The following is a 57671-nucleotide window of genomic DNA, read 5'->3' as shown; positions in this document are numbered from 1 at the left end:
AACGGGTTCTTCGATAAAAGACACATTCTTTTTGATTGTTTGAATGGCTTGATAACTGCCATCAATAAAAATCACTTTTTCTAACCCTCTACTGATGCCTTCAATACCAAGCCCACCACTGCCTGCAAACAAATCTAATCCAACGCCTTCTAACGGCCCTAAAATATTAAATATCGTTTCTTTAATTTTATCGGTTGTCGGGCGACTCGTCATACCTTTAGGTGCTTCAATCGTTAATCTTTTATACTTCCCACTTATTACTCTCATTATTTCTCCTCAAAAAAAACATTTAGATTTATCCTTTTTTATGTCAAAATGAATGCAACACATAAAAACGGAGGTTATAAAATGAAACAATCTTTTATCTCACTAGGACAAGGATATGGTGATATTTTTGAAATGATTGAATTAATGAAATTTAATCATTTAAGAATTGAAAAATTATTGTTCTTACATACAACGCTTGAAGAAAATCCTAAGACCTCAGTACTATTAGTCATGCAACCGACACCTGAGTCACATTTTCAAGCAATATATACAATATTAGAAGCATTGCCTTATCCATATCCTAATAGTAATAAAAGAATAGACTTATTAAAATCTTGTGCAAATGATCATCATATCACTATCCAAGAATTTGATGTTAAATCTAGTCATCACTTTTATGAAACGGATTTATACTATCAATATTTACTTGGTGTATTAAGACTACAGCGAATAATAAAGCCAATGCTATAAATTATTTATCTGAGTAATCCACCTTTAAATGTTGATAAGGCGATACTTCAACTCGCACTATGTATTTTAACTTTTCAAATTGGGCTAAAGTTTCTTCTAATTTATCTTTATTGATATACATAGAAACCCATTTATCCTTTTTATTCGTATGTACAATATGTCCAAATTTTCGAATTTGTCGTTCGTGTTTATTATTCTTTAAATAAATAATAATATTTTCTCTTTCAACTAATGTCATGTTGTTCCCTCGCTTTTGTTTCTTTAATAGTATCATTTTCTTTGGTAAAATATAAAGTATAAAAATCTTTGGAGGTCACTTTATGAATAAATCAGTTAAAACAGCATTGATTGCAAGTGGTTTATATGTTGGTAGTGTTTTTGGATCAAAATTATTAGTATCACAAACACCAAAAGCGATTAAACCATTCTTTAGAAACCGTTCACCTTATGTCTTTGCACATCGTGGTGGATTAATACTTGCACCAGAACATACAATGGCTGCATTTAATATTGCAAGTCAATACGATATTGATGGTTTTGAAATTGATATTCGTTTAACTAAAGATGAACAAATTGTTGTGTTACACGATGCAAATGTTGACAGAGTTTCAAATGGCTCTGGATTAGTAAGTGATCATACATTAGCTGAATTAGAAACTTTAGACTTTGGTTATTACTTTAAAGATATCAATGGTGAATACACGTATAGAGGACATAATGATGCTAAAATTGTTACATTAGAATCACTACTTAAAGCATTTCCAAATTTAAAAATAAACATTGATATTAAAGACCATCCATCTACAAAAGCTGGTCAACTCGTACCAAGTTTATTATATCGTCTAATACAAGATTTAAATGCATTTGATCAAGTACTCGTTACAAGTTTCCATGATGAACAAATTGTTCGTTTTAATCAATATGCAAATGGCAGAGTGGCAATTGGTTCAGGTGAGCAAGAAGTACGTAATGCTTTCCTTTTATTTAACAGTGGTTTTGGCCATTTATTCCAACCAAAAGGTGATACATTCCAAATTCCAACGAATGTAAAAGGTATTCGTTTAGATTCTGAAAAATTCATACACTTTATGCAATCATTAAATTTGGCAGTAGGTTATTGGGTTGTGAATCAAATCGACGAAATGGATCAATTATTACAAAAAGGTGCACATACAATTGTTACTGATAGACCTGATATTGCACATCACTTAATTCAAGAAAAATACAAAAAATAACATTTGGCGATGCCAAATGTTATTTTTTTATTTCTATAACGGTAATGCTTTTATATTGAGTAACGTGAAGATTGTTAAATCCTAAATGATTTAATAAGTCCAAATAGCGTTCAACTTTAGTGATACGTCTAATATAACAAATGCATTGTCCTTTTCTTTTCAAAACTCTGTAAACTTCTTTAAATGTTGATTCAACATCAATCAAAGCATCTAAAGGTATGTTGATGATAGTATAATGAAATTTTTTATCTTTATAAGGAATATGCTGGTGGTCCATTAACTGGTAGCTAAAATGCGGATACATATGCATACTTAATGTCAAAAGTTTAGGGCTTTGATCAACGATAAATGCTTTGATGTTAGTTTGTTGATCAATACGGTTTACCCAATGTCCATGATAGCAACCAATACATAATACTTTTTTTAAATAATCATAGTTTTGATACTTCGTTACATAATCCGAAAAGTGATTGATAAATAATAAATACGAAAACTTCTTATGATACAACAATAAATCATCAGACTGAATAATTTGCATCTTCTTTTTCCAATTTTTAATCAATTTCTTTTCTGATTTATTCATCATAGCCTCCTAATGTGAACATCCACAATTCGTACTACATGTGTGATCAATAAAAAATGGATTACCTGACTCAACTTTCACTTCTTTTGAAACACTTTTTGCAACAATCATAATGACCTCATCTAATAAGCTTTGCAATGCAGTTTCTAATTGCTTATGTTTCATCACAATCGGATGCATATCATAGGCTTTTTTTCGTTTTCTTGTCTCTAACATAACCTCTTGATAATCTGGATGATAGCGCCCAAAGCGTGTCACTTCATCGTATATATCTTTATATTGTAAAAATGATTTTTTTAATTGTTGCACTTCACTATCATTTAACTGCATTGTTTGTTCATAATAATCACGATATGCCTTTGAATTTAAAATCATTTGATTCAATGATTCACTTAAATCTAAAATTTTAAAATATTGTTCATCATATATCATAAGTCACCTTTATTATTTTTCATTTTTGATAAAAATTAAAGAATAATAATCTCCTGAAACACCACCGCCCATTTCATTAACAGATTTATCTAATAAATTTTCACGATGATGTTCAGAGTTTAGCCAACTGTTGATTAAAGTTGGTACATCATCAAAATTAGCAGCGATATTTTGTGCAAGATTTTTATACGAAATATTTCTCTGATCTAATTCTTTACCAATTTCATCATTCACCACTGTTGGCGTTTCTTCATTTGCATCCATTAATCTTAATACTTCTTTTTGTGCAATATTATTGATTTGTTCATTGGAATTGATAGGATCTCGTCCTTGAATCACACGCATCATATTTGTAAGTTCAAACATGGTTAATACTTTATTACTATTTTTAGCCACTTCACTTAACTTATGCTCATCCTTATTTGCCGTTCGCTCAATCGTTTCTCCATTATAACTCATAGCATATGGCTGTACTTCAATTAAGTGCTCTTTATTCATATATTGAATTGCCATAATTTTATTTGAAATACGATCAATGAATACTTGCGCAAAAACATTATCATATTCAATCAAAGGTAATGTTTTAATGTCTACTTCTGAAAGTTCAAAACGATATTGACCTTTAGATGTTTTGATTATCGGTTCTGATACCAATTGATTACCGTTAAACACAACATCGCTTTGCATGCCAACTTTAAATGGATGGATGTCAGCCATCATACCAGTTGCATATACAGACACAATTTTATTATTCTTTACCCCTAAGATATAATATTGATCTTTATCTTTATATATTTGATTTTCATAGGAAAAACTAGAATCATAAATTCGAGTTGGATAGCCATAAGACTTAATAAAATTGGATACATCTTGACCAACAAATGTACCTACCCCTTTTTCGAGCTTTGGTAGATTTGTAGGTGCTTCTTTTTTAGAGTTTATAGGTTCAGTCGTTCTAGTTACTTTTTTAGGATTTTGTAAGACATCAAATTTTAATGTCGGTGAATAAAACAAATAGAATAAAAAAGTACCAGCAACAACGATTAATATAATTTTAATTATAATGTTTCTCATTGCCTCATCCTTTTCATTTAATCACTATATAATATCACATTTTAACATTATTTATTAGAAATAAATATCCGATTGCATAAGCGAGCATTTTATCATAAAATTAAAGTAAGAATGGATAGGGAGGAAATAAAATGTTATTTGAAAATACGGGCATCGAAACAATTCAAGCTGATCAGTCTGTTATCCAACATGTAATGAATAAACATGGTATTATTTTAGGCGGTCACTGGGATTATGAACGTGTTACTTATGATTTAAAGTATAACTTAAAAGAAGGCATCTACTATTTACGTTTCCCTGGTTATGCAATTAGTGGAGATGTTGGTGCGAAAGATGCTGTGTTACAAATGATGGATCCTTATGTAGGTAAACACTATTACCCAACTGGTGTTGAATATGGAGACGACGAAATTTACCCAGAAAAAATGGTAGCACATTGTAAAGAAACAATCGAAAAAGTATTAGCTGATATTAAAGCAATTCAAGCTTAATCATAATATAGTCAAAAAGTGTAGGACAATTGTCCCACACTTTTTTAAATAAGGAGGAGTTTTGTGATTAAAAAATGGTTTAATAAACGTAATATAACGATTATTAGCATTGTTATTATTGCATTATTATTTTTCTACTTTATTATTCCCATTTCTATACCATTAATTGCAGCACTTGTCATTGCATTGATGATTGAACCCTTCGTTAAATTATTAGAGAAGAAAGTCAAAAGTCGAAAATGGAGTGTTACAATTATTTATTCATCCATACTTGGTGCAATACTGTTATTTACTTATTTCTTTATCACAAAACTTGCAGAAAGTTTGATTCAATTTGCAAAAGATTTACCTATGAAAATGAATCACTTAATGAAGGCATGGGATAAAATTGAGATACGACTGGCAGAATTTTTACCAAAAAGTATGACCAATCAAATTATTGATGAGATACAAAATTTATTATTCAAAATCCGTGATTCTATATTAAATTACTTTAATGTTGAAAGAATTACTTCTCTTATTTCTAGCTTACCTGAAGCACTAATTACTGGACTCGTATTTTTAGTTGCCCTATTTTTATTTATGTTAGAAATTCCAAAAATGCATCAAATCATCAGAAATCATACTTATGACAAAACATATGAACGTACAATATTCGTTTGGAAGAAAATTACTGGATCAATATTTGGTATGCTACGTGCCGCTATAATCCTATCTTGTATCACATGGTTCTTTACATTCATTGGTTTATTGTTTATCACACCAGAAAATGCACTTGTGCTGAGTATTATTATCTGTATTATAGATTTACTACCCATTATCGGTGCAACAGGTGTAACAATTCCTTGGGCAATCTATGCATATATTGCAGGAGACCCAAGTCTAGCAATTAAATTGCTTCTTTTATCACTATTTTTATTAGTTCAAAGAAAAGTTTTAGAGCCTAAAGTGATGGGACATGGTGTTGGGTTATCACCATTACCAACATTAATTGCAATGTTTATTGGATTAAAACTTATGGGCTTTATTGGTTTCTTTGTAGGACCAATTATTTTAATCCTCATCGTTACAATCTTTGAATCAGGTGCAATCAATATAAAATTCAAAATATAATGATAGACAAAATAAAAGTCTGATACACATCAAAATTTTGATATGTATCAGACTTTTTTTTTGTATCTTTTTATCCACCAATGATTGCTTTTATTACTGATGTCGTTTCTCCACCATGATAGAAAACATAAAGTAATAAATAAACAGCTACACCAGTAATTGCTGTAAAGAACCAAACAACAGAAGCAATTGGTCCTAATCTACGATGAATTTTCAATTTATCTTTAAGGCCAGTAATGATACAAATTAAGCCCATTACACCACCGATTGTTGCTAAGTTAATATGAAAAATTAAAAATATCGTATAATATTTTTTGATATCATCAGGTCCACCAAAAGCAGTATTCCCAATAAATACAGTTCTTGTAGCATATATAATAAAAAATGTTAGTGCTGCAGCTCCTGCTGCGAGCATTACTTTTTTATGTTGCTCAACTTTACCTCTTGCAATTAATGTCCACCCAATTGCTACAAGTATCGCACTTATGACGATAAAACTTGTGCTAATCGTAGGTAATATTGGTAAATTCATATTTTCCTCCTATGATTCAAATTGTTTAAAATACGCTTTTTGTTTATTGTGTTCTTCAAGATCTCTTTGTGTAATCACATCGGGATCAATTCTTTCTTCTTTATACCATCTATAAAATACAAAAAACAGCATAAAGCCAAAGAAAACTTCTTGTAAAACTTTCATAATTACGCCACCTGTTTGTTGGTCATCTTTAGGTGTCATATTACTAAAGTATTGTGGTCCACTAATACTACTATTTTGTAATACGTCAGATAATGTATCTGTCGGTACACATAAACTCATCGCACCCATCCAAGCTGACGGCTCTGTATAAGTTTTATACATCGGCTTTTGCGCAAAAATGATTAAACCACATGAAGGCGTTAATAATACACCAATCATAAAAATAAAAAATAACTTTTGTAAACCCGTTAATTGCTTTCTAGGCAAGCTCGTTTTATTAAATACTGCATACCACATTAAAAATGCAGATACACTCATTAATATAGTAAATAACGAATGTAATGTTGCTTGCTGTTTTAAATAGTCAAGAACTACAGGTAAATGATAAATAGAAAATATACCATTAAATAAGAAAATTGCAAGTATTGGCTTTGATAAAAATTCAAATGGCTTCTTAATACCAGACAATGAAATCACATAGTCAATTAAATAATTTGGTACTGCAAAGTATAATAACGGAATAATTAATAAATACAAAATTGCCATTTGCAACATATGGAAGCTAAACATGATGTGGCTCAATAAATCAATTGGTGATCCTTTGACAATATAAATTAAAACCATTAAAAAGATAAATAAAATACCTTCAAATTTAGTTAAAGGACGACTATTTGGAATGTCTTTTCTCCATTTCACTGTTATCAAGAAAAATACAATCGAAACAAATATTAATGCCACAAAAAAGAATGGACTCCAATTTGCAAAAAAACCAAAAATTTTAATGGAACTTAACTTCTCCATAACACCACTCCATACATATAATTACTTACATTATACCGTATTATTCAATGCTTATTCATTCAAATTTAAGACAATTTTTTGTCAAAAAACGCTCAAAAATTAAAAACAACCGAAGCTAAAGCTCCGGCTGTTTAATGATTATTTTAAAGGATCTCCTAACCAAGTAATGTATAAAGCCATTACGATAAATGAAATTGCGACTACAATACCTGAGAAGATAAATAATTTCGCGACACCATGTCCTTTATGTGACATATGCATGAAATAATAAAATTGTAAAATAACTTGAATGACAGCAAGTAATAAAACTGCTGGGATAACGAATTCTTTACTTAAGCCAGCTGCAACCATTGCAAATGCAACTAAAGTTAAGAAAATCATAATACCGAATGTTGTTACTTGCATTCTCATTTCTTCTGTACGTTTACGTAATTCGAATTTATGCTTTGCTTCGTTAAATTGATTTGTCATTAGCCTAACACTCCTAACAAGTAAACTACTGTAAAGATAAATACCCATACAACATCGATAAAGTGCCAGTATAATGCAGCTGTATTAAATTTAGCAGCATTGTATACTGATAAGCCACGTTTCATGTTTCGGATGATTAACAATGTAATCCATACTAAACCAATTAATACGTGGAAACCGTGCGTTCCAACTAAGAAGTAGAAACTTGAACCGAATGCACTTGAACGGAAAGTATGACCTTGATGAATGTATTCAACAAACTCATAAATTTCTAACCCTAAGAATCCTAAACCTAAAATAACAGTAATAATTAACCAAGTTACCATACCTTTAAAATCAAAGTTTTTCATTTTAAAGATTGCATAAACACTTGTTAATGATGATGTTAATAATAACATTGTCATTACAAAAGCTAATGGTAAGTGGAATAAATCTTTTGCTAATAAATGATCTTCACTTGGAACATGATCTTTTAGTGCTAAATAAGTAGCAAATAGTGAAGCGAATAATGCAGTTTCTCCACCTAAGAAAATCCAAAATCCAATCAGCTTATTTTTACCTTCTAAAGAAGCTGTTTCAGGATGACTTGGCCATCTCTCAAGCGTCATTTTTTCTTCATGATGCGCCATTATTTAACACCTCTTTCATACTCGATTAACTCTTCTTTTGTAATATGATAACCTAAATCATCTTTTAATGAACGTGCAATCATAGCACCTGCAGTAATAGCTAAACCAATGATTAATACAAATACTGCCCAAGGTTTTTCAGGCAATGCTTTAACAGCTTCTAATGCCCATTTTTGGCCATCTGAAATGTATAAAGCACCAAATGCTGCTACAAATAATCCTAAAGATTGTACAAAAGGTAAGATAGAATTATTAGGCATATGAATATCACCTAATGATTCAGCCGGTAACATTTCACCATTTCCTTCTTTTTTCTCTAAAGCAAATGCATCTAAGCCACGAATTAATGGTGTTTGAGCAAAGTTATAGAAAGGAATTGGTTGTGGTAATGACCATTCTAAAGTACGGCCATCTCCCCATGCATCGCGACCAACGCGTTTACCTTTAGCTAAAGTCATCACAACGTTGATTAATAAAATAATTACAGCTAATGCCATTGTAAAGGCACCTACTGTAGAAATTAAGTTGAATGTGTCATAACCTTGACCTGGAAGGTAAGTGAACACACGTCTTGGCATACCCATTAATCCTAAGAAGTGTTGTACTAAGAATGTTAAATGGAAACCAATAAAGAATAATACGAATGCAACTTTACCTAATTTTTCGCTTAACATTTTACCAAACATTAATGGGAAGTAGAAATGTAATCCGCCTAATAATGCGAATACAACACCACCAACGATAACGTAATGGAAATGCGCTACGATAAAGTATGAATCATGATATTGATAGTCAGCTGGTGCAGATGCTTGCATTACACCAGTAACACCACCCATAACGAAAGATGGGATAAATGCTAATGAGTATAACATTGGAGTAGTAAATTCAATACTACCGCCCCAAATTGTTAATAACCAGTTAAAGATTTTAACACCAGTTGGTACTGCGATTGCCATTGTTGCTACTGCGAAAATAGCGTTTGCAGTTGGACCCATACCTACAGTAAACATGTGGTGAGCCCATACCATGAACCCTAAGAAACCGATTAATACTGTTGCAAATACCATTGCAGAGTAACCGAATAAACGTTTTCTTGAGAACGTTGCAAAAATTTCTGAGAAAATACCGAAAGCTGGTAATACTAAAATATATACTTCAGGGTGACCGAAGATCCAGAATAAGTGTTCCCAAATGATTGTATTACCACCTTGTGATACTACGAAGAAACCTGTTCCGAACATTCTATCAAAGATTAATAAGAATAAACCAATTGTTAATGGTGGGAATGCAAATACGATTAATGCACTTGCTACGAATGTAGTCCAAGTAAATAATGGCATACGCATATAAGTCATACCAGGTGCTCTCATATTGATGATTGTAACTAAGAAGTTAATACCCGCAATTAACGTACCTGCACCAGAAATTTGTAAACCTAATGCATAAAAGTCAATCCCGTGACCAGGTGAAGCTAAAGATAATGAAGCATAAGAAGTCCAACCTGCATCAGGTGCGCCTCCCATGATCCAAGATAAGTTTAAGAAAATTCCACCGAAGAAGAATAACCAAAAACCTAAAGCATTTAAGAATGGGAATGCAACGTCACGTGCACCAATTTGTAATGGTACAGCCGCATTCATAAATGCAAATAATAATGGCATTGCTGCTAAGAAAATCATTGTCGTACCATGCATTGTAATGATTTGGTTAAATAAACCTGCAGATACAATACTATTATTAGGTACAGCAAGTTGAATACGAATTAACATTGCTTCGATACCACCCATGGCGAAGAACAATCCACCCATGATCAAGTACAAAATTGCAATTTTCTTATGGTCTACTGTCGTTAAGTACTCCATGATTAAACCACGTTTTTTCTGTGTAGCCAATTGTGTAACCTCCCTTTATTTACTACTCTTCTACTTTACGTTCCATTAAATATTTTGCTAAAGCATCGATATCTGAATCAGATACTTTGTATTGACCAGTCATTTTATTTCCTGGTTTAATAGCTTCTGGATCTTTAATCCATTTCTTTAAGTTTTCTTCATTGTGATCTAAAACACCAGCAACGCGTGTTCTATCACCATATGTTGTTAAGTTTGGTCCTTTAGCACCTTTACCTGTTGGTGTAACCGCGTGACAACCTTGACAAGATTGTTTAAATACTTTTTCACCTTGCTTAGCTTCAGCAGTTAATGCAGGTTTTGCTTTTTTCACATCTTGCATTTTAGCAACCCAAGTTTTGAAATCGTCTTTAGACATTGTCTTAACTTTAAAGTCCATTAATGCATGTGAAGGTCCACATAACTCAGCACACTTACCATAGAAAACATTATTAGCATCTTGTGCTTTTTTGCTATCAAAGATTAAATAGAATTTGTTGATGTTTTCAACGTTTGTATCCATTTTACCACCGACAGCTGGAATCCAGAATGAGTGTTTAACGTCAGCAGAATGTAATCTAAAGTACACTTTTGTATCTGTTGGTACAACCAACTCTTGGCTTGTTACGATTTTTTGATTAGGATATTCAAATTCCCACCAGTATAAATTTGCAGTAACATTGACGATCATTTCTTTGTTTTGACCTTTTGAATCAACTTTATCCATAGCTTTTGTATCTGCTAATTTAAAAGTTAATGCAACAGTAGGAATTGCTAAAATCGTTAAAAGGATGATTGGAATTAAAGTCCAAACGATTTCTAATTTGTGATTACCATGTACATCTTTAGGTACAAAGTTTTCTCCTACTTTTCCACGACGGAATTTAATTACAGCTAAAATGAAAATTACTGTTACAACAACGATTACTAAAATCATGATGTAAACTGCTAACATCATTAAGTTAAATTGCTCTTGCGCAACTTCCCCCGCTGGTCGTAAAGCTGATAAATAAGGTTTACCACATCCAGCAAGCATCATCATTAATAATGACATTAAACCGAATAGCTTTACATTTTTAAGATTGTTCTTCATTAAAACTAACCCCTCTTTCACTCACTTATTCAAATCATTTGAATTAATGTTACTACCACTATCATAGCAAAAAATATTAGCAAATAGTTCAAAGAATATACAAACATTGTCGTAGCCCATTTATTCTTTTTCACATCTGCTTTAAACCCAGTTACCGTCAACAATAACCAAAGTACATTTAATATCGTTGCAAGTCCGACATAAACTGTACCTAATTCAGGCATTAAAAACGGTGTAGGTAACAACAAAAGTACCCAAAATAGCATTGATATTCGAGTTCTGTTAAAGCCTTTTACAGAAGGTAACATCGGAATATTTGCTAATTTGTACTCCTCACTTCGCTTTATTGCTAAAGCATAAAAGTGAATTGGTTGCCATATAAACATTATGGCAAAAAGCATCCATGCTGTTTTTGATAAATCAGCATCAATTGCAGCCCAACCAATAAGTGGCGGCATCGCACCAGGAAAACTTCCAATAACAGTATTTGCAACGAGATGACGTTTTGACCAGATTGAATAAAGAACAACATATCCAATCACACCGATAAATCCAAGTACACCTGTTTCAAAATTAATAAAAAACAGTAACAACTCACCTATAATAATAAGTAAAACACTCAGCATCACAAGTTGTTTTGCATTAATTTTACCCGTAACAGATGGTCTATTTTGCTTACTCGGCATAATTTTGTCAATGTCCTGATCATAATAGTTATTAAATGCACAACTACCTGCCATTATCAAAGATGATCCTAATAGCATTGTTATCAGTTCAGGTACACTACCCAGAAATGAACGATGTGTCATAATGATTGCAACAAATGCAGCAGCAAATGTTGGAATAAGATTCCCTTGAACGAGTCCAAGTTTAATGATTGCCTTTACATCCTTTGCAGTCAATCGATCATTGATAGCATTAACGCCATTTATGACTTGTCCATTTTGCATTTTTCCCCTCCTTCAACAATACTAACGCATATAATAACAATAATATATGAAAACTGTCACATTTTCTATACATTTTCGAAATTAAATTGTGACATTTTTCGTGAAGGTTTAAATTCTTAAATATTCACTAATGTGACACATTTACAATACGAATAGATTGATATACTATAACTTAAGTATATACCTATCTATGAACGTAATAAAGTTTACATTATACACTTAATACTTACTAGGAGTGTTTGATTTGTTAAAGGAAAAGAATTTAAAATGGTTATCCATCGTCACGACATTATTAATGCTATTTGTTCAAATTGGTGGTGCATTAGTTACTAAAACAGGTTCTGCAGATGGATGCGGACGAAGCTGGCCATTATGCCACGGTCAATTTTTACCAACTGAAATCCCAAGAGAGACATTAATAGAGCTAGCACATCGAGGTATTTCTGGATTAGCTTTAATTTCAGTAACTTGGTTAGTTGTATTATCAATGAAACACATAAGATATAAGCGAGAAACGAAATTCTTATGTACAATGAGTTTAGCCTTCATATTTGCACAAGCATTGATTGGCGCAGCAGCGGTCGTTTGGCAACAAAATGATTTTATACTTGCTGCACACTTTGGTATTTCTTTGATTAGTTTTAGTTCTGTGCTTTTACTCACATTATTAATATTTGAAATCGATAAAAAGTTTGATGCAACACAACTTGTTTTAGGTAGTCATCTTAGAAAAAATATCATTGGACTGACAAGTTATATTTATATTGTAATTTATAGTGGTGCATTAGTAAGACATGCAAGTGCAAGTTTAGCTTGTTTAAGCTGGCCGTTATGTAAATCAGGTACCATTGAATTGCCACAAACATTCTTTGAATGGGTTCAAATGAGTCACAGAACACTTGCTTTCATATTATTTATATGGATTGTTTACACATCCATTCATGCAATTAAAAATTATCAGCAATATCGTGTCATCAAATATGGTTTTATCATTGCTTTAACATTAATTTGTTTGCAAGTATTAACAGGCGCATTAAGTATCTTTACAATGCTTAATTTATATATCGCATTATTACATGCTTTATTCATTACTTTATTATTTGGTCTATTATGTTACTTTATTTTATTAATCAATAGAGCAAAATAAAAATGAGTGCCGAGGCACTCATTTTTTTATTGTTCAATTTCAATTAATAAATCTCTTGTTTTAATCGCATCATTTGCTTTAACATGAATCGCTTTTATTGTACCGTCAAATGGTGCTTGAATTGTCGTCTCCATTTTCATTGCTTCAGTTACAATTAATGCTTGTCCTTTTGTAACTTTATCATTCACTGCAACTTTTACTTCACTTACAGTACCTGGCATTTGTGCACCAATATGTGAAGGATTTTTTGCATCTGCTGTTGGAATAGATTTTACTGTTGATTCAACATGTTCATCTTTCACATATACTTTTCTTGGCATACCGTTCAAATCAAAATAAACCCAACGATAACCATCTTCATGTGCATGACCAATACTTAATAAATGCACAACTAATGTTTTTCCTTCATCTATATCGATTTTAACTGTTTCATTTTTTCTCATACCATAAAAGAATGTTGGTGTATCTAATAATGAAACATCACCGAATTTTTCAGTTGTTTGCATATATTGTTCGTATACTTTTGGATATAATGCATAACTAATTAGATCTTGCTCAGAAACCGGTTTTTGTTGTTTTGATTGAAGTTTTTCTTTTAATGCATCAAAATCAACTGGCTCTAATAATTCTCCTGGTCTTACATCGATTGCTTTTTGACCTTTTAAAATTACTTTTTGTAAATCCTCAGGGAAGCCATTTACCGGTCTACCAATTTCTCCTTTAAAGAATGATACAACAGATTCTGGGAAATCTAACGTATTACCTTTTTCAAGAATGCTTTTTTCATCAAGTTCATTTTGAACCATATATAAAGCCATATCTCCAACAACTTTAGAAGATGGAGTCACTTTTACGATATCACCAAACATCAAATTCACACGTTGATACATGTCTTTAACTTGATTGAATTGGTCGCCTAAACCTAAACTTTTTGCTTGTTGCTCAAGATTTGAATATTGACCACCCGGCATTTCATGTTTATAAATTTCAGTATGTGGACTCTTAATATCACTTTCAAAATCTTGATAATAATTTCTTGTTAATGCCCAATAATGCGATAAATTTTCTAAATGATCAATATCCGCTTTAATTTGACGCTCTTTTCCACTTAGTGCGTAATAAAGTGTATTAGCACTTGGTTGTGACGTTAATCCACTCATTGCACCTAAAGCAGTATCTACAATATCGACACCTGCATCAATCGCTCTTGAGTACAACATAACACCATTACCACTTGTGTCGTGTGTATGTAAATGAATTGGTAAATCTACCGTTGCTTTTAAAGCACTGATTAATTCATATGCTGCTTCAGGTTTTAATAGACCTGCCATATCTTTAATCGCTAAAATATGGAATCCTTCTCTTTCCATTGCTTTAGCCATTTTAGTGTAATAATCTAGCGTATAAACATTTGAACGCTCTACATTTAAAATATCACCCGTATAACAAATTGCACCTTCAGAAATTTTGCCCATTTTTTGAACTGCTTCGTTAGCTACTTTCATTTGATCCAACCAGTTTAATGAATCAAATATTCTAAAGACATCAATACCTGCTTTAGCACTTTCTTCAATAAATTTAACAACAACATTGTCCGGATAATTTTTATAACCTACTGCATTTGATGCACGTAATAGCATTTGGAATAATACATTAGGAACTTTTTCACGCAATTTTTCTAAACGTGCAAATGGATTTTCCTTTAAGAAGTTATATGCAACATCAAATGTTGCACCACCCCACATTTCTAATGAAAAGGCATCACTTAAATAATGACTCGTTTGTGGCGCAATATCTAATAGATCTTTCGTTCTAACACGCGTAGCAAGTAATGATTGATGTGCATCTCTAAATGTTGTATCTGTAATTAATACTTCTTTATGATTTTTTACCCAATTTGAAACATATTCTGGGCCATGTAAATCTAGTAATTGTTTTGTCCCATGTAATGAACTTGGCGTTTGAATATCAATTTTAGGTAATTCAAATACGGGTTTTTCTTTTGTTTGCACGCCGGGAAAACCATTGATAGAAACATTTGCGATATACTCTAAAGTTTTTGTACCTCTATCTCTAGGTGGTTGAATATCAAATAACGATTTATTTTCGTCCAAGAAATTTGTATTATAATCACCACTAATAAAATCAGGATGCTTTACTACATTAATCAAAAATTGCAAATTCGTTTTAATCCCACGAATACGCATCTCTTTTAAACTTCTGACCATTTTTTCTTCAGCTTGTTTAAAAGTCATGGCATGCGTTGAAAGTTTTACAAGTAATGAATCGTAATATGGAGAAATCTCTGCACCTTGGAATCCATCCCCTGCATCTAACCGAACACCAAAACCACCACTTGAGCGATAAGCCATGATTGTACCCGTATCAGGCATAAAATCATTTAAAGGATCTTCTGTCGTTACTCGACATTGAATGGCATATCCATGCGGTTTAATTTCAGATTGTTGAGGCATTTCAATACGTTCACCAAATAAATTTTCCCCATCAGCAATTAAAATTTGTGTTTTTACTATATCGATACCTGTAATCATTTCAGTAATCGTATGTTCGACTTGAACACGTGGATTAACTTCAATGAAATAAAAATCATCACCACTTACAAGAAATTCAACAGTACCTGCATTAATATAATTAATATGAGACATCAATTGTACTGCTGCTTCACAAATACGATTTCTTAATGCATCAGACAAACCAACTGATGGTGCAACTTCTACGACTTTTTGATGACGACGTTGAACTGAACAATCTCTTTCATATAAATGAACTAAATTGCCATATTGGTCTCCCAACACTTGTACTTCAATATGTTTAGGATTTTTAATAAATTTTTCAACATACACTTCATCATTACCAAATGATTTTTTTGCTTCAGATTTTGCACGTTGATATGCATCTTCTAATTCACTTGGATGCTCAACGATGCGCATCCCTTTCCCACCACCACCAGAGATGGCTTTTATGATAATTGGATAACCATTTTCATTTGCAAATTGTTCAACTTCTTCAAATCCATTAACAGCATTTTTGCTACCAGGAATCACTGGTAAATTTGCATTTAATGCTTGGGTTCTTGCCTTCACTTTGTCTCCAAACATATCTAAATGCGTACTATCAGGACCAATAAAAATAATTCCTTCTGCTTTACAGCGTTCTGCAAACTGTTTATTTTCACTTAAGAACCCATATCCAGGATGAATCGCATTTGCACCACATTTTTTTGCAATTTGAATAATATGTTCAATGCTCAAATAACTCTCTGTGGGCCCTAAATCTTCACTGATTAAATAAGATTCATCAGCTTTATTTCTATGTAAGGCACCTAAATCTTCCTTAGAGTATATTGCAACCGTCGGGATATCTAATTCTGTTGCTGCACGAAAAATACGAATGGCAATTTCTCCACGGTTTGCGACAAGTAACTTTTTAATATGCTTCATATCAATGCCTCCTAGATCTTTACGATGTATACACTACCCCTTTATTATATCAACTGCTTCAATAAAAGTTGGTAAATAAACGTTTTGTCACTAAATTGCCAATAAAAAAACGTCGTAATTATATACAACGTTTTTTGTAAGCGATATCATCATTAATATGTTTAGAAACAAGTAGCAATAAACCGATTGCAATAGATAAACTAATCAAACTTGAACCACCATAACTTAAAAATGGTAATGGTACGCCGGTTAATGGAATCAAACCAGAAATCCCACCTAAGTTAATAAAGGCTTGAATACCAATATAACTACTTACGCCAACACATGTTAATTTATAAAAAGTGTTGTTTGTAAGTGCTGCATACATAAATCCTCTATACACTAGGTAAAATAATAATGAAATGATGAAAATAACACCAACCCAGCCTAACTCTTCAGAAATGACTGCGAATATAAAATCTGTATGTGGCTCTGGTAAGTAACCTAATTTCATCACACCATTACCTAATCCTTTACCAAACAAACCACCATTACCGATTGCAAGCAATGAGTTACTTAAATGGTAACCGTCACCAGCTTCATCGCTAAATGGATTAGCAATGACTGTAAAGCGTTTCAATTGATAGTCTTGTAAAATTTTTCCATACATTAAAAAGTTAATAAAAGCTATAGCTATACCACCTAAGAAAATGATACTTAAAACTTTCATTAAAGCTTTAAACGCAATACCTGAGTATAAAAATATTGAACCGATAATCGCAACAACTAACATAGTTGTACCTGTATCATTTTGAATCCATACCAATCCACAACACACACCTAATAATATAAGAGGTGCAAAAATCTCCATATTCATTTTCTCAATTTGCATGCCATTTCTTGTTTTAGCATCATAAATATAAGCTAAATAAAGTATGGCGATAATCTTTAATAATTCTGATGTTTGAAATTGCATAAATCCTAAGTTTAACCAACTGTATGCACCGTTAACGTTTCCTGCCGTTATTCTTGTTATCACCAATAGTACCATAATAGAAACTATCATCATTTGCTGTACTTTTCTATTCTTTAATATTCTTACATCAAAAAAATACGTTAAAAAGAAAACAATCCCAAAGCTTAAAAAAATTGTAAATAATTGTCTCACAAAGAAATAGGATGCCCCAACTGCCTGTCCATTCGTCAGCGTACCTCTTGTAGCAGCGACCATACTGGCACTATAAATCATTACCAAACCAATTAAACATAAAACAACATACGTTATCAAAATTGTAAAATCTACGTGCTTTGATAAGCTAATAATATTCTGTGCAAAATTTCTAATACTTTTTGCTATTTTACCCACGTTATCCCTACATTTCTTTACTTTTTCATTGGATAGTTAATAAATGTTCATGAAATCTTATTGAAAAAAGTGAGCCTATCGCTAGACTCACTAAATATTAGTAAAAGCATCGTGTAACTTTGAAAGTTCTTTTTCAAGTTGTGTTAATAGTTGTTTACCAACTTCTTCTTCAATTAAATTTAATCGAATTGCGAAATCAACTTCTTTACTTAACCCAAACATTTGTGTATCTAAAACTTCTTCATAAAGTGGACATTGAGGCATCGTCAAATTGTCCATTTGAACTTTAATCAATTGCATGATTTTATCAGCGTCTAATTTTAGCTGGTCATATGCCTTTTGTTTATAGTTCATTTCGCTCATGACATACTCCCTCTTTCAATCGTTTATACTTTAAAAGTTTATCGATAATTTTAACAAATTGCAAGTCTTAAAGGTCAAATCAAATATGATATAATTAAGGCGATAATATAATAAAGGGGTCTTATAATGATTATTCAAATTTTAGGTAAAGTTAAATTTAATATTACACTTGATCCATCAACTTGGATTTTTGATGATAGAAAGGTAGAATTAGAGCATTTAAAAAAAGGATTAAAAAGTGGAGAAACGCCAATTGCTTTTGAAGACAATCGTGAATGGAATCGTGAAATTTTAGAAGGCGGTGCAAAGCCACCAACTTTAAATTCTGAAATTAAATATAAAAAGACACAATTATTAGAAGGCACATTTTTTATGAACATTGCTTCATTTATAAATAATGCTGAACCATTTGATGCTACCCATGTGCGTTATTCAAATGAAAATGAAAGTATCGATATTCCACTATCTGAATTAGAATATACATTCTTTCAATTCTCAAAAGATGGCAAAAGATTATATGAAGATGGATTAGTAGATGTTTACGTTGTCAATGAAACAATTGAGTTAAAATTAGCTCACGCTACTAAAATTGAATTAATATAAAATAAGCACCGAATCACAATGATTCGGTGCTTATTTTAATTTCTTTCTCTATGCAAACGATATCTATACAAACCAAGTACAATTGCAGCGATGATTAAACTTTCACCGACCGGTAAAAATACCGCTAAAAATGTAAGTAAAATACATCCGATAAATAACATGATATAAATAATCACGTTTTGCCATAATTTAAGTTTTCTTGCAAACCCTAAATTATATACAATTGCACTTAAGATGAATATTGCAATGAATAAAAACCACATGCCTGTTTCAGGGTGTTTGTCCACTTGAAACAACTTTGGTAAAAATGATAATCGTTCACTTGGATTTACACTGACACCTTTAGACATTAACAATATTAAATTCATATTATTCCTCTTCTTGCATTGCTTGTTTTAATTTCTTTTGTTCACGTTCACGCATTGCTTTATCTAATGTTTTCTTTCTTAAACGAATTGATTCTGGCGTTACTTCAACTAATTCATCGTCATTAATATATTCTAACGCTTCTTCTAATGTTAAGATTCTAGGTTTTTTCATTGTTGTAGTTTGTTCTTTAGTCGCAGAACGGATATTATTTGCTGCTTTAACTTTAGTAATATTTACCGTTAAGTCATTTTCACGTGAGTTTTCACCAACGATCATACCTTCATAAACTTCTGTACCAGGTTCCATGAAGTTTGTTCCACGGTCTTCTAATGCTAAGATTGCGTAAGTACTTGCAACACCTTTATCAATTGAAACTAACACACCGTTACGACGGCCACCTAAACGTCCTTTTAAAGCTGGACGATACTCATCAAATGTGTGGTTAATGATACCGTAACCACGTGTCATTGACATAAATTCAGTAGAATATCCAATTAATCCACGAGCTGGCACGATAAACACTAAACGTGTTTGTCCATTACCAGTATTTTGCATATCCAACATTTCACCTTTACGTGTTCCTAAAGATTCAATGATAGCACCTGTATATTCTTCTGGTACATCAATTTGTACACGTTCATATGGCTCACATTTCACACCATCAATTTCACGAATAATTACTTGAGGTTTAGAAACTTGTAATTCAAATCCTTCACGTCTCATATTTTCAATTAAAATAGATAAATGTAATTCACCACGACCAGAAACTGTCCAAGCATCAGGACCAATTGGTTCAACACGTAATGAAACGTCTGTTTCCAATTGCGCTTCTAATCTTTCTTGAATTTTACGCGCTGTTACGAATTTACCCTCTTTACCTGCAAATGGTGAATTATTAACAGAGAATGTCATTTGTAATGTTGGTTCATCAATTCTTAAGACAGGTAATGCTTCTTGAACATCAGTTGGTGTTACAGTTTCACCAACGTTGATATCTTCCATTCCTGAAACGGCAATTAAATCACCAGGGTATGCTTTTTCGATTTCAACACGGCTTAAACCAAAGAAACCAAAGATTTTCGTTACACGGAAATTTTTAACTGTACCGTCAATTTTAATTAAAGAAACTTGTTGACCTACTTCCATTGTGCCACGGAACACACGACCAATACCAATACGTCCAACATAATCATTATAATCTAATAATGCGACTTGGAATTGTAATGGCTCATCACGATTATCAACCGGAGCTGGTACATATTCAATAATTGTTTCGTATAAACATTGCATGTTCTCATCTTGTTGAGACGCATCTAAACTTGCAGTACCATTGATTGCACTCGCATAAACAACTGGGAAATCTAATTGTTCTTCATTAGCATCTAATTCAATAAATAAATCATAAACTTCATCTAAAACTTCTTCTGGTCTCGCAGAAGGTTTATCAATTTTGTTTACAACAACAACCGGTTTTAAGTTTTGTTCTAAAGCTTTTTTCAATACGAAACGTGTTTGTGGCATCGTACCTTCGTAAGCATCTACTACTAAAACAACACCATCAACCATTTTCATGATACGTTCTACTTCACCACCGAAATCGGCATGTCCAGGCGTATCTAAAATGTTAATGCGTGTTTCTTTATAATCAATCGCTGTGTTTTTAGCTAGAATTGTGATACCGCGCTCTTTTTCTAAATCATTCGAATCCATCGCACGCTCATCTACGTGTTCATTTTCTCTGAAGATTCCCGATTGCTTTAATAATTCATCTACTAACGTTGTTTTACCGTGGTCAACGTGGGCGATGATCGCGATATTTCTTACATTTTCTCTTAAGTTTGTCATAAAATTTCCTTTCTTATTTCCAGTACATATTATTTACTAACTGTGATATTATATCATATATTACGTAAATTAATGTGTTAATTTATCTTAAATAATTGTAAAGTGGTGAGGAATGTGAAAAAAAATAAATCAATTTTCTTTATACTAGCCGTTTTTGCTGTATGTATGCTTATATTATTTAGTATCGGTTTAGCAGAAGTTAACTATTTATTAATGGTTGTATCTATTTTATTATTTATAGCTACATTTGGTATCGGATTTACTTTAAAGAAAAAATATCGTGAAAATGGGTGGCTTTAATTACAAAGATTCATAAAAACCTTTAATACATAATCAGATATTGAAATAAATCACTTCAAAATTAAATTTTGAAGTGATTTTTTATGTTTTATATTAAATTTTGGTTTTTGCTAAAATTCAAACATTCCTATATGTTGCCAATGAGGAGGGATTTTGATGAATTCACAACTAAATTATTTAAATGCTTTATTTCAAAGAATACACTTCAATAAAGAAGACTTAATACATTTCCACAAACTACAGTACATCCATCAATTTGAGCAATCATTACATGAAATCGTAAGGTCATGTCCACAAGATCATGTCTTATGGTCATTCCATTATCATGATGCTTATAATGACTACTATGTTAATTGTATTTTGTTACATTCAAACCAAATTTATTTATTAAAAATTGTAACAACACATGATTTACCTATCCTAAATATGATCTTGATACAAATGCATCAGCTCTGTCAATTGTTTAGTTATATTGTCGGGAAACCTTATAACATACAACCTGTATTAATTGCTGAAACCATTTCCCATCCTCAAATCATAAGGTTTCAAGATTTTAAACAATGGTTAAGTAATCACATATCACAACGAAGTAATGATTCTTCTTTAATTACTTTGCAATCTTCTAAACTACAACAAAATAATGTAATCAAACAAATTCAATGCTTAAACTATCAAGCAAACTATGATTTAAAACATTTAAAAATGGGCGCAAGGTGTCCACATTGTCAATCGATAGATACGATGCAAAAACATGCACAATTAATTTATTGTAATTCATGTAAACAAATATCTCATATTCAGCCCGTATTCTTAAAAATTGTAGAGGAATTTCGCCTACTTTATCCAGACAAGAAAATTACTAGCGCTCATTTACTTAAATTTAGTAATGGATTATTTACAAGACGCCAACTGATTACTTTATCGAATCAATATTTAATTAAGCAAGGGCATAAAAAGGGTTCACATTATATTTATCCTTTAGAAAACCTTTCTGTATGAATCTTTTGTAGCGTATCTTGATGTTTATTTAAATATTTCGTTATGATTTCATGATGTAATGCTTTATTCGCAACTAAAATAGAATTCGCATATAAAGGGTTTAATGATTCATTCAGTTGGTTCGTTACAATACCACCTACCGCTTCAACAATCATTAATCCAGCAGCATAATCCCACGGATGTAGTCTTAAAGTAAGATAGGCATCAGTTTTACCTAATGCAACATACATAAAATCGAGTGCTGCAGATCCATAACTTCTTGCACTTCTAGAGTCAAGAATAATATCTTGGTAAATTTCTTTGATGACAGGTTTAACTAACCAATTAGGATTGCAAGAAATAATTGATTCACTTAATTGTGTATCATTTAATGGTGGTATCATTGTTTCATTTATATAAGCTTCTTCACCAACTTTAACGTGATATAAGTTATTGTTCATCACATCATAAATTGCGCCAGCATATGGATGTCCATCTTTAAAAATACCAATTGAAATTGCAAAATTTGATTTCTGATGAATGAAGTTTAAAGTGCCATCTATTGGATCTATAATCCAAACAGTACCATCTAATGAAGATAAATACTTTCCTTGCCCTTCTTCACCAATAATTTTGTGATCAGGGTATTGTCTTAAAATATTTTCTGTTAAAAATAGTTCTGTCGATTTATCCATATTCGTTACTAAATCATTTGGATTGCTTTTTGCGTTAATATTTAACGGTTTATTAATATCTTGACGTATTTTATGACCAGCTTCTTTTATAATGTTTAATAAAAATAAATATTCGTCCATAATATGCCTCCTATTACAACATATTATACATGAGTCTTTTTATAAAAAGAATTGATACACTTCATGATTCAATTACTTGTATTTCTATTTCATTTTCAACATAATTAAATAAAATAATAAGAGATTTGAGGGATAAAATGAATCAATATCATTTAACACAACAAGATTTTGATGTATTTACTGTTGAAGGCTTAGAACCAAGAATGAAAGCATTAATAGAGACGACTCGACCTAAACTTGAGGCAATGGGTACTTACTTTAGTGAATATTTAACACAACATACCGACGAACAATTTTACCCACATGTCGCAAAGCATCTTCGTAGAAAAACAAATCCACCTAAAGATACATGGGTGGCTTTTGCGACAAATAAACGTGGATATAAAATGTTACCTCATTTTCAAATCGGCTTATTTAATAGTCATATGTTTGTATTGTATGGAATTATTTATGAGTCAGAATTGAAGCCTGTGATGTATAAAAAGTGGAAAAAACAATTACATGTTATTAAATCGCTTGGAGATGACTTTATTATCAAAGGCGATCATATGAATGAATCATTTGATTACATTAAAGATTTAAGTAATAAAGCCATTAATGAAAAACTAAAACGTTTAGTTGATGTTAAAAAAGGTGAATTATTGTTTGGTAAAATCTATACACCTGACCATGACATTTTTAAATCTGATGAAGCGTTTCTTAAAGAAATTGAAAATGTATTTTTTAAATTACTACCTTTACACCAATAAAAAAAGCCCAAAAGGGCTTTTTTTATTGGTCTTTATTATTCATGCGATTATTGTAATTTTCTCTTCTTTCATCCATCGCATTGATATCTTTTTTATGATCTTGGCTTTCATTGTAATCATGTTCAAAACCATTTTTGCTTTCATAAACCGTTTCGCGTTCATGATCATGGTAATCATAATTTGATGGTGATTTATGATCAGCATCATAAACATATTCAGATGATCGACGTGACTCATCATTAACTGTATTTTCACGCGTCACATGATTAGTATCCTCTTGATAACGAGATCTTTCAATGTTATCGTCACGATCAACATAAGGTGCTGCATGACGATTGTTATCATATGTATGACTTTGTTTTGGTTCATAATAATTTTGAGATTGAATCACTTTATTTTTTCTAGCAAACATTAAAATGGCTGCGATAAAGAAAAATAATGGTACTAACGCCAATACAAAAGTGAAAAATAATGGTGTTGTTAATAAACCAGCAATTAATAACAAAATTCCTGATAAAATACGTTTCTTCATTGTGAATAAACCTAATAAACCAAAAATTAAAGGCACAATCGTATAAATTACAAAGCCCCATAATACTTGTGTAATCATTGGGACTAATTCTGTTACAGAAATCCCAGCTTGGTCCAATTGCGCTTTAAACTCAGCATTTTTAGGATCATTTATTGCTTGTGTAAAGATATCTTGTAAGTTTTGTTTGAAACCTTCTGTGTTACCTTGAACGAGCAATAAATACAATAATGCAATAGTTGCACCTAATAACATTAACCATGCTAGCCACCCGAAAATCTTTTCAGCTGTACGTTTCACAGGCTTTACTGTCTCTACATATTCATTTCTTGACATATTGTCACTCCTTTAAAGATTCAATGCGTGTTAGTAACAGTTTAACATTATTTCAACGACATTTTAAATTTTAAGAATAATTCATTGTATTTCGCAATGTTTTCAGGTCCTAAATCTTTATAAACTTCAAGCTTTTGTTGAACATCTTTTTTTGGATAGAAGCGTTCATCTTCTCTTGTTTCTTTATCCAATAATGCATAACTTTTTTGGTTAGGTGTTGCATAACCAACCCATTCTGTATTTTGCTTACCAATTTTCGCATCAAGTAAAAAATTAATAAATTTATGCGCACCTTCAACGTTTTGTGCGGTCTTTGGAATAACGATATTATCAAACCATAAGTTTGATCCTTCTTTAGGCACAACGAAATCTAATTTATCATTTTCAGTCATAATATCTGCGCCCATACCACTCCATACGACAGCAACATCCGCTTCTTTTTGAACCATCATTGTATTAATTTCATCAGCTACGACACCTTTAACATTTGGTGCTAACAGTTCAAGCTTTTTCTCAGCTTTCGCAAGTTTAGTTGGGTTTGTTTCATTTAGTGACTCATGCATGCTGTTCAAACTAAAACCAATTGCTTCACGTGCACCATCTACAACTAAAACGTTATTTTTTAAACGTTTATCCCACAAACTGTCCCAACTCGAAAAATCAATGCCTTTCGTATTTGCAGGGTTATATAAAATACCAACAGTCCCCCAAAAATACGGAATTGAATATTGATTGTTTTTATCAAATGGTAAATTTAAAAAGTCCGGATTGATGTTTTTAAGATTAGGAATTTTCTTTTTATCAATTGGGATTAATAAATGATCTTTTGCCATTTTTTGAATTGCATATTCACTAGGAACTGCAACGTCATAATGTGTACCACCATTTTTAATTTTTGCAAGCATTGATTCATTTGAATCAAATGTTTCATAAATCACACGAATGCCCGTTTGTTTTTCAAACTTTTTTATTATCGCAGGATCCATGTATTCTCCCCAATTGTAAACATATAAAACATTGTCTTTTCCTGCTTTAGGCGGTGGATCAATGAATTTTGTCGCGATTAATAATCCAACACTAACGATAAGAGATACGGCGATTAATTGTACTAAAGCTTTCATATTAAGCACCTACTCTCTTTCGTTTCTTTTCTTTACCACTACTTAAGTAATAATAAACTAAAATAATCGCCATAATTATAACAAATAAAATCGTACTGATTGCATTAATCTCCATAGAGATTCCTTTTCTTGCCATTGAATAGATTTCTACACTTAATACACTAAATCCATTCCCTGTAACAAAGAAACTTACTGTAAAATCGTCTAAACTATATGTCAATGCCATAAAATAACCTGCAATTGCACCTGGAATAATATGTGGAATAATGACTTTAGAAATGGTTTGCCACGTAGATGCACCTAAATCATAACTGGCATTAATTAATGATTGGTTCATATCATATAACTTTGGTAATACCATTAATACAACAATTGGTACACTAAATGCAATATGACTGATCAACACAGACCAAAAGCCAAGTCCCATACCAGTGAAATGACCAATAATCGTAAATAATAGTAAAAACGATGAACCAATAACGACATCACTACTCACCATTAAAATATTATTTAATGTCAGTAGTCCTACTTTTAATTTTTTATTGCGCATATAATGGATACCTAATGCACCACAAATACCAATAATCGTTGAAATACTAGCAGCGATTAAAGCAACTGCTAATGTATTCAATATGATCACGATTAAACGTTTATTTTGTAACACAGATTTATAATGATCTAACGTAAAATGTTCAAAGTGATTCATATTTCCAGCAGAATTGAATGAATAAAACATTAAATAAAAGATTGGAAAATATAAAATGAATAAGGCAGCAAATAAAAATAGTTTTCCTCTTAATTTCATTTGTTTACCTCACTTTCATTTTTAGATTTAGTAACAATCATGACTAGTGCCATTGCTAAAATTAAAAATACAGCAATGGTTGAACCCATACCATAATTTTGTGTTACTAAAAATTGTTCTTCTATTGCAGTACCTAAGTTAATTACTTTGTTCCCAGCAATTAATCTTGTAATCATGAATAAACTTAAAGCTGGAATAAATGTAACTTGAATACCTGTTTTAACACCTTCCATTGAAAGCGGCATAATGACTTTTCTAAATGTCGTCATTTCATCGGCACCTAAATCACGAGAAGCTTGTAACAAGTTTTCTGGAATTTCATCCATACTGTTAAATATCGGTAGTATCATAAATGGGATATAAATATAAACAGATACAAAAATAAACGCAATATTGGTAAATAATAATTGAATATCAGGGATGCTAAAAATATTTAGAAAATCATTAATAGTACCTTCTTTACTGAAAATACCGATAAATGCATATGTTTTTAATAATAAATTAATCCAAGTAGGTAAAATGATTAATAACAACCAAAACTGTTTGTTTTTAGCTCTTCTTAAAACTAAAGCAATGGGATACGATAAAATCAAACATAAAATCGTAATGATTGTTGCATAAATTAATGAACTTAACATCATTTTTAAATATGTTGTCGATAAGATCGTTTTATAGTTTTCAAAACTAAAATGACCATTGATATCTGTAAAACTTGTATAAAATACCATTACCAACGGCAAAATGATAAATAAAACAATCCAAATGAGATATGGGATTAAAAAGTATTTTTTTGCTTTATTCATCGCTACACCTCGTACGACTCGATACGCGCATCAAACTCTTCTTCAGTTTCACCTGGTAACATAATGTGGATAGCTTCATCATCAAAAGTTAATCCGACCATTTCGCCTATCACAGCACGTTTCGTAGAATGAATAATCCACTCATTCCCACTCTCATCAAAACAACAAATTTCATAATGCACCCCTCTAAATAATTGTGAATCAACTTTTGCAGGAATCTTTCCTTTTTCTACCGTCGTTAATTCAATATCTTCAGGTCGAATCACAACATCCACTTGTGCATCTTGTTTAAATCCTTTGTCAACACAGCTATATCGTTTGCCATAGATTTCAACGACATAATCATCTCTCATAATGCCTGAGACAATATTAGATTCACCAATAAAGTCAGCAACATATCGATTCACAGGTTCATCATAAATATCTAGTGGTGTCCCACTTTGTTCAATTCTTCCTTTATTCATGACAAAAATATAATCACTCATCGCTAATGCTTCTTCTTGATCATGAGTGACAAAGATAAATGTAATGCCTAAACGTTGTTGTATTTCACGTAATTCATATTGCATTTCTGTACGCAATTTCAAATCTAATGCACTTAAAGGTTCATCTAGTAAAATGATTTCAGGTTCATTTACAATTGCACGTGCTATTGCTACACGTTGTCTTTGTCCACCTGACATTTCTTTTAAGTTTCTTTTTTCGAAACCTTCCAACTTCACAAGTTTTAATGCATCAGTTACTTTTTGCTTTATTGTTTTATTGTCCATTTTTTTGATACGTAAACCAAATGCTACATTCTCATAAACATCTAAATGAGGAAATAAAGCATAGTCTTGGAATACAGTATTTACACGTCTTTTATTTGCAGGGATATCATTGATTACTTTGTCATCAAAGATGATGTTGCCTTCTGTAGGTTTTTCAAAACCTGCAATCAATCTCAAAATTGTGGTTTTCCCACAACCAGATGGTCCTAACAATGTGTAAAACTTACCTTCTTCAATATCAAAATTGATATGATTTAATACTTGAGTATCACCATAAGATTTTGATACATTTTCAAAAGTAATTGATTTCTTCATAATATCCCCCTATAAATAAGATTCTGTCGCAACGATTAATACGCGTACGTCCTCTTTTGTATCATTAAATAGTTGATGAGATTCATTCGCTTTAAAATAAAAAGATTCTGAAGCATTGGCTTTATATATTTTTTTACCAATTCGAAGACTCGCAACACCTTCTAAAACATAAATAAAGCTTTCTGACATACTCGGTTCAAACTTTTTATACTCACATCCTGGCTTTAAAGTAATAATTACCGGTTCCATATCATATTCATTTGAATCTGGAACAAGCCATTTGAGTAAATAACCATTATCATATTCATCATAAATGGTATGTTCTTCAACAGGATAATAAATACGTTGATCGAATAATTTTTCGTTAAAGAAGTCTTTCGGCTCAGAACCTAAAACTTCTAATATATTAAAGAACGTTTCCATTGAGGGAGAACACAAATTACGCTCTAATTGTGAGATGTAGCCTTTAGATAAATCTGTACGTTCTCCTAATTCTTCTTGTGTTAAATTCTTTTGTCGGCGCAAATCTTTAATCTTCTTACCGATATCCATAATGTCACACCTTTATTGTTTAATAATAATAAACTTTTTGTTTAACTATTATTAAATTTATCAAATTTTATGAAATGATTCAATCCAATTTCCAAATTTTTAATAAAAATAGGCAACTTGATTTTTTATTTCATAGAAATGAATTTTTCATTATTTTCTTTTGCTTTTTTTAATCTTTGAATCACTGGATAGCCATCAAATCCAGATACTTGTTTAAATGATTTGTATATATTATTTTCATCAGATTTCATTGGTGCCACTTTTTTAAATGCACGATATAACACATTCAAATCCTCAGTATTTACTTTTGACTCATACGCTGACTCAACTGCTGCTAAAAAATTTACCACATCAATAATTTCTTCTTTTGTCCATGACGGATCAATAGGATAACTATACATATTTTACCTCCATAAAAAAACGCTATTCTAATTAAAGAATAGCGTTTTTAAAATCATAACTCAACAATTACATAGTATGGATTGGGTTACCAAGCGCAACTTCCGCTGCTTCCATTGTAATTTCACCTAAAGATGGGTGAGCATGGATTGTTAATGCGATATCTTCAGCTGTCATTCCTGTTTCAATCGCTAAACCTAATTCAGCAATAATGTCAGATGCTCCAGAACCAGCAACTTGAGCACCGATTAATAAGCCATCTTCTTTTAATGTAATTAATTTTAAGAAGCCATCAGTTTCACCGATTGATAATGCACGTCCGTTAGCTGCATATGGGAATTTAGAAGCTTTATAATCTAAACCTTCTTCTTTAGCCATTGCTTCAGTATAACCAACTGTAGCTAATTCAGGCTCTGTGAAACATACTGCTGGGATTGCTAAGTAATCCACTTCTGCAGCTTCTCCAGCGATTGCTTCTGCAGCAACTTTACCTTCATAAGAAGCTTTGTGAGCTAATGGAGGTCCAGCAACGATATCACCGATTGCAAAAATGTTTTCAACTGAAGTACGGCCTTGTACGTCTACTTCAACTAAACCACGATCAGTTAATTTAACACCGATTTCTTCTAAACCGATATCATTAGTATTTGGACGACGACCAACAGTTACTAAACAGTAGTCTGCTTCAATAACTTTAGTTTCACCTTTAGCTTCGTAAGTTACTTTAACACCAGTTTCAGATTCTTCAGCAGATTTTGCCATCGCTTGAGTAACGATTTCAACACCTTTAGCTTTTAAACCTTTTTTAACAACTTGTGTCATTTGTTTTTCGAATCCACCTAAAATGTCTTTAGCACCTTCTAAAATAGTAACTTTTGTACCAAAGTTAGCGTAAGCAGTACCTAATTCAGATCCGATGTATCCTCCACCAACAACAACTAAGCTTTCTGGAATTTCAGTTAAAGCTAAAGCACCTGTTGAATCGATAACACGTTTGTTAAATTTGAAGTTTGGAATCTCGATTGGACGAGAACCTGTAGCGATGATTGCATTTTTGAAAGTATAAGTTTGAGATGATTTTTCAGTCATCACTTTTAAGTTGTTCGCATCAACGAAGTAAGCTTCGCCTTCAACGATTTCAACTTTGTTACCTTTTAATAATGAACCTACACCACCAGTTAACTTTTGAACAACGCCATTTTTGAATTCTTGAACTTTTGAGAAATCAACTGTTACATTTTCAGCTTTGATTCCGAAGTCTTCAGAATGTTTAGCAGTCTCATATTTATGAGAAGCTGATAATAAAGCTTTTGAAGGAATACAACCAACGTTTAAACAAACGCCACCTAATGATCCTTTTTCAACGATTGTTACTTTTTGTCCTAATTGTGCTGCACGAATTGCTGCTACATATCCCCCAGGACCTGCTCCAACGACAATAGTGTCTGTTTCAATAGGAAAATCTCCAACTACCATAAATTACCCCTCCATTAATAATAATTCTGGATTATTTAATAAACGCTTAATATGGTTCATAGCATTTTGTCCAGTTGCGCCATCGATTTGACGGTGGTCAAAACTTAATGATAATGCTAATACTGGTGCTGCAACGATTTCACCATCTTTAACGATTGGTTTTTGTGCAATACGGCCAATACCTAAAATAGCAACTTCTGGGTGGTTAATTACTGGAGTAAACCATTGTCCACCAGCTGAACCTATATTACTAATTGTACATGATGCACCCTTCATTTCGCTAGGTGTAAGTTTACCATCACGTGCTTTTACTGCTAATTGGTTGATTTCATCTGAAATTTGGAAAATTGATTTACGGTCAGCATGCTTAACAACAGGTACTAATAAACCTCTTTCAGTGTCAGCAGCAATACCGATATTGTAATAATGTTTATGAACAACTTCTTCAGTTGCATCATCTAATGATGTATTTAATGCTGGATATGCTTTTAATGCTGATACTAAAGCTTTAACAACATAAGGTAAGAATGTTAACTTAATACCTTGTTCAGCAGCGATATCTTTAAATTTCTTACGGTGATCCCATAATGCAGACACTTCAATTTCATCCATTAATGTAACGTGAGGTGCTGTATGTTTAGAGTTAACCATTGCTTTAGCAATTGCTTTACGCATTGCAGGAATTTTTTCACGTGTTTCTGGGAAGTCGCCTTCTGGTGCTGCGATTGGTGCTTTAGGAGCTTCTGTTTTAGCAGCTTCTGCAGGCGCTTCTGATTTCGCTTCTGCAACAGGTGCAGCTTGACCACCATTTAAGTAAGCTTCAATGTCAGCTCTTACAACACGGCCATTTTTACCTGTGCCTTGAACAGCTTTAATGTTTACTCCATTGTCGCGAGCAAATTTACGTACTGAAGGCATTGCAATAACACGGCGATTTTCGTCAACTTCTACGTTTTGAGCTGGTGCAGCTGCTTTAGTTTCTTCTTTAGCAGGTGCTTCCTCTTTAGATTCTTGAGCTGGTGCTTCTTCATTAGCTTCTTCACCATGCGAATCTGCTGGTGCATCAGGCGCATCGATGATGATGATAACATCTCCTAAGTTTGCAACTGTACCTTCTTCAACAACAACTTCTAATACTTTACCTGAAACAGGTGATGGAATCTCAACTACAGATTTATCATTTTGTACTTCACATAAAACATCATCTTCATTTACAGTGTCGCCAGCAGCGAAGAACCACTTAACGATTTCACCTTCAAAAATACCTTCACCTAAGGCTGGTAACTTAAATTCAAATGCCACAATTAATTCCTCCTAAATTAAATAGTAGAAAAGGGATTTGCATCCCTATTCATTTTATCAATTAAAATTCTAATACTTTTTTAGCTTCAGTAACGATGTCGTTTACATTTGGTAACCAAACATTTTCTGCTTGAGTGAATGGATAACATGTATCTGGAGCTGAAACGCGACCGATAGGTGCTTCTAAACTTAAAATTGCACGTTCTGAAATTTCAGAAACAACGTTTGCACCAATACCTGCTTGTTTTTGAGCTTCTTGAACAACTAATACACGACCAGTTTTTTCAACTGAACCAATGATTGTATCGATATCTAATGGTTGAACAGTACGTAAGTCAATAACTTCTACTGAGTGACCATCTTTTGATAATTGCTCAGCAGCTTTCATTGATTCTTGAACCATTGCACCATATGTAATGATTGATAAGTCAGTACCTTCTTGTTTCACTGCAGCTTTACCAATTTCAACAGTGTATTCTTCTTCAGGTACTTCTTCACGGAATGAACGGTATAATTTCATGTGCTCTAAGTAAACAACTGGATCGTTGTCACGAATTGCTGAAATTAATAAACCTTTTGCATCATATGGATTTGAAGGAATAACTACTTTTAAACCAGGTGTTTGTGCAACTAAACCTTCTAAGTTATCTGCGTGTAATTCAGGAGTATGTACACCACCACCAAAAGGTGAACGGATTACTACAGGCGCAGTTTTTGTACCACCTGAACGGAAATATTGACGAGATAATTGTGCAGCTAATGAGTCAAATACTTCGAATACGAAACCGAAGAATTGAATTTCCATTACTGGACGGAAACCAGTTAATGATAAACCTACTGCTAAACCACCAATACCTGATTCTGCAAGTGGTGTATCAAATACACGGTCTTCTCCGAATTCTTTTTGAAGTCCTTCAGTCGCACGGAATACACCACCGTTGACACCAACGTCTTCTCCGAAAACTAATACGTTTTCGTCATTTTTAAGTTCTGTTTGAAGCGCATTTGTAATCGCTTGAATCATTGTCATTTGTGCCATGACTTATTTCGACTCCTTCTCTTTAAAAATTTCATATTGCTCTTTTAAGTTTTGAGGCATTTCACCTGAATACATTAACTCAGCTAATTGAGAAACTGTTTGTTTAGGTGTAGCATCTGCTTCTTTAATCGCAGCTTTAATATCTTCTTTAGCTTTTTCAATGATTTCATTTTCTTTTTCTTCATTCCATAATCCTTTTGCTTCTAAGAATTTACGGAAACGTACTAAAGGATCTTTTTTAACCCATTCAGCATCTTCATCTGAAGTTCTGTAACGTGTTGGGTCATCCCCAGCCATTGTATGTGGACCATAGCGGTAAGTCATTGTTTCAATTAAAGTTGGACCTTCGCCAGCAATTGCTCTATCACGTGCTTCTTTAGTTACAGCGTATACAGCTAAAGCATCCATACCATCTACAACGATACCTGGAATACCTACAGCTACTGCTTTTTGAGCTAACGTTTTAGCACCTGTTTGTTTTGAACGAGGTGTAGAAATTGCATAGTTATTATTTTGAATAACAAAAATCGCAGGCGCTTTAAATGCAGATGCAAAGTTAATACCTTCGTAGAAGTCACCTTGTGATGATCCACCGTCACCAGTATAAGTGATTGCTACAGCTTGCTCTCCACGTTTTTTAAGACCTAAAGCAACACCAGCAGTTTGTACATATTGCGCACCGATGATGATTTGAGGAGCTAATGCACGAACATTTTCAGGCATTTGTGAACCAACAAAATGACCACGAGACCATAAAAATGCTTTTGTTAATGGTAAACCTTGCCAGATTAATTGAGGTACATCACGGTAACCTGGTAAGATGTAATCTTGTTGTTCTAAAGCATAGCTTGATGCTAATTGAGAAGCTTCTTGACCAGCTGTAGGTGCATAGAAACCTAAACGTCCTTGTCTATTTAAAGCAACTGAACGTTGATCTAAAACACGAGTCCATACCATACGTGTCATTAATTCAACTAATTGCTCATCACTTAAGTCAGGCATTAAATCTTCATTTACAACATTTCCATCTAAATCTAATACTTGAACTACTTCAAATTTTGATTCAATTTCATTTAAAACTGAAACTGCGTCAAATCCGGCTTTTTTCTTAACAGCCATCTTTTTCACCAAACCTTTCGATATTTTGTATTACACTACTAACATATCATATCACAAATCTGTAGTAGTGTTAAACAAAAAATATTTTACAAAAATATTGCATAACTCCAGTTGTTATACTAACTGTACTAATAAAAAAGAGAATTCTGTTATATATCAGAATTCGCTTTCATTTTACTTATCATTTAATATTTTTACGATGTCTTTTTTTTCTTTTTCAATGGCTCTTAAAGTTGCTGTATAGTCTGATGTTTGTTCCCCAAATTTTTGCTTCGTTTTTTCTAAATCTTTCAATTTGTCATTAACTACTTTACTGCTTAAATTTTGGCCTTCTAAATATTTAAAGATATCTGTTTCTTGTTTAATAATTTTTCGATACCCTGTCATTAAGACAGCGTGTTTACGATATTTATCTTCAACTTTATAAATTAAATCCGTTGCTTCTTTCTTTTGTGTTTTATCTTCAATCTTTTTAGCTTCTTTTAAAGATGATTCAAATAATGTTTTAGATTCAGCAATAGCTTTTTCTTCAACATCCACTTCATGTGTACGTTTCTTAGTATTCTCTAATAAATCTTTAGCTGCTTTATTAATCACTTCAAGTTTACCTTTATTAATTTTGTTAAATAATTTTATTTTTTCTTGTTCCAACTTTTGCATATTTTTATTTGACTCAATAATTGGTGCCTCTGCCTTATTCGCTTTAGCTACTTTTGAATAAAATGATTCCAATTGTTTTGTATCTTGTCCACATGCAGCCAGTAAACTTGAACTCAGTAATAATGTCACAACGATTTTTAATGTTTTCATACTTTTCCTCCTTAACATATCTATACAATGGTAGCTTGTTTTTAAATTTTTTTCAAATATACTATAATAGATATATCATTAGACGTTAAAATTTTGCGTATATAAAAAGGAGTAAATACATGTTAACAATGACAGATATTATTCGTGACGGACATCCAACGTTACGTGAAAAAGCACAAGAAGTGGCACTTCCAATTTCAGCAGACGATAAAAAAACCATCGATGAGATGCTAGAATTTCTTAAAAATAGCCAAGATGAAAAAATGGCTGCTAAATATAAATTAAGAAGTGGTGTCGGCATTGCTGCACCTCAAATTAATATTTCAAAGCGCATGCTTGTCATTCATTTTTATGATGACCAAAAGGATACATATGTGACACATCAACTAATCAATCCTAAAATTGTGAGTCATAGTGTAGAAATGGCATATTTACCTCAAGGTGAAGGGTGTTTAAGTGTAGATGAAAACATTCCTGGCTTAGTTCATCGTTATGCTAGAGTGACTGTTAGTGCATTTACACCAGATGGCGAACAAGTGAAACATCGTTTTAATGGTTTTACTGCAATCGTTTTACAACATGAATTAGACCATTTAAATGGCGTTATGTTTTATGATCACATTGATAAAAAAGACCCACTCACACCTAAACCAGGTGCGATTGAATTAAAATAATAATTCAAAAATAAAATAATATTATAAAAGGCCCTTTCAAAAATGAAAGGGCCTTATGTTTGAATTAAATAAAATCATCATTACGTTTTGTATAGGGTATTTGTTTATCATCTAAAAACTTAATAATTTCTCTAGCAGATGCAATATCTAAAAATACAGGATCTTTACTACGAGGTGCTGTATGTACTTCTTGATTACAGTCATTTAATGAACTATATACATAATTCATCACGATGTCTTGACCTCTTTTATTAAACTCCAAAGTTTCTAATGTCACTTCTCTTTTTTTGAATTCTTCAACAATCTCCTGTTTAATACTTTCTAAATTCATATTACTCACGTCCTATCAATCCTATTTTCAAAAATGCTTTATATAAACCATCATTAGAAACATCATCTGTCACTAAATCTGCAATGGCTTTTAAATTTTCAACACCATTTCCCATAACAATACCATAACCAATGCCCTCTATCATTTCAAAATCATTATTGCCATCACCAACAGCAATTGCATCTTTAATGTCTTGGTTAAAATGATTACAGAACCTTTTTATGCCTTCTAATTTTGAACCGTTACTTGGTACAACATCTCGACTCACTTCATGCCATCTGTAAAATTTAAATGATGCAAACTTATCATCGTAAATGACTTCATCTTTTTTATCATGGAACATCAATGCTTGATATATTGGTTCATTTTGAACGATAGCTTCTTCTTTTTGGGGATGTTTTATTTTAATAGAATTTAAACTTTTTTCAATGTCATTATGAAAGTCAACATTTGAAACCATTTTATCTTCAGTGAAAAATACCATCGGATGATTGTTTTCTGTCGCTAATTGCTCTAACTCTAACAGTTCTTTTTTATTTAATGGATTTAAATAAATATTTTCTCCATCAACGTGAACAATCTGACCGTTCAATGCCACATAATTTTTAATCCCAGTATCTTTCAATACTTTTTGTAACATTAAAGGTGCTCTACCACTTGCAATTGCTAAAGTGTGCCCATCAGCTTGTAACAAATTAATTGCTCTTAATGCACTTTCAGGTATTTCACTGTCATGATTATAAATTGTACCGTCTACATCTAAAAAGATTAATTTTTTTTGCATAGTAAACCCTCCATCATTTTAATGATACTATATTATGGATTGTTTTCATAAGTTTATGTTTAATGCTTTACAATGAACTGAGTCGTCATGTAATATAATAGTAACTAACATATTATTCATGTTTTGTACGGTTCAAAGTTGCCCTAGACTGCTAGGGCATTCTTTGTGTATATCATAAATGATTTTATAAGATTTTAGGAGGCTATCAAATGGCTATATTTAAAGTATTTTTTCAAGAAAACAAAGCAGAGGTAATTATTCGTGAAAACACACAAGTAAAATACTTCGAAGCAGTAAGTGAAGAGCAAGTTAGAAGATATTTATTAGATCGTCCTTACAATATTGAATTTGTTCAAAAATTAGAAGGTGCTCATTTAGAATATGAACAAAAGTCACCTGCGTATAACGTGGAGACAATTTAATGAAATCTCTACTACCAAATCATGAGGTAGGTGTATTCGCTCTTGGTGGTATGGGCGAAATCGGTAAAAATACATATGCGATTGAATATCGAAATGAAATTATCGTAATTGATGCTGGTATCAAATTTCCAGAGGACGAGTTACTTGGTATCGATTACGTAATACCGGATTACACTTACTTAATCCAAAACAAAGAAAAAATTAAAGGATTATTTATCACTCACGGACATGAAGACCATATTGGTGGTGTACCATTTTTATTAAAACAATTAAACATTCCCATTTATGGTGGTCCATTAGCATTAGGATTAATTCGAAACAAATTAGAAGAACATCACCTCTTAAGAACTGCATCTTTAAATCCTATTGATGAAAACAGTGTATTTGAATTCGACAATTTAAAAGTTTCATTTTATTTAACGACACACTCTATTCCTGAAGCATATGGTGTTATTGTAGATACGCCTGAAGGTAAAATTGTACATACTGGTGACTTTAAATTTGACTTTACGCCTGTTGGAGAGCCTGCAAATATTGCGAAAATGGCCGCACTAGGTGAAAGTGGTGTTTTATGTTTACTATCTGATTCTACAAATGCTGAAGTTCCTAATTTTACAATTTCAGAAAGAGAAGTTGGACAAAATGTTGAGCACATTTTTAGAAAGTGTAAGGGGCGTATTATTTTTGCGACCTTTGCATCAAATATTTATCGTGTACAACAAGCGATTGAAGCTGCCGTAAAATTTGACCGTAAAATTGTTATTTTCGGTCGTTCAATGGAGAATAACATTAAAATTGGTACGGAACTAGGATACATTAAAGTACCACCTGAAACGTTTGTTGAAGCGAATAAAATTAACAATATTCCAAAACATAAACTACTCATTCTATGTACAGGATCTCAAGGTGAACCGATGGCAGCTTTATCAAGAATCGCCAATGGTACACATCGACAAATTCATATTATTCCAGATGATACTGTTATTTTCTCATCTTCACCTATTCCAGGTAATACTTTAAGTGTCAATCGTACAATCAATGCTTTATATAAAGCAGGTGCAGATGTTATTCATGGTAAATTATCTAATATCCATACTTCTGGACATGGATCTCAAGAAGAACAAAAGTTAATGTTACGCTTAATGAAACCTAAGTTTTTCTTACCTATTCACGGTGAATATCGTATGCAAAAATTACATGGTCAACTAGCAATTGAATGTGGTGTCCCAAAAGAAAATATTTTCTATTTTGAAAATGGAGATGTCTTAGGATTAACAAAAGACAGCGCAAGACATGTTGGCCGTATTCCATCAGGTAATGTATTTGTAGATGGTAATGGTATTGGTGATATTGGCAATGTTGTCATTAAAGATCGAAAGATATTATCTGAAGAAGGTTTAGTCATTGTAGTGGTAAGTATTGACTTTAATACAAATCAGTTATTAAGTGGACCTGATATTATTTCTAGAGGATTTGTATATATGCGAGAATCTGGTCATCTGATTTATGATGCAAGTCGCATGCTTAAGAAAAAAGTCATCGAAAAGTTAAATTCAGAAGAAAACTTAGAATGGCATCATATTAAAAACACAATCTCAGAAAATTTATCTCCATACTTATATGAAAAAACTAAACGTAAACCAATGATTCTTCCAATGATAATGGAAGTAAATAAAGATAAAAACGCTTAAAGCAAAGCTTTAAGCGTTTTTTATTATTCATTGACGATTTTCTTTTCAAAGCGATTAATGTCTTTATCATGACCAATCATAATTAAAATATCACCATCTAATATCATTTCATTTGGATCTGGTGATACTGTAATTTCTTTACCACGTTTAATCGCGATAATATTTAATCCGTAATTTGCTCGAATATCTAATTCAAGAATTGTATTATTTCTTAATTGAGCACCTGCTTGAATTTCTACAATTGAATGTTCATCTGATAACTCTAAATAATCTAATACAGAAGCACTTGCTACATTATGAGCAATTCGTCTTCCCATATCGCGTTCTGGATGCACTACAATATCAGCACCAATTTTACTTAATACTTTTGCATGATAATCATTTTGTGCTTTAGCAGTTACTTTCTTAACACCTAAATCTTTCAAAATCAGTGTCGTTAAAATACTTGCTTGAATGTTTTCTCCAATTGCGACAATCACATGATCAAAGTTGCGAATACCCAAACTTTTTAATACTGTTTCGTCAGTTGTATCTGCAATTACTGCGTGTGTTGCGATATCTGCATATTCATTGACACGTGCTTCACTTGTATCAATTGCCATGACATCCATATCAAGTGCATTTAACTCTCTTACAATACTACCGCCAAAACGACCAAGACCGATCACAACAAATTCTTTTTCCATAAATACCCCTCTTTATTTCTTTTTGCCTTTAACATAATCTGCATCAAAAACAAATAATCTTAATAACAATATTAAAGAAGGAATAAGTAAAAGTAAACCTAATATAAATACAATCACTAAAGAAAATGCCATTGATTCATTTACAACTGATTTATCAATATTAACATATGGATAAATGATGTATGGTAATTTACTTATACCATAACCATAAAATGCAAAAGCAAATTGGAGTAATACAAAAATAAATGCAATGCTTAAATATTTCTCAAAATAGTACATCAATAATGCGATGATAAAAAATACAATACTTAAACCAAATACCCACCAATATTGACCAGTAGCTACTTCAAAATGTGATCTATTGTGTTGTCTTAAACTTAGGAACACAAACTGACAAATAATCAACATAGGTAAAGCCCAAATTAAATACCAGTTTCTTAATAAACGATATGCTTCTGTATCTTTTGCTTTTTGCGCATATACTGTTAAGAATGCTGATGAGATAAACAACACAGATACGATTGAAAGCAATACAACACTCCATGCATATGGACTCATAAGCAATTCAACCCAATCTAAGATTACACCATGTGCATTTTTTGTGATGAATTTACCTTCTGAAATGGTTAACACAGTAGAAAACGCTGCTGGAATTAATAATCCAGTTACACCATATAAAAATTTCCATGCTGTTTTAGAATCTTTACCATACGTTTCGAATGCATAAAAACTACCGCGGATGGTTAAAAGTATTAATGCAACACTTCCCGGTATTAACAATGTTGATCCGAAATAATATGCTGTATCTGGAAAGAATCCCACAATACCTACAAAGAAGAATACCAAAAAGACATTCGTTACTTCCCATACAGGGTTTAAATATCTTGAGATTACATTATTGATCACGTGTTCTTTCTTTGTTAGATGTGCATATAACATAAAAAATCCTGCACCAAAATCAATTGCACCAACAATGATATAGCCAAATAAAAAGGTCCAAAGCACTAAAATTCCAATATGCTGATAATCCATTATGATTGACCTCCTTCATATTGCATCATATCTTTAGTTGCTGAACGGTCTTTAAACAACCTTATTAACACATAACTACATGAGAATCCTAATATTATGTAAAGAATACCAAATGCCACTAAAGTTAAACTTACTCCATCGGCATGTGTCGCACCATCTACTACTTTTAAGAACCCACGTAAGAGCCAAGGTTGACGTCCCATTTCAGCTAAGAACCAACCAAATTCTATCGCAAGCATACTCATCGGTCCTGTTAAAGCAACTAAATATAGTAACCATGATTTTTCTATCCATAATGGTTTAAACTTCAATGCTATTAAATAAATGATACTAATTGCAAAACTCAACATTCCAAAAATAACCATCAAATCAAAGAAATAATGGACGATTAATGGTGGTCTTTCATCTGCCTTAATATCATTTAAACCTTTAACAACTGTACTTGTACTACTATCTGCCAAGAAACTTAAAAGGCCAGGTAATTCAAGCGCTCCCTTAATCTCTTGTGTCTTTTCATCTAATACACCAAACAAAATTAAATTGGCATTGTCACTTGTATCAAAATGCCATTCCATCGCTGCAAGCTTTTCAGGTTGTTCATGATGTAAAAATTTCGCTGAAACATCTCCAGCAACAATTGTTAAAATACTAAATATTAAACCAATAATCATCGTTAATTTAAGTGCTAATTGGTGATATGATTTATCTTCTTTAAATTTATTTCTCATCAACTTTACAGCTGCAATACTTGCTAACACAAATGCAATTGTCATACCACCTGTTGCAATTACATGAAAACTTCTTACTAAAAATGATGGGTTAAACATTGCTTGAATTGGATCAATATTTACTAAATGACCGTTCTTTAACTCAAATCCAGCAGGTGTATTCATAAATGAATTGACACTAGTAATAAATAATGCACTTAGTGTTGAACCAATCACAATAGGAATGTTAAGCAACCAGTGCATCCATGGATTTTTGAAACGATCCCATGTATATAAATATATACTTAAAAAAATGGCTTCAAAGAAAAATGCAAAAGTTTCCATAAATAAAGGTAACGCAATAACTTGTCCACCTAATTGCATAAATGTTGGCCACAGTAACGATAACTGTAAACCAATGATTGTCCCTGTTACAACACCTACTGCAACTGTAATTGTAAATCCTTTAGACCATCGCCTTGCCATCGTAATATATTTAATATCTTTTTTACGTATACCTAACCCTTCGGCAACCATGAACATTAGCGGCATACCGACACCTATAGTTGCAAAAATAATATGAAATCCTAACGTCATTGCAGTTAATATACGGCTAATAATGACTGAATCCATTTATATCCCTCCAATATGTGATATCTATCACAAAACATTACTTTCAGTATATCAAAATTGCTTAAAAAAACCATTGATTCGTAATATGATATTGTGACAATTTCGTGATGGAAATTTATTGTTCATTATTCCGTCACCATTTAGGGTATAATACATAATGGTTTAAAAAAATAATGGTTTAACGGTATATTTTTTGTAGCAAAAAAGAAAGGAAGATAGTCATGATAGAAATTTATACACAAAATCAATGCCCACCTTGCACCTATGTCAAACAATACTTTAAAGATAAAAATATCCCCTTTGTTGAAAAAAATATTCAACAAAACCAGCAATATAAAATTGAAATGATCGATTATAATGCCATGAGTACACCATTAATAAAAATAAACGAATCACTCATATATCAAGTCGATATCGACGAAATTGAGCGTATTTTAAAGCGTGAACACTATGTTTAAACTCATCAAACATGCTGTATTTACTGCCATCGACTTATTTGGTACACAACTCATACCACTAATGAAGGATAACGCAAAAAAGAACTTAGAGATAAAAAAGATTAAATTACCAATTTTAAAACAACAACATAAAGAAGGATTACGCATTGTCCATATTTCAGATTTACATATCGGATTTCAATATCAATATGAAGATTTGATTCAACATATTGAAATGATTAATGCACTTGAACCCCATATCGTTGCCATTACCGGAGATTTATTTGATAATTTAAGAACGATTAAACAAAATCCTTTCAAGTACATTCCTCTATTAAAAACTATTAAAGCATCACATGGTGTTTATTTTTGTTACGGAAACCATGACCAACGTATCTTTATGTCAAATGATTATTTAGACATCCTATCAAACAGCAATATTACTTTGTTGAATAATTATGGTCATACGATTGAATATGATGGGGAATTGATTTATTTATGTGGGACTGATGATATTATTAATGCCTCAGGGAATATTTCTCAAGCCTTATCAAATCGCCCTCATCAAAACATGCCAACCATTGTACTTGTACATGAAGGTGATTATGCTGATTTTACAAAACGTTTTAAAGTTGACTTACAACTTTCTGGCCATTCACACGGTGGACAAATAAGATTACCGATTGTTGGTGCTCTCGTAAAACCAAAACTTGGTTCTAAATATGTAAAGGGTTTATATAAACTCAAATACAAAAAACATCGAATGTATCTGCATGTATCAAAAGGTCTTGGCACAACACATTTACCTATTCGATTATTTTGTAAAAAAGACATTACACTTATAACTTTAAACAAAAAATAACCGTACCAATGTACGGTTATTTTTGTATTTATTGAATTTCGTTAACTAATGCAACAACTTCTTCTTGCGTAGCACAATTAATTGCTTTTTCAGCTAATTTTTTCATGTCAGCTTGAGATAAGTTTTTAATTTGTTTACGCGCTTTTAAAATGCTCGTTGCACTCATTGAGAACTCATCTAAACCTAAACCTAATAATAATGGAATTGCAGTTGTATCTCCTGCCATTTCACCACACATACCAGTCCATTTACCTTCTTTATGACTTGCATCAATAACTTGCTTCACAAGTCTTAAAATTGCAGGGTTATACGGTTGGTATAAATAAGATACACGCTCAGACATACGATCTGCTGCCATTGTATATTGAATTAAGTCATTTGTACCGATACTAAAGAAGTCAACTTCTTTAGCAAAGATATCAGCCATTGCTGCTGTTGAAGGAATCTCTACCATGATACCTAATTCAATATCATTAGAAACATTAACACCAGATTCAGCAAGTTTTGACTTTTCTTCTTCTAAGATAGCTTTTGCAGAACGGAATTCGTTAATTGTAGCAATCATAGGGAACATGATACTTAATTTACCGAATTCAGATGCACGCAATAATGCACGTAATTGTGTTCTGAAAATATCTTGTTGATCAAGGCATAAACGAATTGCACGGTAACCTAAGAATGGATTCATTTCTTTCGGTAAATTTAAATAAGGTAACTCTTTATCGCCACCAATATCTAAAGTACGTACTACAACACGCTTGCCTTCCATTGCAGATAAAACTGTTTTATAAGCTTCAAACTGCTCATCTTCAGATGGCATTTGATCACGGCCCATGTATAAAAATTCTGTACGGTATAACCCAATACCTTCAGCACCATTATTTTTTACACCTACTAAATCGTCAGGCGTTCCAATATTGGCTGCTAATTCTACATGAACACCATCTTTTGAAACTGATGGATCATTGATCAATTGTTTTAATGCTTCTTTTTCAGCGATGAATGCTGATTGCTTTTCTTTGTATGATTCAATTACAGAAGCTTCTGGATTGATGATGACTTCACCAGTTGAACCATCTACGATGACAATATCACCTTCTGAAACTTGTTCAGTAACATCTTTAGTACCAACAACTGCTGGAATTTCTAAAGAGCGGCTCATAATAGCTGAGTGAGATGTACGACCACCAATGTTTGTAACAAATCCTTGTACAAATTCTTTGTTTAATTGTGCTGTATCTGAAGGTGTTAAATCTTCAGCAATAATAACAACACTTTCATCAATCATACTTGGATTTGGTAATTTAACTCCTAAAATATGAGATAACACACGTTTAGATACGTCGCGAATATCCGCAGCACGTTCTTTCATATATTCATTGTCCATTGACTCAAAAATTGTAATAAAGTTTTGAGCAACTTCCATTAATGCAGACGCCGCATTAGCTTGATTATTTTTAATGTTATCTTCAATTGGAGAGATTAATTCAGGATCTTCTAATACTAATAAATGCGCATCGAAAATAGCAGCTTTATCAGCACCTAATGCAACTTCCGCGTTATTTCTAATTTGCATTAATTCAACTTTTGATTGATTAATTGCATTTTGAAACTTTTCAACTTCAGCTGAAACATCAGAAATTTTGTCATTTGAATATGATAAATCAGGCTCAATTAATAAATAAGCTTTACTAATTGCGATACCATCAGAAGCACCAATCCCGTTTAATGATTTTGCCATTATGCAGTTAAACCTTCTTTAGATAAAACTTCACTAATTGCTGCGATTGCTTCTTTTTCATCTGAACCTTCAGCATAAATAGTGATTTCTGCGCCTTTACCAACACCTAAACTCATAACACCCATGATTGATTTTAAGTTAACTTTTTTACCGTTGTATTCTAATTGAACATCTGAGTCAAATTTACTAGCAGTTTGAACTAACATTGTAGCTGGACGAGCGTGGATACCTGTTTCATCAATAATAACGTAAGAATTTTGTTCCATGTTAAAAATCTCCTTTATGTATGCTTAATATGTTTTTATATAAACCATGTCTATACGTTGTTAGAATACCAAATTTAAAGTATTTATTCAATGAATTAAATTTTTATGTAACCGTATTCAATCGTTTTCAAATAACGTGTTTTGTTCAACAATACACATTATGTGTAAAAAGATATTAACGTTTAAAAATTAGACAATTTTTATTCTGTCATTAATGCACGTGCAACTTTTTCACATTTTTCAATATGCATCATGCCCATTTTTCTCATCATATAATAACTGATTGTACCAGATACCGCTTGACCTACTAATGGTACCCATTTTGATTGCTTCATTAATTCACGCTTCGCAATCATTTTCATAATAACAGCGACTAAAGATTTTGAGATTTTCTTTCCAATGAAATCACTACCTTGTTTTGCTGCGTTAAACATAACTTTTTGCTTCAAATCATCAGAATAACCATTCACTTGTTTATGACTTAAACCATATTCTTTATTGATTTGTTCAATAATGTCCGTCATTAACTTTAAATCAGCTGTAACATCTAATCCTGGAATTGGAACAACAGCTGCTGCTGAACTCATTAATGATTTATTATGAATCATTTTTTCCGCATTCTCTCTTCTAGTAACTAACTCTGCTTCACTTTGAGGTAATACTTTTTTATTAATTGTTGTTTTATTTTTTTGATTGAACTGCTTTGCTGCAGTATTAATAATCGTATCTAAAATAGCCATAATATGCCTCCTAAATTCTTTGATGTTATAGTATTCCCCAATTGATGACATTTTAATCTTTCAATATTAACCTACTCTAATGAAGATGACTTTCAAATACTTTGATGGTTTATATTTATCCGTCGTTTTAAAGTCTTTTGGAAGACCCATTACCGCTTCAATTTCATAATCAGTATGTTTTAATGTTGCTTCTATCATCGATTTAAATGATTTTAGCGAATAGTTGGATGCATTCGTAGAAAGTACTAAATAACCATTTCTTTTTAAAATCGGCAAACTATTGATAATTAATTCATCATAATTTTCTTTTACTGAAAATACTTTCTTCTTATTTCTTGAAAAGCTTGGCGGATCAATCACAATACAATCAAATACTTTATTGTGACGCTTAAAATATTTCAGTGCGTCAAAAGCGTCTAATGTAAAGTAACTTTGTGCTTCAACATCTAGGCTATTAATGCCGAAATTGGTTTTCATTAATTCAATTGAACGATTCGCAATATCAACGTTCGTAGTTTTCATACCAATATCAGCACAGTTTAACGAGAAGCCTCCTGAATAAGCAAACAAATTCAACATTTGTTTTCCTGGATAATTTAGTCTTCTTAATTTCTTACGCACTTCACGCTGATCTAAAAATAATCCCGTCATCGGGCCTTCTGTAAAATCAATAGAATAGAACAACTGATGTTCTTCAATCATAATTGGAAAATCTGCTTCTGTTTCTGATAAACAATGTGTTGGCACGTCGTGTTCAAATCTTAATTTTTCATAAATTGTTTTATACTCAAAAATACGCTTTACAGCCTCTAATATAATACTTTGATATTGATAAACACCTTTTGAGTAGAATGTTAAAAGTAAATGACCATCATAATTATCAATCGTTAATCCACCGAAATGATTGCCACTTTCATTAAATAAACGAAACGCATTCGTTTCTGATGATTGATATAAAGATTTTCTCTCATTAAGCGCCTTATCAAAAAGTTCTTGAAAATAAGTCACATCAAGTGTATTGATTTTTTGTTCACTCACTTTCCATCCAATCCCTTTATTTTGGATACCAAAATAAAATGTACCAAGTACTTCTTGTTCAGGAGTGACTAATAAAAACAATTCTCCTTCTTGCATATTTTGAAAGTTTTCAACGTCCGCTTTTTCTAAGCAAACATAACCTGTTCTATATTTATGTATTTTGTTAGATTTTAATGTGATGGTTTTCATACTTTGCTCCTTATCATTTTATCCTCACTATAACACAATAATGGTAATTCTCCTATTCGCATAAGAGATATAATACCTGTGTATAAAAACAAAAAAGACGAGACTTAAGTCTCGTCATCGTTCAACTAATAAAAACATGTATAGAAGCGATTCCCCAATGCACTTCTCCCATCCAATGTAAACGTTTACTTTATTATCATAATTGATTTATTTACTTTTTGCAAGCGCTTTTTCACAATCATTTTTAGCTAATACACCGTTATTATCATGTATTATCAAAACTTTGTGAAAAACTTCATTTGATTAATATCGTTTGCGAATATGAATGAGATAAATAGGAATTGCTAAAACAAAAATTAATAAAAGGATTGGTGGTATAAATAAACTTAAATTAATGCCTTTAAATATCATCAAATAAATACCTGTTAACACTTTTATCATAATAAAACTAATCGTGAATAATTGCCCGAAGTAACCTCGATTCTTTAAATGAATCAATAAAGTAAAATATAGATATGCAATAATGACGGCAATAAATCCTATCAAGTTGATCCATTCATAGAAATATTGCATTTTTACCACATTAATTTTACTCGCTGAAAATAATACATTTCTATTATTAAGTTCAATTAAGGACAATATTAATATTAGCCCACTACATAAGATTTCTATATGAAATACTTTAAACCATTTTGGTTTTCTCATCCAATTTGGGATATCTTCTTCTTGCAAATCAATCTTATCTTTAATGCGTTGTTTCGTTTTTTGGTAATGGATCATTATTTTTTCATCGATTTTTAAAGATGAGTTATTAATTTTTTCGAATGTATGATTTGTACTTTCTTGTATTTTTTTATTCCAATCAGAATCACGAGTAATACGATTACTATTCGTTGTTAATGTACGTTTTAAAAACACATAATTTACTAATGACATCGTAGCTAAAAGTGTCATTACAATTAAATAAAAATTAATACTCATTAAATCTAAAGGCGTAACGCGCTCTTCGCTTAAATTATCATACACAACATTTTGCGTTATAAAGTAAGCTAAGAAATATAAAAAGATTAAAAACATAAAATGCATTTTTCTCATCTTTATATTTAATGCTTTACGATTTAAAACATAAAAAACAAACACTATAAATAAAATACAATATAATAAACTAAACCAACCATATACTTCATACATTAAAATGGTTGTAAGTAAAAATAAAACGATAGAAAATAATAAATAAATATAAGCAATGTTTTTATCATAAATGATTGTTTGTTTCAGTTTTCTACTTATATAGAAGAATGCTAAACCAATCATAATTAAGACTGCCCCATAAATATACGCAAATTGATGGATATAGTGACTTAATATTTTGATCAATTCAAAGCTATAAATATTTATGAAATCAATAAATCGATACATATTCAATTGATTGATTGCAATGTCTTTAAAATGCATTATTTGATGCCCTTGTATTAAAATAAAAGTGCCTAGTCCTGTAAAAATGGCAAATAATACATAACCAATGATGATTTCAAAATGTTTTTTTATATAATTCATGATTCCACCTCAATTAGCATTATAAGTAATATTTGCACATATGTCTTTGATTTTAGTAAAAATCATGCTTAAGTATGAGATGTGATGTTTATAACTTCATTGCAAGGGTAAAGATAATTATCAAGTTAAAGGAGTGTTGACGATGAGTGAACAATTAGATAACTTTAAAAAAGACGCAGAAAAGGCAAAGGATCAAGTTTTAGAAAAAGATTTTGCCAAGGAAGATAAAGAAGAAAATAAAGACAATAAAAACGATTCAATTAAAGAAGATATTCAAAAAACTTTCGAATAAATAAAAACCGCTATCGATGATAGCGGTTTTTATTTATAATCCTTTATTGCCTATATCATTACGGTAAAACAAGCCTTCACAATCAATGGCTTTAACATTTAAATATGCATTACTTTGTGCCTCTTGTAGTGATTCACCTTCACCAAGTGCAATCATCACTCTACCACCGTTCGTAACAAAACCTTCGTCAGTTTGCTTTAACGCACTTACGAAATAATGTTCTTGGAAATCATATCCTTTAACAAGGTGACCTTTTTCATAACTTCCTGGATAACCTTTTGAAGCAAGTACTACTCCACAAATCGTTTTGTTTTTCCAAACTAAATCTATTGATTTTTTGTTTTCTAATGCTTCTAAAATATCCATAAAATCAGATTCAAGTCTTGTTAATAATACTTGGCATTCAGGATCGCCAAATCTCGCATTATATTCAATAACTTTAGGTCCATCACTCGTTACAATTGCACCAACATAAAGCAATCCAAAATAATTCAATCCTTCTTCATGCATTGCTTTAACTGTAGGATATACGATTTCTTCATATGTTCTTTCTAAAGTTTCATCAGAAATATGACTTACTGGACAATATGCACCCATACCACCTGTATTCGGTCCTAAATCACCATCGAATGCACGTTTGTGATCTTGAGCAATCGTATCAAATGGAATGCAGAAATCATCATTAACGAAAACCATTAATGAGAACTCTTCCCCTTCAAGATATTCTTCAAAGACAACTTTCACATTTCCTTCTTCATAAAATGTTTGAACAGCTTCCATAGCTTCTTCATCAGTCATTGCCACAATAACACCTTTACCAGCAGCTAGACCGTCATATTTAATTACGATAGGTGCTTTATGCGTTTCTAAGTAATCTAATGCTTCTTGTTTATTTTCTATCGTTTGATAAGTCGCTGTTGGAATTTGATATTTCTTCATAAGTTCTTTAGCAAATGCTTTAGAACCTTCCATTTGTGCAGCTTTTTGATTTGGACCAAATACTTTAATGTTTTTACTTTGTAATAAATCTGCTAAACCATCAATTAAAGGTTGTTCAGGTCCAATAACCACATAATCAATCGCTTCATCTAAACAAAATTGTACAATGGCATCATGATTTGATTCTTCAATTGCAACAATGGTTGCTTCTTTTTGCATCGCATCGTTTCCAGCGATAACATAAACTGAATCAACATGCTTTGATGCTTTAATTTTTCTTACTAGTGCATGCTCACGACCACCAGATCCAATTACTAATACTTTCATTGAAATCCTCCTAATGTTTGAAGTGTCTTACATCTGTCATGACCATTGCGATGCCAAATTCATTTGCTTTATCAATTGAATCTTGATCTTTGATTGAACCACCTGGTTGAACAATGCATTTTATACCCGCTGCATGTGCAGTTTCTACTGTATCACTCATTGGGAAGAATCCATCCGAAGCTAATACAACATTGTCATTCATTTCAATAGCACGTTCAATCGCAATTTTAGCAGCACCTACACGGTTCATTTGACCTGCGCCAATACCAACTGTTTGTTTGTCATTTGCTAGAACAATGGCGTTTGATTTTACACTCTTTACAACTTTCCAGCCTAATTCAATCGCTTTCCACTGTGCTTCAGTAGGCTCAGTATTTGTAACGACACGCATATCGTCACGTTTAACATTTAATAAATCTTTATCTTGAACTAAATAACCGCCTGAAACTGACACAAATTCTTTTTCTTTTTCATCTAAAGACATGTCAATTTCTAATAAGCGAAGGTTTTTCTTTTGCGTTAATAAGTCCAGTGCCTCTTGTGAAAATTTAGGTGCAATAATGACTTCTAAGAATATTGCATGCATTTTCTCTGCAGTTTTTAAATCTACTTCACGGTTTAAAGCAACGATACCGCCGAAAATACTTTGACTATCTGCATCGTATGCATTTTGGAATGCAGCTTCAATAGTTTCTCCTGTACCAACACCACATGGGTTCATATGCTTAACTGCAACAGCAGCTGGTATATCGAATTGTTTAACTAGATTTAATGTTGCATCAGCATCTTTAATGTTATTGTAGCTTAGTGCTTTACCATGTAATTGTTTTGCACCAGCTAATGTATTATTCGCTTCGCTCGTACGAATAAACTCAGCTTTTTGATGTGGATTTTCACCGTAGCGAAGTGTTTCTTTATTACCACTAAAGAAATTAACAATTGCTTCATCATAATGGTTCGTATGGCTAAATACTTTTACCATTAAAGATTTACGGAATTCATAATCAACTGTATTATTTTTCAATTTTTCAACGATTGTTGCATAATCACTTGGATCCACAACAGTAATTACATGTTTGAAGTTTTTTGCTGATGAACGTAACATTGTTGGTCCACCAATATCAATGTTTTCAATAGCATCTGCTTCTGTTACATCTGGTTTTGCCACTGTTGCTTCAAATGGATATAAGTTAACTGCAACCAAGTCAATTGGTGCAATATTGTGTGTTTCCATTGCTTTAACATGTTCCTCATTATCGCGATCCGCTAAAATACCGCCATGAATGTTTGGATGTAATGTTTTTACACGTCCATCCATAATTTCAGGAAAGTTTGTTAATTCACTCACTGATTTAACTGGTACATTTGCATCAACTAATGCTTGTTTTGTACCACCTGTTGAATAAATTTCAAAATCTAAACTTACTAAATTTTGAGCAAATTCAACGATACCTGTTTTATCTGATACACTTAATAATGCTTTTCTCACGTTAAAACTCCTAATCATTAATTAGTTTTTTAATTACTCTAGGATACAGTTCATATTCTAAGTTTTGAACACGTAATTGAAGCGTGTCTATTGTGTCCGTCTCATAAATAGGACAACTCATTTGATCAATAATTTTCCCTGTATCCATACCACTATCTACAAAATGGACTGTGGCACCACTTACACGGCAACCATATTCAAGCGCTTGTCCAATTGCATTTTTACCTGGAAAACTTGGTAATAAAGAAGGGTGAATATTTAAAATCTTACCTTCATAAGCATTTAATAACGTCGGGCCTATGAGTCTCATGTACCCTGCTAAAATCACCCATTCAACTTCTTCACGTTGTAAAGTTTTAAGAATTTGTGCTTCATACGAAGCTTTAGATTCAAACTGGTTAGGTTCAATAATATGTACTGGCAAACGAAATCTTCTAGCACGTTCGATAGCAAATGCTTCTCGTTTATCAGTAATTAATGAAGTTACTTCAATTTGGTCCAAAAATCCTACTTGGATATTTTCCATAATTTTTTCAAAGTTAGAACCATTTCCTGAAGCGAATATTGCAATTTTCTTCATGATTATACTCCTGTAATCGTAATTTCTTCTGAACCTTTTACAACAGTTCCGATTTCATAAACAGGTTCATTCATTGCATTTAAGACCGCCTTCACTCTTTCAACGTCATTAGGATTTACAATCATCACAAATCCGATACCCATATTAAATACGTTGTACATTTCATGTTTGTCGATATTGCCTTTTTCTTGTAAGAAATCAAAGATAGCTTGTTTTGGAATATTTGTTACATCAATATTAGGATAAAGTCCTTTATCTTTTGGGAATACACGTGGAATATTTTCAATGAATCCACCACCAGTAACATGGCACATACCATTTACTTTTACTGATTCTAATACAGCTTTAACTGCTTTTACATATAATCTCGTTGGTTCTAACACAACATCAATAAATGGTTTACCATCTAATTGGAATTGGTTAACATCAATATTATTATCGCGAATAATTTTTCTTACTAAACTATATCCATTTGAGTGAATACCACTTGATGCTAAGCCTAAAATGATATCTCCCTCTTGAATAGCTTCACCAGTAATGTACTCATCTTTTTCAACAGCACCGACAGCAAATCCAGCGATATCATAATCACCTGAATGATACATATCGCCCATTTCTGCTGTTTCTCCACCGATTAACGCACATTCACTTTCAACACAGCCGTCTGCAACACCTTTAACGATTTGCTCTACGACAACAGGATCAACTTTGTTTAAAGCTAAATAATCTAAGAAATAAAGTGGTAATGCACCAGTTGTTAAAATATCATTCACACACATTGCAACAGCATCAATTCCGATTGTATCGTGTTTGTCATTATCAATTGCTAATCTTAATTTCGTACCGACACCATCAGTCCCAGAAACAAGTACTGGTTTTTTCATATTTAATTCAGATAAATCAAAAGCAGCACCAAAGCTACCTAATCCACCTAAAACTTCTTTACGCATTGTTTTTTGAACATGCTTTTTCATACGTTCTACTGCTTCGTATCCTGCATGAATATCTACACCGGACGCTTTATATGATTCAGACATATTAAACCCCTTTTCTCTTCTTTTCTTTTTCTTCTGGTAATAATTGATCAATTATTTCTATTGGATAATTACCTGTAAAGCATGCATAACATTCACCTTTAGAATGATGTTTTTTAAATACATCGTGCATACCTTCAACGGATAAATACGTTAATGAATCAACTTCTAATTCTTTTTGAATTTCTTCAACAGTTTGATGCGCAGCAATAAGTTCAGCATGCGTTGAAACATCAATACCGTAGTAACATGGATGTTTTAATGGTGGTGATGAAATACCCATATGTACTTCTTTAGCACCTGCTTGTTTTAACGTTTTCACGATAAATTTACTTGTCGTTCCACGAACGATAGAATCATCGATTACTATAACACGTTTACCTTCAATCACTTCACGAATTGGCGAATGTTTCATTCTTACTGCACGTTCACGAAGCGTTTGATTCGGTGTAATGAATGTACGACCAACATAACGGTTTTTGATTAAACCTTGTTCATTTGGTAATCCTGAATAATTTGAAAATCCTTTTGCTGCTTGTAATGATGAATCAGGTACACCTATTACGATATCAGCTTCAATATGAGCCATTTCTTTAGCAAGTTGTTCACCTAAAGACTTACGTACTTCATAAATTGATGACTTTCTAAATTCAGAATCTGGTCTAGCAAAATAAACATACTCCATAGAACACATATTTGAAGAAGTTTGTTTCGTATAAAAGTCTTCATGAATTGGTGTTTCATTTGAGAATGTTAATACTTCACCTGGTTCAATATCGCGAATGTATTCTGCACCAATTGCTGTAAATGCACATGTTTCACTTGCTACACAATATGCACCATCAACTTGACCTAACATAAGCGGACGAACACCGTGTGCATCACGTGCAGCCGATAAACTTTCTGGATGTAACACTAAAAATGCAAAAGCCCCTTTAATTTGATTCAGTGAGGCATGTAAATTCGCAAGTTTATTTTCAGATTTTGCTTTTAATAATAAATGCCCTAATACTTCAGAATCACTTGATGTTTGGAATATCGCACCGTTTGACTCTAATGCTAATTTAATTTGTTGTGCATTCGTTAAATTACCATTATGTGCAAGTCCTAAATCACCTTTAGAGTGCTTAAAGATAAATGGTTGAACATTTGATAATTCACTAGCACCAGTTGTTGCATAACGTACATGCCCAATAGCATGTCGGTAAGACTTTAAAGAATCTAATTGTACTTGACTAATCGCCTCTGGTAATAATCCCATACCACGAGCTCCAAAAATATTCTCCCCGTTTGAACAAACAATCCCCGCACCTTCTTGACCTCGGTGCTGTAAACTATGTAAAGCCATGTATGTAAGCTCAGCGGCATTTGGATGATCCCAAATGCCGAATACGCCACATTCCTCGTTTAAACCGCGGATGTCATACATTTTTCAATTGCCCCTTTCCAAGTAGAAGCCACTTCTTCTACTGGTACGTTAATTTCTCCGTCTTTAGTTTTGATGATGACACGATCGCCACCGAAAGTACCAATGAATGTTGCATTTTCAGCTTCAAATGATTGACCTTCTTTAACAATCACAATATAGTTACCTGGAATTTCAGCAAAACTTTGTGCATTTGTCGCTTCAAGCGTTACGTCTAAACCTGTACCAGTATACGCTGCAATTTGACCTAATTTAATCGCTGCGCCACCTTTACCAACTGATTGTACATGTGATAATACGCCATCTTTTACTGCATTGCGAATCACTTCACCACGGCGCACTTCCATATCTAAATCAATTGAAATCTCTTCATGGCTCACTTCATTAAACATTAATTTTTCTAATTGAGATCCACCAAATGCATCTTTCAATTCACCAACTAAGTACATTTTTTCTCCTGCAGTTGGTTGATATCCTTTTAAGTATTCAACATCTTCAATTAAACCAACCATACCTACAACAGGTGTTGGGAAAATCGCTTCACCTTTCGTTTCGTTATATAAAGATACGTTTCCTGAAACGACAGGTGTATTTAAAGCGCCACATGCTTCAGCCATACCACGTGTTGAATCTGCTAATTGTTGATAGATTTCTGGTTTTTCAGGGTTACCATAGTTTAAGCAATCCGTCATTGCAAGTGGTAAACTACCCACTGCAACTAAATTACGGTAAGCTTCTGCAACAACCATTTTTCCACCTTCATATGGATTGTTAAATACATATCTAGCTTCTCCATCGATTGTAGAAGCAATGGCTTTGTTTGTACCTTCTACACGAGTTACACCAGCAGAAAGACCTGGTTTAATAATTGTATTCGCTCCTACTTGTTGATCATATTGAGAATATGCCCAAGTTTTTGAAGCAATTGTTGGATGATTTAATAACTTTTTAAATGTATCTTGTGCATCAATATTTGAATAATCATGATTTACAGCACTGAACTCCGCAGCTTTACCTTCTAATACGTAAACTGGTGCTTCATCTGATAATGGTTGAACAGGAATATCTGCATAAACTTCATCTTCATAAGTTAATACAAAGCGATCAGTATCCGTAACTTCACCGATTACAGCAGCATCTAATTCATGATGTTCAAATAAATCTAAGAATTTTTGTTCTGTGCCTTTTTCTACTACTAAAAGCATACGCTCTTGTGTTTCTGAAAGCATCATTTCATATGGAGAAATACCTGCTTCACGTGTTGGTACCTTTTCTAATTGTAAATGGATTCCTGAACCGCCTTTTGCAGCCATTTCAGAACTTGAAGAAGTTAAACCTGCAGCACCCATGTCTTGAATACCTACTAATTCTGGATAAGTGATTGCTTCAAGTGTCGCTTCCATTAACTTTTTACCTACGAAAGGGTCACCAATTTGAACTGATGGACGTTTCGCTTCTGATTCTTCATTCAATTCTTCAGATGCAAATGTCGCACCATGAATACCGTCTCGACCTGTTTTTAATCCAACATAAATGACTGGGTTACCTACACCTTTAGCAGTCCCTTTTTGGATTTTATCATGGTCAATAATACCCACACACATTGCATTAACTAATGGATTACCTTCATATCGTGAATCAAATTCGATTTCTCCAGCGACTGCAGGGATACCAATACAGTTACCATAACCACCAATACCAGCAACAACACCACTAAATAAACGTTGGTTTTGCTTTTCTGTTAACTCACCAAAACGTAAACTGTTTAATAATTGAATTGGTCTCGCACCGATTGAAACGATGTCACGAACGATACCACCAACACCTGTAGCTGCACCTTGGTAAGGTTCAATCGCTGATGGATGGTTATGAGATTCTACTTTAAAAACAACCGCTTGGTTATCGCCGATATCAACAACCCCAGCACCTTCACCTGGACCCATTAATACGCGTTCACCTGAAGTCGGAAATTGTTTTAAAAACGGTTTAGAATGCTTGTAAGAGCAGTGTTCACTCCACATTACAGAAAAAATACCGATTTCTGTATAGTTTGGTTGTCTACCTAAAATTTCAACAACTTTATCATATTCTTTATCTGATAAACCCATCTCTGCATATAAACGATTCGATTTAATTTCTTCAACAGATGGTTCTAAAAATTTAGCCATTACTTTGTCCCCCAGCTTTCAAGAATTGATTGGAATAATTTAACGCCATCCGCACTACCTAGTAATGCTTCCATACCAC

General features: G+C 32.3%; 62 protein-coding genes (2 of these 62 running past the window's edge). 15 read left to right on the top strand and 47 right to left on the bottom strand.

Going from position 1 to position 57671, the window contains the following annotated elements; all coding sequences use genetic code 11:
- A protein-coding gene (gene rsmD / locus ER639_RS00805; RefSeq protein ID WP_129063846.1) for a 16S rRNA (guanine(966)-N(2))-methyltransferase RsmD crosses the window boundary here: on the bottom strand, positions 1 to 267 show its 5' end (the start). The gene continues 270 nt to the left of window position 1, outside the view; only the first 267 of its 537 coding nucleotides appear in the window; the start codon lies at positions 265 to 267; its stop codon lies off the left edge, out of view.
- A gap of 81 nt (positions 268 to 348) precedes the next feature.
- On the opposite strand from rsmD, the gene ER639_RS00800 reads away from it, so the two are divergent.
- Positions 349 to 738: a DUF7147 family protein gene (locus tag ER639_RS00800; protein ID WP_129063845.1), complete on the top strand. Its 390-nt coding sequence runs from the start codon at positions 349 to 351 to the stop codon at positions 736 to 738.
- Position 739: 1 nt separating this feature from the next.
- Here ER639_RS00800 and ER639_RS00795 read toward each other — a convergent pair whose 3' ends face one another.
- A complete protein-coding gene (locus ER639_RS00795) occupies positions 740 to 976 on the bottom strand; it encodes a DUF2129 domain-containing protein (protein WP_129063844.1) in 237 nt (78 codons plus the stop codon).
- An 82-nt stretch (positions 977 to 1058) separates the two neighbouring features.
- Here ER639_RS00795 and ER639_RS00790 point away from each other — a divergent pair, with 82 nt between their 5' ends.
- A complete protein-coding gene (locus ER639_RS00790; RefSeq protein ID WP_129063843.1) occupies positions 1059 to 1973 on the top strand; it encodes a glycerophosphodiester phosphodiesterase family protein in 915 nt (304 codons plus the stop codon).
- 19 nt (positions 1974 to 1992) lie between these two features.
- On the opposite strand, the gene ER639_RS00785 is transcribed toward ER639_RS00790, so the two are convergent.
- The 3 genes from ER639_RS00785 to ER639_RS00775 are packed head-to-tail and all read right to left on the bottom strand — an operon-like array spanning position 1993 to position 4062.
- Positions 1993 to 2556: a class I SAM-dependent methyltransferase gene (locus tag ER639_RS00785; RefSeq protein ID WP_164993311.1), complete on the bottom strand. Its 564-nt coding sequence runs from the start codon at positions 2554 to 2556 to the stop codon at positions 1993 to 1995.
- A gap of 9 nt (positions 2557 to 2565) precedes the next feature.
- Complete coding sequence (locus tag ER639_RS00780) at positions 2566 to 2988, bottom strand: YlbF/YmcA family competence regulator (protein ID WP_205757680.1); 423 nt, start codon at positions 2986 to 2988, stop codon at positions 2566 to 2568.
- Positions 2989 to 3000: 12 nt separating this feature from the next.
- Positions 3001 to 4062: a CAP-associated domain-containing protein gene (locus ER639_RS00775; protein ID WP_129063841.1), complete on the bottom strand. Its 1062-nt coding sequence runs from the start codon at positions 4060 to 4062 to the stop codon at positions 3001 to 3003.
- A gap of 131 nt (positions 4063 to 4193) precedes the next feature.
- Between ER639_RS00775 and ER639_RS00770 the strand changes: the two genes are divergently transcribed.
- A complete protein-coding gene (locus ER639_RS00770; protein ID WP_129063840.1) occupies positions 4194 to 4553 on the top strand; it encodes a YugN family protein in 360 nt (119 codons plus the stop codon).
- Between the two features lie 63 nt (positions 4554 to 4616).
- Positions 4617 to 5666 (top strand): sporulation integral membrane protein YtvI, encoded by a 1050-nt coding sequence (gene ytvI / locus ER639_RS00765; protein ID WP_240663969.1) that lies wholly within the window; start codon positions 4617 to 4619, stop codon positions 5664 to 5666.
- Between the two features lie 70 nt (positions 5667 to 5736).
- Here ytvI and ER639_RS00760 read toward each other — a convergent pair whose 3' ends face one another.
- The 7 genes from ER639_RS00760 to cyoE all read right to left on the bottom strand — a co-directional run bounded on the left by ER639_RS00760 (position 5737) and on the right by cyoE (position 12196).
- Complete coding sequence (locus tag ER639_RS00760; protein ID WP_129063839.1) at positions 5737 to 6198, bottom strand: DUF420 domain-containing protein; 462 nt, start codon at positions 6196 to 6198, stop codon at positions 5737 to 5739.
- 9 nt (positions 6199 to 6207) lie between these two features.
- Positions 6208 to 7164, bottom strand: coding sequence for a cytochrome c oxidase assembly factor CtaG (gene ctaG / locus ER639_RS00755; RefSeq protein ID WP_129063838.1), 957 nt, complete (start codon positions 7162 to 7164; stop codon positions 6208 to 6210).
- A gap of 138 nt (positions 7165 to 7302) precedes the next feature.
- Positions 7303 to 7635: a cytochrome C oxidase subunit IV family protein gene (locus ER639_RS00750; protein WP_129063837.1), complete on the bottom strand. Its 333-nt coding sequence runs from the start codon at positions 7633 to 7635 to the stop codon at positions 7303 to 7305.
- Positions 7635 to 8264 carry a cytochrome c oxidase subunit 3 gene (locus ER639_RS00745; RefSeq protein WP_129063836.1) on the bottom strand — a complete coding sequence of 210 codons (630 nt, stop codon included), beginning with the start codon at positions 8262 to 8264 and terminating at the stop codon, positions 7635 to 7637. The genes ER639_RS00750 and ER639_RS00745 overlap by 1 nt, the downstream gene beginning before the upstream one ends.
- Positions 8264 to 10126 (bottom strand): cytochrome c oxidase subunit I, encoded by a 1863-nt coding sequence (gene ctaD, locus ER639_RS00740; RefSeq protein WP_129064409.1) that lies wholly within the window; start codon positions 10124 to 10126, stop codon positions 8264 to 8266. Before ctaD ends, ER639_RS00745 begins: the two co-directional genes overlap by 1 nt.
- A 52-nt stretch (positions 10127 to 10178) precedes the next feature.
- Positions 10179 to 11246 carry a cytochrome c oxidase subunit II gene (coxB, locus tag ER639_RS00735; RefSeq protein WP_129063835.1) on the bottom strand — a complete coding sequence of 356 codons (1068 nt, stop codon included), beginning with the start codon at positions 11244 to 11246 and terminating at the stop codon, positions 10179 to 10181.
- Between the two features lie 29 nt (positions 11247 to 11275).
- Complete coding sequence (gene cyoE, locus ER639_RS00730; RefSeq protein WP_129063834.1) at positions 11276 to 12196, bottom strand: heme o synthase; 921 nt, start codon at positions 12194 to 12196, stop codon at positions 11276 to 11278.
- Positions 12197 to 12440: 244 nt separating this feature from the next.
- On the opposite strand from cyoE, the gene ER639_RS00725 reads away from it, so the two are divergent.
- Positions 12441 to 13343, top strand: coding sequence for a COX15/CtaA family protein (locus ER639_RS00725; RefSeq protein ID WP_129063833.1), 903 nt, complete (start codon positions 12441 to 12443; stop codon positions 13341 to 13343).
- Positions 13344 to 13369: 26 nt separating this feature from the next.
- On the opposite strand, the gene ER639_RS00720 is transcribed toward ER639_RS00725, so the two are convergent.
- The 3 genes from ER639_RS00720 to ER639_RS00710 form a co-directional block, all read right to left on the bottom strand.
- Positions 13370 to 16804 carry a pyruvate carboxylase gene (locus ER639_RS00720; protein WP_129063832.1) on the bottom strand — a complete coding sequence of 1145 codons (3435 nt, stop codon included), beginning with the start codon at positions 16802 to 16804 and terminating at the stop codon, positions 13370 to 13372.
- Between the two features lie 118 nt (positions 16805 to 16922).
- A complete protein-coding gene (locus ER639_RS00715) occupies positions 16923 to 18149 on the bottom strand; it encodes an FtsW/RodA/SpoVE family cell cycle protein (protein ID WP_240663968.1) in 1227 nt (408 codons plus the stop codon).
- A gap of 90 nt (positions 18150 to 18239) precedes the next feature.
- Positions 18240 to 18512 carry an Fpa/YlaN family protein gene (locus ER639_RS00710; protein WP_129063831.1) on the bottom strand — a complete coding sequence of 91 codons (273 nt, stop codon included), beginning with the start codon at positions 18510 to 18512 and terminating at the stop codon, positions 18240 to 18242.
- Between the two features lie 129 nt (positions 18513 to 18641).
- Between ER639_RS00710 and ER639_RS00705 the strand changes: the two genes are divergently transcribed.
- Positions 18642 to 19115 carry a hypothetical protein gene (locus tag ER639_RS00705; RefSeq protein WP_129064407.1) on the top strand — a complete coding sequence of 158 codons (474 nt, stop codon included), beginning with the start codon at positions 18642 to 18644 and terminating at the stop codon, positions 19113 to 19115.
- Positions 19116 to 19150: 35 nt separating this feature from the next.
- Here the strand turns inward: ER639_RS00705 and ER639_RS00700 are convergent, their stop codons facing one another.
- Together ER639_RS00700 and typA are read right to left on the bottom strand one after the other, a co-directional pair.
- Positions 19151 to 19483, bottom strand: a complete 333-nt coding sequence (locus tag ER639_RS00700; RefSeq protein WP_129063830.1) for a YlaH-like family protein — start codon at positions 19481 to 19483, stop codon at positions 19151 to 19153.
- Between the two features lies 1 nt (position 19484).
- Positions 19485 to 21329, bottom strand: a complete 1845-nt coding sequence (gene typA, locus ER639_RS00695; protein WP_129063829.1) for a translational GTPase TypA — start codon at positions 21327 to 21329, stop codon at positions 19485 to 19487.
- Positions 21330 to 21443: 114 nt separating this feature from the next.
- Between typA and ER639_RS00690 the strand changes: the two genes are divergently transcribed.
- Both ER639_RS00690 and ER639_RS00685 read left to right on the top strand, forming a co-directional pair.
- Positions 21444 to 21629: a DUF5325 family protein gene (locus ER639_RS00690; RefSeq protein WP_129063828.1), complete on the top strand. Its 186-nt coding sequence runs from the start codon at positions 21444 to 21446 to the stop codon at positions 21627 to 21629.
- Positions 21630 to 21785: 156 nt separating this feature from the next.
- Positions 21786 to 22628, top strand: a complete 843-nt coding sequence (locus tag ER639_RS00685; protein ID WP_129063827.1) for a hypothetical protein — start codon at positions 21786 to 21788, stop codon at positions 22626 to 22628.
- Here the strand turns inward: ER639_RS00685 and ER639_RS00680 are convergent.
- Positions 22601 to 23422 carry an inositol monophosphatase family protein gene (locus tag ER639_RS00680; protein WP_129063826.1) on the bottom strand — a complete coding sequence of 274 codons (822 nt, stop codon included), beginning with the start codon at positions 23420 to 23422 and terminating at the stop codon, positions 22601 to 22603. The two genes, ER639_RS00685 and ER639_RS00680, sit on opposite strands and share 28 nt — an antisense overlap.
- Before the next feature lie 137 nt (positions 23423 to 23559).
- Here ER639_RS00680 and ER639_RS00675 point away from each other — a divergent pair, with 137 nt between their 5' ends.
- Positions 23560 to 24171 (top strand): YktB family protein, encoded by a 612-nt coding sequence (locus ER639_RS00675; RefSeq protein WP_129063825.1) that lies wholly within the window; start codon positions 23560 to 23562, stop codon positions 24169 to 24171.
- Positions 24172 to 24193: 22 nt separating this feature from the next.
- Here the strand turns inward: ER639_RS00675 and ER639_RS00670 are convergent, their stop codons facing one another.
- The 12 genes from ER639_RS00670 to ER639_RS00615 form a co-directional block, all read right to left on the bottom strand.
- Positions 24194 to 25036, bottom strand: coding sequence for a DUF4064 domain-containing protein (locus ER639_RS00670; protein ID WP_129063824.1), 843 nt, complete (start codon positions 25034 to 25036; stop codon positions 24194 to 24196).
- A gap of 47 nt (positions 25037 to 25083) precedes the next feature.
- On the bottom strand, positions 25084 to 26157 hold the full coding sequence (locus ER639_RS00665) for an ABC transporter substrate-binding protein (protein ID WP_129063823.1): 1074 nt from the start codon (positions 26155 to 26157) through the stop codon (positions 25084 to 25086).
- A 1-nt stretch (position 26158) separates the two neighbouring features.
- A complete protein-coding gene (locus ER639_RS00660; protein ID WP_129063822.1) occupies positions 26159 to 26962 on the bottom strand; it encodes an ABC transporter permease in 804 nt (267 codons plus the stop codon).
- On the bottom strand, positions 26959 to 27765 hold the full coding sequence (locus tag ER639_RS00655; RefSeq protein ID WP_129063821.1) for an ABC transporter permease: 807 nt from the start codon (positions 27763 to 27765) through the stop codon (positions 26959 to 26961). Before ER639_RS00655 ends, ER639_RS00660 begins: the two co-directional genes overlap by 4 nt.
- 2 nt (positions 27766 to 27767) lie before the next feature.
- Complete coding sequence (locus tag ER639_RS00650) at positions 27768 to 28850, bottom strand: ABC transporter ATP-binding protein (RefSeq protein WP_129063820.1); 1083 nt, start codon at positions 28848 to 28850, stop codon at positions 27768 to 27770.
- 9 nt (positions 28851 to 28859) lie between these two features.
- A complete protein-coding gene (locus ER639_RS00645; RefSeq protein WP_129063819.1) occupies positions 28860 to 29402 on the bottom strand; it encodes a helix-turn-helix domain-containing protein in 543 nt (180 codons plus the stop codon).
- A gap of 125 nt (positions 29403 to 29527) precedes the next feature.
- Positions 29528 to 29803, bottom strand: a complete 276-nt coding sequence (locus ER639_RS00640) for a UPF0223 family protein (RefSeq protein ID WP_129063818.1) — start codon at positions 29801 to 29803, stop codon at positions 29528 to 29530.
- Between the two features lie 67 nt (positions 29804 to 29870).
- Positions 29871 to 31277, bottom strand: a complete 1407-nt coding sequence (gene lpdA / locus ER639_RS00635) for a dihydrolipoyl dehydrogenase (protein WP_129063817.1) — start codon at positions 31275 to 31277, stop codon at positions 29871 to 29873.
- 3 nt (positions 31278 to 31280) lie between these two features.
- Positions 31281 to 32579 carry a dihydrolipoamide acetyltransferase family protein gene (locus ER639_RS00630; RefSeq protein ID WP_129063816.1) on the bottom strand — a complete coding sequence of 433 codons (1299 nt, stop codon included), beginning with the start codon at positions 32577 to 32579 and terminating at the stop codon, positions 31281 to 31283.
- A 61-nt stretch (positions 32580 to 32640) separates the two neighbouring features.
- A complete protein-coding gene (locus ER639_RS00625; RefSeq protein WP_129063815.1) occupies positions 32641 to 33618 on the bottom strand; it encodes an alpha-ketoacid dehydrogenase subunit beta in 978 nt (325 codons plus the stop codon).
- 3 nt (positions 33619 to 33621) lie between these two features.
- Positions 33622 to 34737, bottom strand: coding sequence for a pyruvate dehydrogenase (acetyl-transferring) E1 component subunit alpha (pdhA, locus tag ER639_RS00620; RefSeq protein ID WP_129063814.1), 1116 nt, complete (start codon positions 34735 to 34737; stop codon positions 33622 to 33624).
- Positions 34738 to 34911: 174 nt separating this feature from the next.
- A complete protein-coding gene (locus ER639_RS00615) occupies positions 34912 to 35547 on the bottom strand; it encodes a YkyA family protein (RefSeq protein ID WP_164993310.1) in 636 nt (211 codons plus the stop codon).
- Between the two features lie 119 nt (positions 35548 to 35666).
- On the opposite strand from ER639_RS00615, the gene def reads away from it, so the two are divergent.
- Entirely contained in the window at positions 35667 to 36221 is a 555-nt protein-coding gene (gene def, locus ER639_RS00610; RefSeq protein WP_129063812.1) for a peptide deformylase, read from the top strand.
- A gap of 64 nt (positions 36222 to 36285) precedes the next feature.
- On the opposite strand, the gene ER639_RS00605 is transcribed toward def, so the two are convergent.
- Together ER639_RS00605 and ER639_RS00600 are read right to left on the bottom strand one after the other, a co-directional pair.
- Positions 36286 to 36552 carry a hypothetical protein gene (locus ER639_RS00605; protein WP_129063811.1) on the bottom strand — a complete coding sequence of 89 codons (267 nt, stop codon included), beginning with the start codon at positions 36550 to 36552 and terminating at the stop codon, positions 36286 to 36288.
- A gap of 1 nt (position 36553) precedes the next feature.
- On the bottom strand, positions 36554 to 37336 hold the full coding sequence (locus ER639_RS00600) for a Cof-type HAD-IIB family hydrolase (RefSeq protein ID WP_129063810.1): 783 nt from the start codon (positions 37334 to 37336) through the stop codon (positions 36554 to 36556).
- Between the two features lie 209 nt (positions 37337 to 37545).
- Between ER639_RS00600 and ER639_RS00595 the strand changes: the two genes are divergently transcribed.
- Entirely contained in the window at positions 37546 to 37758 is a 213-nt protein-coding gene (locus tag ER639_RS00595) for a DNA-dependent RNA polymerase subunit epsilon (RefSeq protein ID WP_129063809.1), read from the top strand.
- Positions 37758 to 39449 carry a ribonuclease J1 gene (rnjA, locus tag ER639_RS00590; protein WP_129063808.1) on the top strand — a complete coding sequence of 564 codons (1692 nt, stop codon included), beginning with the start codon at positions 37758 to 37760 and terminating at the stop codon, positions 39447 to 39449. The genes ER639_RS00595 and rnjA overlap by 1 nt, the downstream gene beginning before the upstream one ends.
- 23 nt (positions 39450 to 39472) lie before the next feature.
- On the opposite strand, the gene ER639_RS00585 is transcribed toward rnjA, so the two are convergent.
- The 3 genes from ER639_RS00585 to ER639_RS00575 are packed head-to-tail and all read right to left on the bottom strand — an operon-like array spanning position 39473 to position 42507.
- Positions 39473 to 40135, bottom strand: coding sequence for a potassium channel family protein (locus ER639_RS00585; RefSeq protein ID WP_129063807.1), 663 nt, complete (start codon positions 40133 to 40135; stop codon positions 39473 to 39475).
- 12 nt (positions 40136 to 40147) lie between these two features.
- Positions 40148 to 41167 carry a cytochrome d ubiquinol oxidase subunit II gene (locus ER639_RS00580; RefSeq protein WP_129063806.1) on the bottom strand — a complete coding sequence of 340 codons (1020 nt, stop codon included), beginning with the start codon at positions 41165 to 41167 and terminating at the stop codon, positions 40148 to 40150.
- Complete coding sequence (locus tag ER639_RS00575; protein ID WP_129063805.1) at positions 41167 to 42507, bottom strand: cytochrome ubiquinol oxidase subunit I; 1341 nt, start codon at positions 42505 to 42507, stop codon at positions 41167 to 41169. Before ER639_RS00575 ends, ER639_RS00580 begins: the two co-directional genes overlap by 1 nt.
- Positions 42508 to 42728: 221 nt before the next feature.
- Here ER639_RS00575 and ER639_RS00570 point away from each other — a divergent pair, with 221 nt between their 5' ends.
- Both ER639_RS00570 and ER639_RS00565 read left to right on the top strand, forming a co-directional pair.
- Entirely contained in the window at positions 42729 to 42965 is a 237-nt protein-coding gene (locus ER639_RS00570; RefSeq protein WP_483306216.1) for a glutaredoxin family protein, read from the top strand.
- Entirely contained in the window at positions 42958 to 43806 is an 849-nt protein-coding gene (locus ER639_RS00565; RefSeq protein ID WP_129063803.1) for a metallophosphoesterase, read from the top strand. Before ER639_RS00570 ends, ER639_RS00565 begins: the two co-directional genes overlap by 8 nt.
- A 28-nt stretch (positions 43807 to 43834) precedes the next feature.
- Here the strand turns inward: ER639_RS00565 and ptsP are convergent, their stop codons facing one another.
- From ptsP to auxA, 5 genes are all read right to left on the bottom strand, one after another.
- Entirely contained in the window at positions 43835 to 45547 is a 1713-nt protein-coding gene (gene ptsP / locus ER639_RS00560; protein ID WP_129063802.1) for a phosphoenolpyruvate--protein phosphotransferase, read from the bottom strand.
- Complete coding sequence (locus ER639_RS00555) at positions 45547 to 45813, bottom strand: phosphocarrier protein HPr (protein WP_129063801.1); 267 nt, start codon at positions 45811 to 45813, stop codon at positions 45547 to 45549. Before ER639_RS00555 ends, ptsP begins: the two co-directional genes overlap by 1 nt.
- 200 nt (positions 45814 to 46013) lie before the next feature.
- Positions 46014 to 46553: a DUF697 domain-containing protein gene (locus ER639_RS00550; RefSeq protein WP_129063800.1), complete on the bottom strand. Its 540-nt coding sequence runs from the start codon at positions 46551 to 46553 to the stop codon at positions 46014 to 46016.
- Positions 46554 to 46619: 66 nt separating this feature from the next.
- Complete coding sequence (locus ER639_RS00545; RefSeq protein ID WP_129063799.1) at positions 46620 to 47780, bottom strand: class I SAM-dependent rRNA methyltransferase; 1161 nt, start codon at positions 47778 to 47780, stop codon at positions 46620 to 46622.
- A 303-nt stretch (positions 47781 to 48083) separates the two neighbouring features.
- Positions 48084 to 49337, bottom strand: a complete 1254-nt coding sequence (auxA, locus tag ER639_RS00540; protein ID WP_129063798.1) for a lipoteichoic acid stability factor AuxA — start codon at positions 49335 to 49337, stop codon at positions 48084 to 48086.
- Between the two features lie 142 nt (positions 49338 to 49479).
- Between auxA and ER639_RS12185 the strand changes: the two genes are divergently transcribed.
- Positions 49480 to 49629 (top strand): hypothetical protein, encoded by a 150-nt coding sequence (locus ER639_RS12185; RefSeq protein WP_164993309.1) that lies wholly within the window; start codon positions 49480 to 49482, stop codon positions 49627 to 49629.
- Between the two features lie 33 nt (positions 49630 to 49662).
- Here the strand turns inward: ER639_RS12185 and purD are convergent, their stop codons facing one another.
- The 7 genes in view from purD to purQ are tightly spaced (at most 10 nt apart) and all read right to left on the bottom strand, a layout consistent with a single transcriptional unit that may run on beyond the window.
- A complete protein-coding gene (gene purD / locus ER639_RS00535) occupies positions 49663 to 50895 on the bottom strand; it encodes a phosphoribosylamine--glycine ligase (RefSeq protein WP_129063797.1) in 1233 nt (410 codons plus the stop codon).
- 10 nt (positions 50896 to 50905) lie between these two features.
- On the bottom strand, positions 50906 to 52384 hold the full coding sequence (gene purH / locus ER639_RS00530; RefSeq protein ID WP_129063796.1) for a bifunctional phosphoribosylaminoimidazolecarboxamide formyltransferase/IMP cyclohydrolase: 1479 nt from the start codon (positions 52382 to 52384) through the stop codon (positions 50906 to 50908).
- Positions 52385 to 52394: 10 nt separating this feature from the next.
- Positions 52395 to 52964, bottom strand: coding sequence for a phosphoribosylglycinamide formyltransferase (gene purN, locus ER639_RS00525; RefSeq protein ID WP_129063795.1), 570 nt, complete (start codon positions 52962 to 52964; stop codon positions 52395 to 52397).
- 2 nt (positions 52965 to 52966) lie between these two features.
- Positions 52967 to 54001, bottom strand: coding sequence for a phosphoribosylformylglycinamidine cyclo-ligase (gene purM / locus ER639_RS00520; protein ID WP_129063794.1), 1035 nt, complete (start codon positions 53999 to 54001; stop codon positions 52967 to 52969).
- Position 54002: 1 nt separating this feature from the next.
- Positions 54003 to 55427 (bottom strand): amidophosphoribosyltransferase, encoded by a 1425-nt coding sequence (purF, locus tag ER639_RS00515; protein WP_129063793.1) that lies wholly within the window; start codon positions 55425 to 55427, stop codon positions 54003 to 54005.
- Entirely contained in the window at positions 55406 to 57592 is a 2187-nt protein-coding gene (gene purL, locus ER639_RS00510; protein WP_129063792.1) for a phosphoribosylformylglycinamidine synthase subunit PurL, read from the bottom strand. The genes purF and purL overlap by 22 nt, the downstream gene beginning before the upstream one ends.
- On the bottom strand, positions 57592 to 57671 hold the final stretch of the coding sequence (gene purQ / locus ER639_RS00505; RefSeq protein WP_129063791.1) for a phosphoribosylformylglycinamidine synthase subunit PurQ. 586 nt of this gene lie beyond the right edge of the window; only the last 80 of its 666 coding nucleotides appear in the window; its start codon lies off the right edge, out of view; the stop codon is at positions 57592 to 57594. The genes purL and purQ overlap by 1 nt, the downstream gene beginning before the upstream one ends.

Origin of the sequence: Macrococcus sp. DPC7161, assembly GCF_004117835.1 — a bacterium.
Taxonomy (GTDB): domain Bacteria; phylum Bacillota; class Bacilli; order Staphylococcales; family Staphylococcaceae; genus SDSC01.
The sequence above is the reverse complement of the archived record's forward strand: the minus strand, read 5'-3'. Positions and strand labels throughout refer to the sequence as shown.

Coding starts and splice junctions, on each gene's coding strand:
- auxA (WP_129063798.1), bottom strand. CDS start 49,337: ATGAATTATATAAAAAAACATTTTGAAATCATCATTGGTTATGTATTA.
- ER639_RS00720 (WP_129063832.1), bottom strand. CDS start 16,804: ATGAAGCATATTAAAAAGTTACTTGTCGCAAACCGTGGAGAAATTGCC.
- purN (WP_129063795.1), bottom strand. CDS start 52,964: ATGAAGAAAATTGCAATATTCGCTTCAGGAAATGGTTCTAACTTTGAA.
- ER639_RS00745 (WP_129063836.1), bottom strand. CDS start 8,264: ATGGCGCATCATGAAGAAAAAATGACGCTTGAGAGATGGCCAAGTCAT.
- pdhA (WP_129063814.1), bottom strand. CDS start 34,737: ATGGCTGTTAAGAAAAAAGCCGGATTTGACGCAGTTTCAGTTTTAAAT.
- ctaD (WP_129064409.1), bottom strand. CDS start 10,126: ATGGAGTACTTAACGACAGTAGACCATAAGAAAATTGCAATTTTGTAC.
- ER639_RS12185 (WP_164993309.1), top strand. CDS start 49,480: ATGAGTGAACAATTAGATAACTTTAAAAAAGACGCAGAAAAGGCAAAG.
- ER639_RS00595 (WP_129063809.1), top strand. CDS start 37,546: ATGGCTATATTTAAAGTATTTTTTCAAGAAAACAAAGCAGAGGTAATT.
- ER639_RS00775 (WP_129063841.1), bottom strand. CDS start 4,062: ATGAGAAACATTATAATTAAAATTATATTAATCGTTGTTGCTGGTACT.
- ER639_RS00600 (WP_129063810.1), bottom strand. CDS start 37,336: ATGCAAAAAAAATTAATCTTTTTAGATGTAGACGGTACAATTTATAAT.
- def (WP_129063812.1), top strand. CDS start 35,667: ATGTTAACAATGACAGATATTATTCGTGACGGACATCCAACGTTACGT.
- ER639_RS00700 (WP_129063830.1), bottom strand. CDS start 19,483: ATGAATTTAATATTGTTAATGTCTAAAGGTGTCAGTGTAAATCCAAGT.
- ER639_RS00650 (WP_129063820.1), bottom strand. CDS start 28,850: ATGAAGAAATCAATTACTTTTGAAAATGTATCAAAATCTTATGGTGAT.
- typA (WP_129063829.1), bottom strand. CDS start 21,329: ATGACAAACTTAAGAGAAAATGTAAGAAATATCGCGATCATCGCCCAC.
- ER639_RS00790 (WP_129063843.1), top strand. CDS start 1,059: ATGAATAAATCAGTTAAAACAGCATTGATTGCAAGTGGTTTATATGTT.
- ER639_RS00795 (WP_129063844.1), bottom strand. CDS start 976: ATGACATTAGTTGAAAGAGAAAATATTATTATTTATTTAAAGAATAAT.
- ER639_RS00760 (WP_129063839.1), bottom strand. CDS start 6,198: ATGAATTTACCAATATTACCTACGATTAGCACAAGTTTTATCGTCATA.
- coxB (WP_129063835.1), bottom strand. CDS start 11,246: ATGAAGAACAATCTTAAAAATGTAAAGCTATTCGGTTTAATGTCATTA.
- ER639_RS00785 (WP_164993311.1), bottom strand. CDS start 2,556: ATGAATAAATCAGAAAAGAAATTGATTAAAAATTGGAAAAAGAAGATG.
- ER639_RS00575 (WP_129063805.1), bottom strand. CDS start 42,507: ATGGATTCAGTCATTATTAGCCGTATATTAACTGCAATGACGTTAGGA.
- ER639_RS00580 (WP_129063806.1), bottom strand. CDS start 41,167: ATGGATTATCAGCATATTGGAATTTTAGTGCTTTGGACCTTTTTATTT.
- ER639_RS00675 (WP_129063825.1), top strand. CDS start 23,560: ATGAATCAATATCATTTAACACAACAAGATTTTGATGTATTTACTGTT.
- ER639_RS00640 (WP_129063818.1), bottom strand. CDS start 29,803: ATGTATAGTTATCCTATTGATCCGTCATGGACAAAAGAAGAAATTATT.
- purF (WP_129063793.1), bottom strand. CDS start 55,427: ATGTATGACATCCGCGGTTTAAACGAGGAATGTGGCGTATTCGGCATT.
- ER639_RS00800 (WP_129063845.1), top strand. CDS start 349: ATGAAACAATCTTTTATCTCACTAGGACAAGGATATGGTGATATTTTT.
- ctaG (WP_129063838.1), bottom strand. CDS start 7,164: ATGGAGAAGTTAAGTTCCATTAAAATTTTTGGTTTTTTTGCAAATTGG.
- ER639_RS00685 (WP_129063827.1), top strand. CDS start 21,786: ATGAATTCACAACTAAATTATTTAAATGCTTTATTTCAAAGAATACAC.
- rnjA (WP_129063808.1), top strand. CDS start 37,758: ATGAAATCTCTACTACCAAATCATGAGGTAGGTGTATTCGCTCTTGGT.
- lpdA (WP_129063817.1), bottom strand. CDS start 31,277: ATGGTAGTTGGAGATTTTCCTATTGAAACAGACACTATTGTCGTTGGA.
- ptsP (WP_129063802.1), bottom strand. CDS start 45,547: ATGGCAAAATCATTAAACGGGATTGGTGCTTCTGATGGTATCGCAATT.
- ER639_RS00605 (WP_129063811.1), bottom strand. CDS start 36,552: ATGAATTTAGAAAGTATTAAACAGGAGATTGTTGAAGAATTCAAAAAA.
- purM (WP_129063794.1), bottom strand. CDS start 54,001: ATGTCTGAATCATATAAAGCGTCCGGTGTAGATATTCATGCAGGATAC.
- ER639_RS00570 (WP_483306216.1), top strand. CDS start 42,729: ATGATAGAAATTTATACACAAAATCAATGCCCACCTTGCACCTATGTC.
- ER639_RS00555 (WP_129063801.1), bottom strand. CDS start 45,813: ATGGAACAAAATTCTTACGTTATTATTGATGAAACAGGTATCCACGCT.
- ER639_RS00680 (WP_129063826.1), bottom strand. CDS start 23,422: ATGGACGAATATTTATTTTTATTAAACATTATAAAAGAAGCTGGTCAT.
- ER639_RS00780 (WP_205757680.1), bottom strand. CDS start 2,988: ATGATATATGATGAACAATATTTTAAAATTTTAGATTTAAGTGAATCA.
- ER639_RS00645 (WP_129063819.1), bottom strand. CDS start 29,402: ATGGATATCGGTAAGAAGATTAAAGATTTGCGCCGACAAAAGAATTTA.
- ER639_RS00750 (WP_129063837.1), bottom strand. CDS start 7,635: ATGACAAATCAATTTAACGAAGCAAAGCATAAATTCGAATTACGTAAA.
- ER639_RS00655 (WP_129063821.1), bottom strand. CDS start 27,765: ATGAATAAAGCAAAAAAATACTTTTTAATCCCATATCTCATTTGGATT.
- ER639_RS00585 (WP_129063807.1), bottom strand. CDS start 40,135: ATGGAAAAAGAATTTGTTGTGATCGGTCTTGGTCGTTTTGGCGGTAGT.
- ER639_RS00625 (WP_129063815.1), bottom strand. CDS start 33,618: ATGGCACAAATGACAATGATTCAAGCGATTACAAATGCGCTTCAAACA.
- ER639_RS00615 (WP_164993310.1), bottom strand. CDS start 35,547: ATGAAAACATTAAAAATCGTTGTGACATTATTACTGAGTTCAAGTTTA.
- ER639_RS00550 (WP_129063800.1), bottom strand. CDS start 46,553: ATGGCTATTTTAGATACGATTATTAATACTGCAGCAAAGCAGTTCAAT.
- ER639_RS00660 (WP_129063822.1), bottom strand. CDS start 26,962: ATGAAATTAAGAGGAAAACTATTTTTATTTGCTGCCTTATTCATTTTA.
- purL (WP_129063792.1), bottom strand. CDS start 57,592: ATGGCTAAATTTTTAGAACCATCTGTTGAAGAAATTAAATCGAATCGT.
- ER639_RS00545 (WP_129063799.1), bottom strand. CDS start 47,780: ATGAAAACCATCACATTAAAATCTAACAAAATACATAAATATAGAACA.
- purD (WP_129063797.1), bottom strand. CDS start 50,895: ATGAAAGTATTAGTAATTGGATCTGGTGGTCGTGAGCATGCACTAGTA.
- ER639_RS00670 (WP_129063824.1), bottom strand. CDS start 25,036: ATGTCAAGAAATGAATATGTAGAGACAGTAAAGCCTGTGAAACGTACA.
- ER639_RS00770 (WP_129063840.1), top strand. CDS start 4,194: ATGTTATTTGAAAATACGGGCATCGAAACAATTCAAGCTGATCAGTCT.
- cyoE (WP_129063834.1), bottom strand. CDS start 12,196: ATGCAAAATGGACAAGTCATAAATGGCGTTAATGCTATCAATGATCGA.
- ER639_RS00710 (WP_129063831.1), bottom strand. CDS start 18,512: ATGAGCGAAATGAACTATAAACAAAAGGCATATGACCAGCTAAAATTA.
- ER639_RS00665 (WP_129063823.1), bottom strand. CDS start 26,157: ATGAAAGCTTTAGTACAATTAATCGCCGTATCTCTTATCGTTAGTGTT.
- ER639_RS00565 (WP_129063803.1), top strand. CDS start 42,958: ATGTTTAAACTCATCAAACATGCTGTATTTACTGCCATCGACTTATTT.